This window comes from Hyphomicrobium sp. (assembly GCF_019744875.1).
GTDB lineage: Bacteria > Pseudomonadota > Alphaproteobacteria > Rhizobiales > Hyphomicrobiaceae > Hyphomicrobium_C.
On the sequence record NZ_JAIETU010000017.1, the window covers coordinates 113,067 to 160,366 of the forward strand.

Genomic DNA, 47,300 nt, shown 5'->3' on the forward strand with positions numbered 1-47,300 from the left:
GTCGCTCGGCGCCATGGGCTCGGCGCAGGGCACGATGAACAACCTCACCTTCGGCAACGCGCGCGTGCAGTACTACGAGACGCTGTGCTCCGGCGCGCCGGCGGGCTTCGATGCCGACGGCAAGGGCTTCGACGGTGCCGCCGCCGTGCATGTCCACATGACGAACACGCGCCTGACAGATCCCGAGATCCTGGAAACCCGCTACCCAGTGCTGCTGGAGCGCTTCGCGATCCGCCGCGGCTCGGGCGGCAAGGGCCGATGGACGAGCGGAGACGGCACGCTGCGCGTCATCCGGTTCCTTGAGCCGATGCGCGCCGCGATCCTGTCCGGTTTTCGCCGCGTGCGCCCGTTTGGCCTCGCGGGCGGCGCGCCGGGCGAATCGGGCCGCAACGCGGTTCTGCGCGCCAACGGCACGGTGGAGAAGCTACCTGGCTGTGCGAACGTGGAGCTCGCGGCGGGCGATGCGATTGAGATTTCGACGCCGACGGGAGGCGGCGTCGGAAAGCCGTAGCGACGCGGCCAGGCTCAGCGGCTCAGCCTGCGCAGACGATCACTTGTGGCAGCATTTGTCGATTGCCTGCGCCGGATCGTAGTGATGCAGCAGGCGATAATCGTCCCAGCCCTGGTTGCCTTCGCACATGATGATCGCGGCATTCCGCAGCGCGGCTCCGTGCGTTCCGCACTTGAAGAGCACCATCGACAACACGTCCCAGAATGCGCGCGGCTGCTCCGTCTTGAACATGATGTTGAAGTGGTCGTCGCACCCCTTCTCGATGACGGTAAAACACTTCACCAGGCACTTGTCCTGGGCGAGCACGGCGCACGCCTCCCGCACGGCGCCGAGGTCGAGACCGGGCGCGCGATCGGTATGAATCTGGATGCAGAAGTCGGTCATGAGAGCACCGGAACCGGACGCTTGAGCGCGCGAGGTTGCCCGGCCGGAAACGGCTCGCCATGACGCCACCCGAAGCACAAAGGTCGCGCCGCCGCTCGTTGCTGTCCGTTCAGGTCCAGTCTCCCTTGATGAGGCCGCAGCCGGATGAAGCCCGGCTGATGACCAACATGGGGGCTAGGGTCGCCGTGTCCAACTCCCCCAGCCGTTTTCGGCAACATGTTTGGCGCCATGCACCGCGTCTTGTTGAGTACCGTGTTCGACACCACGCGTGCGATCCACAACTGCGCCGCACACCGCCGGTGCTGCCGAGAGAAAGTCCAAGGTCTTTCAAAGCATGCCGTGGCGGGCACGAAAAGCAGGGGCGGCCGGATTCCAGTCGCGAGCGTTCGCAGGGACACACCTGGCCGGCTGTCGCAAGGCCGCAAAAAGTGGCCGCTTGCCCTGGTCATCCGGAAGCGGGATCATACATTTAGGAAAGCCGCGGCTGGCGGGCCGCGGCGGAGCGAACTCATGGCGGCTGTCTTTCTTCGGCAAGCACGGCGTTGGGTCTTGGCGGTGGCGGTTGCAGCCTCTGCCGCGACGGGCCTTCGTGCGGGCGACGAGAACGTGTCTCCCGATGCCGATTTCACGGTCCGTCAGATCACGCAAGACCTCTTCAAGGCGAAGGCGGGAGAGCGGCTGGACTACGCCGGGCGCGATCTCACCTACCTCGATTTGTCCGGCCTCGACTTCAAGCAGGCGAGCCTCGCGCGCACCGATCTCTACGGCGTGGATTTCACAGGGTCCAACCTCAAGGGCGCCGACATCTCCCACGCGCGCCTCGACCGTGCCGTGCTGATCCGCGCCGATCTTTCGGGCGCAAATCTGAGCGGCGCCTCGATCTATCGCCCCACCGTCTATTCCGACATGCACAACAGCTACGCCGACGCGCCCCGGTTCGCGGGATCGAATCTCACGGGCATCCGCGTCCAGGCGGACCTGTCGGGCGCCGATTTTCGCGGCGCCGATTTGACGTCCGCGAATTTCAGCCCGCTTGAAGGCCGCCCCGGACAGGGAACGCTCGTGACGCTCGCGAGAAACGTTCTGAAGTCCTGCAATTTTTCGGGCGCCACGTTGCGCCGGGCCGATCTCACGCGCGCGGTGCTGACCTTTTCGAGCCTCGTCGGAGCTGATCTGACGGGCGCCAATCTGTCTGAGGCCGATCTTTCGAAGGTCGATTTTTCGGGCGCTAACCTCTCCGGCGCAAACGTGACGGGCGCGGATTTCGACGGCGCCAACCTCGCGGGCGTCAAAGGTCTGGAAAGCGTCAAAGGGATGGATCAGGCGGTCAATCTCGACAAAGCGTTCCGCTAAGCGAGCGCGACCCGGCGGGCGCGCAAGCGTCACGATGCCGAGGCCACGCGCAGCTCAGCGCCCGCGTCGATGGTTTCGATATGCAACGGCAGGTGGACCGTAAAGCGCGCCCCGCCCTCCGGAGAGCACGAGATGAGAATGTCGCCGCCGTGGCTGCGCGCAATCTGGCGCGCTCTCACGCACGCCTCGCGTTCCGGCGCGCGCTGTCCTTGCGGCGCTCGGCGATAGGCACGCGGTTCGAACACCTTGCTGCGCTCGGCACGCGGCACGCCCGGGCCATCGTCGTCGATATGCACGGCCACCAGCGAGCTGCCATGGTCGATCCGCACGATCGCACGCGATCCCGACGCTAGGGCGTTGGTGATCAGGATCTGGAAAAGCTGAAAGATCGCGGCGGGATCTCCGAGCGTGTAGACGTCCGGCTTGAGATCGGCCAGATCCGTTCGCCCATGTCGCTTGCCCGTCTGGGCGAGGAGCGCGCTGAGGTTGACCGGCTCGACGCGGTTCGGTGGCTTCTCGTCGGCTTTCGCCAGCGCTTCATCGAGCATCTGCACGAGCGCGTCGGTCTCGGCCTCGGCCGCGATCTCTTCGGTCACCGCCTCGACCTGCTCGGCCCGGTTCTTGAACTCCCAGCCGATCACGCCGCCGAGAAGCGCCAGCGCGACGCCCCAGAACATCGCCTTCGGCGCGATTTCGGAATGCGCAAGAACATCGCCGGTCCAGGCCAATGCCGTCGCGGCAACAAGACCCGCACCCAAGAGCAAGCCAGCGATCGCGCGTCGCGCGAACATGGAAATTCGTCCCCCACGGCCGGCAGAATTGCCCGCACGTGAGAAGAAGCTAGAGGGTGTGTCATTAGAAAGTGTTACTAAAGTCCGCATACGCCAGATCGGCAGGCCGCGACAAAAGGGCCGGCTGGCAGCCGGCCCCCGTCGTGTCGGCCTGAAAGGCCCGTTTTTAGGCCTGCGGAGCCCCCGTCGCGTCGCCGGGTTCCGCCGGGCGATTTTTTCTGTCGGTCATGAACTGGTCGAACTCCGCCCGGTCCTTCGCAAGGCGCAGCCGCTCCAGGAAGGACCGGAAGTCGCGCTGCTCGTCTTCGAGCCGGCGCAAAGTCTCGTCGCGATACTCGTCGAACGCCCGATTGCCCGACGACCCGCGGGACTCCCAGGCAGCAGCGCGCTGCTTCCACGATCCGCGACCGTGAGAGCCGCAACCCCAACCGCGGTCCCAACCTCCAGGTGTCCATCCTCGTCCCATGCGTCCGCTCCATAGAAGAAATGCCAGGACAGCAAGTCCCAGCGGCCAGAAGACAATGAAGCTCATCACCATCAGCGCGAGCCATGCCGGCCGCCCGATGTCGTCGAGTTTCAGAACCATGTCGTGCATCGCCGTGGTCCCCAAAATGTGAGTCCTCAGATGTGAATGTTTATCACATTAACATAAGTGTATCAGCCCTGGCCCTTCGTCAAGAGGGGCGCACTGCGGGAGCGCAAAAAAGAGAAAGCGAGCGCTCCAGCGTGTGAGGGCGGCGCTTTTCAACGTGGTGGTTATGAGCCCCGCGTTCCAGGGCGGGCAGGACAGGCGATTTGCGATCCTGCCTGTTCCGGCCGGAACTGCCGCGGGAGCTGCGCTGCGGTTCTGTCGCGTCTTCGATCGAAGGTGTGCAACCGCGGGCGTGTCCCGCGAAATGGAGCGAACCCAATGCTGCCATTCCAACGCTCGAGCCGATTTCGCCGTGCGCAGGTTTCACTGTGCTTCGGCTTGCTGGCATGTTCCGCGCTCGCCGGTCCCGCACTCGCCGGCATGACGCAGGATCTCGCGGACTGCACGGCGGCCGACCGCAAGACGAGTGCCGACGCGTGCACGCGCGTCATGAACAGCGGACGCCTGCCGCGCGAGCAGATTTACATCGGCCACTTCAACCGCGCCTGGTCGTACTTCAACGCGGGCAACTACGAGAAGGCGCTGGCCGACTTCGACAAGTCGATCGCCGCGAACCCCGCTTACGCTGACACGTACTTCAGCCGCGCTGTCGTCCAGCATGAGCGCGGTGCGCGCGATCAATCGCTGGCCGATCTCGACCTCTATCTCGAGAAGAAGGGCAGCTCCGCCGAGGCGCATCGCAATCGGGCTCAGGTTTTTCGCGCGCGTGCCGAATACGATCGCGCCTTCTCCGAACTGCAGCGCGCCACCGCGCTCGATCCGGCGGATGCCAAGGCGACGGCGATGCGCGCCATCGTACTTTCCGATCTCGGCGAGCAAGCCCCCGCTCAGATCGAAGCCGACAAGGCCGTCGCAGCGATGCCGGGCGAAGCGTTGGTGTTCTATGCGCGCGCCTATCTCGCCGTGCGCGCCAAGAGCTTCGACGCCGCAACGGCCGATCTCGACAAGGCCATCTCCCTCAAGGAGACGTTTCCGCAAGCCCACGCCTTGAAGGGTGAGGTCCAGGAGGCGCGAGGAGACACGTCGGGCGCCATCGCCAGCTATCGCCGCGCGGTGGAGATCTCATCGAAGTCGATCGATGCGCGGGCCTCCCAGGACAAGGCGCGCGTCCGGCTCTCGGCGCTGGGGGAGGACGTCGCGAAGGCTCCCGCAAAGGTCGCCGCGTCCACGGCTTCGGAACCGGCACCGAAAACGGCGCACGCGCCTGACGCAACGGAATGCCGCCGCTTCATTCCATCGGCGGAAACAACGATCGCGATCGATTGCCCGAAGTAAACGGCGCAAGGTTCGCGGATTGCGCGCGGGTTGCGGCCTAGGCAGCTGCCGTGTCGCGATCCGTGTCCGTCTCCGGCGTTGAGGCGGACGGCGCCGTGCCATGCACAAGCATGTCCACGAGCTTGAGCGCGGAGACCGGAGCCGACAGCAGATAGCCCTGCAACTTGTCGCATCCGATGGAGACCAGCATGTCCCGCTGGTCGGCCGTCTCGACGCCCTCCGCCGTGACCGACACGCCGACGGCATGCGCCATCGTGACGATGGCTTGCACGATCGAGCGGGACTGCGCCGATTGGCCGAGATTGCGGACGAATGAGCGGTCGATCTTGATCCGGTCAACGTCGAGATTCAAAAGCATGCTGAGCGACGAATAGCCGGTGCCGAAATCGTCGAGCGCCACGCGCACGCCGTGCGCGCGCAGAGTTTTGAGGCAACCGCTGGACGCGCCATGCTCTTGCAGCAGCGTGCTTTCGGTGATTTCGATTTCGAGCCGCTGCGGCGGCAGGCCCGTCGCCGCGAGCACATCGAGCACGCGCTGGGCGAACCCCGGGTGGCGGAACTGCATGGCGGAGACGTTCACCGCCACCGTCTCAAGATCCCAGGCCCGCGCGGTGTCGCACGCTCTCGCGAGCACCCATGCGCCGAGCTTATCGATCAGCCCGCACTCTTCCGCGAGAGAGACGAACACGAGCGGAGGCACCGCGCCAAGCGTGGGGTGGTTCCACCGCGCCAGCGCCTCGACGCCGCACAACGTCATGCTGCTGGCGGCAAAGAGCGGTTGATAGACAACTTCGAGATCGCGTCCGCTTTCGAGCGCCTGGCGCAACTCCATCTCGAGCGCGTGACGGCGCCCGACGATTTCGCTCATCTCGCCGGTAAAGAACTGGGCCCGCTGTCCACCGTCGCGCTTGGCCTGGTAGAGCGCGATATCGGCCTTGCGGGAGAGCTCGCTGCGTTCGGTGCCGCATGCGGGCGCCATCGCGACGCCGATGCTCACGCCGACCATGGCCTGGCTGCCCAGCACGTTGAAGGGTTTCGAAACATGCTCGACGATCTTGTGGCAGGCGTCTTCGACGTCTTGCTGGCTGTAGGCGTCGAGCATGACGAGGGCGAATTCGTCCCCGCCCATGCGCGCGACGATGTCGCCCGGTCCGAGCACGGAGCTGAGCTGCGCGGCGACCTCGCGGATGAGCGCGTCGCCGGCGGCGTGCCCGAGCGTATCGTTGACCTGCTTGAAGCGGTCGAGATCGAGGAACATCAGCGCAAGCTGCGTTTTGCCGGAGCGCACGTCTTCCAGCGCCGTTTCGAGGCGGTCGTTGAAAAAGGCCCGGTTGGGAAGCCCGGTCAGGGTGTCGTGGAACGCGAGGTGCATCGCCTGCGCTTCGCTGGTCTCGAGCTCGGAGTAGGTCTGCCCGAGGCGGCGGATAAGGATGCCAATGGCTGCACCGATCGCGAACAAGCCCGCGCCGAGTACCGGGAGCAGATCGGACAGGATCGTCGCCCCCGGAAGCTTGGGTGACCAGATGAAGTAGCCGATGACGGTGCCCGATCGGTTCGTCAGCGGATACGACTGCTCGGTGGCGTCGATATCGTTCGAGGCGGAATAGCGCACGCCGTCGAGCAGGTAAGTCGTGGCGAGGTCGAACAGGAAGTTCCGGTCCAGAAAGCGGACGCTGACGATGAGCGTCTCGGCTCCCTGCTCCTGCGTGACCTGCTTCGTGTGGGGCAGCAGCGGCATGGCGCTGATGATGGCCGGGCGCTGGTCGATGACGCCGAGGTCTTCCATGCGCGGCATGCGCGCCTGTCCCGCATCGAAGGCGTCAATGGCCCCGCGCGCGATGGACTGGCGGAGTTGCGTGATGAGGTTTCGGATCGCCGCGCTGGCCAAATCGCCGTTCGTGTCCAATTGATGCCCGTCGGCCATCGCATAGATCACGCGCTGCTTGGCATCGACGATGTAGACCCGGTCGTGCTTGAAGTAGTCGTACATCCAGACGCCGAGATTGATGTCCACCCAGGTGCGGTTGAACACGCGCGTGTTGGTGACGGCCTCGTCCCAATGCGCAACGCTCTCCTGGTCGTAAGGAATCTGCTGCTCGCTCTTGGACAGCGCAAGGGCAACGGTCTGCTCCAGCCGTTTCTGGAAAAGCTGGTCGCTGCGCGTGGCCGACCACAACGCGAAGCACGCGACCAGAAGCGCAATCAGCAACACCATCAGGCCGCAGCCGATCGTCAGCCCCCGCAACGGCCGGGGCGAGCGCGATGCTTTTGCAGCACCCGGCAATGGTGCGAAACTTCGGAGAGACGCGGTCACAGGGTTCCGTCCGACACAAAGACTGACGGCAAACAATGCCTGTAGAAACTTAAGGGAATCCCGCGTGAACATGGTGAGGAAGCGGTAAATGCCTGCTTCGTTTCACCCCCGCCGTTCCCGAAATCCGGTGGCGCCGCGCGCGGGATGAGCCGGGACGGTATTCTGTAGAAAATCCGCAGGCCATCTGATGGAGCGGCTCGGCGCGCGGCGCGGCCCCGAAGTACGGGCAATGCGGCGGCCAGCCGGTCGCCTGCCCCGGTTCGGCCGGATGTGCGAGCGGACAACGGACGCCCTTGCGCTGTCTCCCGGGACGAGGGAAAAATACCTAGACCAAGGAGACCCAATGCCAATCATCAAGGCTAACGCCCTCTTAACACCGACTGCCTCGTGGGCCACGAGTATCCGGCTGGTCGCTGCGCTGCTCGTTTTGGCGGGCGCCGGGGCTTTCGCGCGCGCGTCCGCCGCGCCGCCGCCGATGGCCGAGCTTTGGAACGGCGCTGAAATTGAATGGCGGAATGTCGGCCCGGGCATTCAGGAGTCGACGCGCACGGGCAAAACCGTGGTCATGGTCTTCCACGCTTCCTGGTGTGCCTCGTGCAAGCGCTATCGCCAGGTCTGGAAAGACCCCGGCGTGGTCGCCGCGGCGCGCGATCTCGTGATGATCCTGGTCGATGTTGATACCGAACCGAACGCAAACGGCGCATTCTCGCCCGACGGCACCTATGTTCCGCGCACCATCTTCTATTCGCCGGAAGGGGATGTCATGAAGGACTTGCGCGGCAAAGACCCCGAGTATCCGCACACCATCGACCTCGACGATCCGGCCGAGCTGCGCACGCTCATGCAGAAGGCGGCCAAATCTGCAGCCGCGCCCGCCATGCCGGACAAGCGCGCCGAGAACTGACGGCATTCGAAAACGGCAGGCGCGGAAGCGCCCGCGCCATATTTCCGCGGCTCCGCAGCACGATTGATTTGGGAAAACCGCGCATGGACTTCGGCCAGAAGTTTTTCATCTACTGCGAGCGCGGAAGCGATCCGTCATTCTGGGCTGAGCCGCTCAATGCCGTGACGAACGCCGCGTTCATCATCGCGGCCGCTGTCGCAACGCGCGATTATTTCGCGATGCCGGCGGAACGCAGGCGGGTGTCCGCGCTGGTCTTGATTGCGATCACCTATGTCATCGGCGTCGGCAGCTTCCTGTTTCACACCTACGCGACGCGCTGGGCGCAGCTCGCCGACGTCATCCCGATCGCGACCTTCATGCTCGTTTACCTGGCCGTGCTCTTGCGGCGCTTCTTCCGCTTGAGCTGGATCGGAATTGCAGTCGGCCTTGCACTCTTTGTCCTGGCGTTCCAGTACGCCGGAACCATTCAGTGCGCGCAGGGCGAGCTGCTGCCGATCACGGCCCGCAAGGGCGCGCGCTGCCTCAACGGCACGGCCCAATACGTGCCCGCCTTCCTCGCTCTTGTGCTGACGACGATCGGCCTCGCGATCGTCAGGCATCCGGCGTGGAAAACCCTCGCCGCGGCAGCCGGAGTCTTCCTTCTGTCGATGACCTTCCGGACGCTGGACCTGGAGCTCTGCGAACTGACGGCCTACGGCGGCCATGTTCGCGGCACGCATTTCCTCTGGCACAGCTTGAACGCGCTGACCCTCTATCTGCTTTTGCGCGCCATGATCCGCTACGGCGCGCCCCGACCGGCGGAGTGAGCCGCCTTGAGTTGCCTAGCGGCTAAGGGCATAAAGGCCGCCCGCCCCCTCGGCGCGGCGCCCCGCACGCGGACGTGGTGGAATCGGTAGACACACAGGACTTAAAATCCTGAGACGGCAACGTCGTGAGGGTTCGAGTCCCTCCGTCCGCACCAACAAAATCAACGAGATATGGATTGGAGAAGATTCCGGTCGGGGTAGCAAATGCCCTCGGGGTAGCACTGGGGTAGCAGATTGCTTGACTGGCTGACAGCGACTTGAAGCGTAAGAGATCGGCTGAGGGTGTCATTGCACCTCCAACTCGCGGAGCCGATCACCTTGGAATTGAAACCTTCTGCAGAAGCTCGAACAGCCAGGCCACCCCGCCGTCCCTCAGCGCTGCATTGGAGGCAACAGAACGGATCTTGTCGCGCCGGGCTGGCAGAGGCGACTTGACGGCGACTATTCCGAACCGGGCGGCGTGTGCCGCAACAAGTTTCTTGGGAAGCGCCGCGATCAGGTCGCACTCTGCGATGATTGCAAGTGCCATTGAGAAGTTCGGGACCGTCAGCTCGATCCGGCGCTTCAGTCCCCGTTCTGCGAGCGAGGCATCAACAAAGCCGTGAGCATCGCCAGTCATCGAAACAAGCAGATGTCCCGTCTCGCAGAATCTCTTCAGGCTTAGCGACCTGGCGTAAGGGTGCTTCGCACGCGCTGCGATAACGAATTCCTCCTCATAGAGAACGTGATCCGTAAATCTGGCCGGGGTTTCGTGAATCGGCACGATCGCGACGTCGATAACGCGAGCTTCAAGCGCATCGAGGGCCGGTTGCCAGGCGCGCTCGTAGGGCACACCGCCCTCAGGAAGCAATTGGCGCAGCGCGATATCGATCAACGGTCCCTCACGTCTGACCGCCTGCAGAAGTGCCGGCAGGATGGCAGCCGACACACCGTCCGGTGCACCTATGGTGAAACGGCGCCCAGACGATCTGGGGTCGAAGGGCTCAGCTGTCGCAAGGACGCTGCGGACCTGCGCGAGGATGTCGGCAATAGGCCTCGCGAGTTCGGTCGCTCGCTCCGTGGGCACCACGCCTTTGGGCGTTCGGAGAAACAACGGGTCATTGAGCACGCGTCGAAGGCGCCCCAGCCCGTGACTGATGGCCGACGGCGACAAGTTCAACCGCTCGGCCGCCCGGCCGACATGGCGCTCGCGGAGCACGGCCTCGAACAGCACGAGCAAATTGAGGTCAGTTCTGGAGAGGTCGATTTCATTCAGCATATCGATGAAATCGTATCATTGGATTCATAATCTAGCCAACCCCATAAGAGCGCAAGACACGCGCTGACTAAACAAACCGGAACATCTCATGCAGCAAACACCCATCGTAACGAGACGCTTGGCGCTCGCAGGAGGAACGACAATGGCATTGTCAGCAGCATTGCCCGCCGGGGCGGGAGGCAGCGGCGCGGCGGCGGGGCTCATCCGTCTTGCGGAACAGAAAAACGCGGCATTCATGCGCGGCGACATGGATGATTGGGCAGAGATGACGCGCACCGCGCCTGATTTCACACTGATGCAACCGTTCGGGGGGCCGGCCACTCACGGCTTTGACAGGAGCGCTCAGAGGCTGGACCAGCTGTCGCGGTACTTCCGCAACGGTAAAACCACACTCGAAGTCGCGCAGTTCTACGAAGTCGACACAATGGTCGTTCTCGTGATGATCGAGCGCCAAACGGCCGAGGTTGGCGGTCTGCCGAACCAGGACTGGTCCTTGCGGGTAACTGAGGTCTATCGCCAGCACGGGGCCGAGTGGCAGTTGATCCATCGCCATGCCGACCCTTTGGTGCGCTCTGTAACTCTGCAGCAGGCAGCGGCCTTGGCTCGCGGAAACGCGTGAACCCATTAAGTGACCAAGCTCCCGGCTGGCGTCAGCAATCTTCGCGCCCGCGAACCCTATGCTGCGGCGGCCAACACCGGTGGTATTCCATGAAAGATGCTTATGACCCTCACGGGGCTGCGCTGCTCGACTGCTTTCGCGGCGACAAAGACGCCGTGCTGATTTGCTACCAGGATAGCACCCGAGACGATGTGCCTGCTGCGTTCTGGCTGCGGGAACATATCGAACCGCTCGAAGCGCTGGCTCTCGATCTGTGCCGCGGCCGGGTACTCGATGTCGGTGCGGGTGCCGGTCTGCATACGCTTGAGCTGCAGCGCCGTGGGCTCGACGTCACGGCAATCGATATTTCCTCTGACTGCGTCGCCGTCATGCGAGAGCGTGGGGTGCGTAAAGCAGTGGTCGCGGATCTCTACGAATTTGAAGGTGGTCCATTCGATACGATTGTGAACCTGTGTAACGGGCTCGACAAGGTCGGGCGCCTCGCGGACCTGCCGCGCTTTCTGGAACGGATGCGCCTGTTGTTGGCGCCGGAGGGCCAGTTGATTGCAGACTCGTTCGATCTGAGAGTGGGCGCCGACTCGTCACGCCGTGCCGAGATCGCCCGCAGGGAGGCGGCCGGCCGGTACTTCGGCGAACTCGACCTGCGCTTCGAGTACAAGGGCCGTAACGGTGATCCGTTCTCAGTCCTGCAAATCGATTACACGACACTTGCCGGTGTTGCCGCAGAACAGGGCTGGGCTTGCGAGCATGTGCAAAGCTCTGGTGGCCATTATCTCGCCCGGGCCTGGCTTGCGTGAGATGTCTCGACACCGCCACTTGCCTCTCATGAGTGTCCTAGGGAGTTCGCCGTGCTCCTCCTTCTTGAAACTGCTCTCGGCCTTTCAGGCCTCGTCGCCGGCATCTATGTATCGGCTCTGATCCACGATCATCGCATAGCGGACCTGAGCGCCAGCCAGTACGTCGCGATGCATCAGATGCGGGACAAGGCCTTCCGGTGCGTGATGCCGGTTGTAGGGCTGGCCAATCTCGGCTTCGTTGTCGCCGCTGCAGCCGTCGCTGTGGGCTCGGGCCTTCCACGCATACTGACCGTGATTGCCGTTGTGTTGCTGCTGGCTGACATGGCACTCACAATGGGACGGCAGCTACCGCTGAACGCACAGATTCAAAGCTGGACCGATTCGACGATCCCGGCGAACTGGTCGCAGCTTCGCGACAGGTGGGCAGCTCAGCATGTCATCCGGGCACTGCTAGGCCTCGGCGCATATGCCTGCCTTATGACCGCCGCCCTCTGGCCTGCTCTCAAATAGAATAACGCTTCGCGGCTGCTATCGCCGAAGCCATGAGCCCCGCAATAGCAGCCGCTTCCGGCGGGCTCGCTTTCAGAAGGCGTTAACGCGCCTTAACCGACAACCCAGTCTTCTCGCGCCATGCTCAAGGCACCGATTCGAACGCGGAGCCGTCATGCGCTGCCATTACCTGAGCGATCTACATCTTGAGACCCAGGATTTCCAAGGCCGCCTTCCGAAAGGCGACGTTCTGATCATTGCCGGCGATCTATGTCACGCGGCCCGCCTCGACCCGGGACGGGCCGACAAGTACAGCGTCGATCAGCGTAGCCGTGTGATGCGCTTCATCGACAGCGCGCATGCGAACTTCGCGCATGTGATCCTCGTGCCGGGCAATCACGACCATTATGACGGCATCTTCGATACGACTGTGGATGTGCTCAGGCGCTTCCTGCCGGGGATCACGGTACTGAATAATGGGCATGTAGAGATCGAAGGCGTCTGCTTCTTCGGCACGACGCTTTGGACCGACTTCGAGGGTCGAAGTCAGGCCTGCGTGGACAGCGTGCGCCGCAAATGCGGTGAGTTCTTCTTCGTCAAGAAGCGCACAAGGGACGATGAGGGCAGGGAGAAACTGGCTAAATTCCAGCCGGAAGACGCTCTCGATGCCTTCGATCAATCCTGGCATACGCTCAAAGAGCATGTGGCACAGGCCAACGGGCGCAGAACGGTCGTCATCTCTCATCACCCGCCGAGTCTGAAAGGGCTAAACCCGCGCCATACCGGGAACGGCGTCGACGGCGCGTATGCGAGCAACCTCGATGCAGATATCGCAACGTGGCAGAACGTGCCCGTCTGGATTCACGGTCATACGCACATCCAGAAGACTTACCGCATTGAAGATACGGTCCTTCATGCCAACTGCCGTGGGTTCGAAGGCAAGGATGCGAGCGCCCGGAATTTTACACCCAGGGCGCACTTTGACCTTTGAGATCGGGCGCGGGTTCCCTGAGAACTACCCGCCGTCATCCAGTTCAGAGGTAGCTATCGAAATTACGAACGGGCGAAGGCGAGTAAAGGCTCAATGTTGTGATCATCGGCCGCTCTCAGGGCTGCAACGTATTGCTCTCGCAATTCGCCGGTATCGTGCAGCGTACCGCCGCCCCAGGAAAAAGGCTCTCCGCCCGAACGTTCGATCAGCAGATCGGCCATGAGCCGTGCGTGCCTTCCGTTTCCGTTGGGAAAGGGGTGTATGTAGACGAGCCGGTGATGAAGGCGGACGGCGAGTTCATCCGGCGGGAACGTATTATTGTCGCGCCAATAGCGCACATCGTCGAACATCATGATGGTGTCGTTTGGGATGCGGCGGGCGTCGACGCCAATGTTCCTCTCAGTGAGGCGGTATGTTCCGGCCCACGACCACACATCGCCGAACATGCGCTTGTGAAGGGTTCTCGCAAATCCATCGTTGAGCGGTTCGCGACGAACCTGCCGCGGCCGGCGCGCCCAGGTCGCGCCGTTGACGATATTGTCCTGCTCGGCAGCGTTGAGTTCGCTGCGAAGCGTGATCCATGTCTGACGAAGCCCTTCGCGCTCGTCGGGCGCCAGCGGCGTGGCGTCGTCCGGTTCGTCGAAGAGATCAGTCACGCTCGGCCCACAGGTCTCGGTCTTTAATGTGCTGCCGGATGTAGTTCTGGATCTGGCGCTCCAGATCGGAGTCACCTACGGCCTGGTCTTCCAGCTTCATGGAGTGAGCCACACGCTTGAGTGCCCGCAGCGCGATCTTGCGCGCACGCGCATCGACGGTATCTTGCAGCGGTGTCTTCGGCACGAGGGCGTAGACGAGCTTGCATCCGAGCGCGTCGGCGGCACGGCTGAGCGTCTTGAGCTGGATGGTCCCGAGGGCTTCTGATTTTTCGAGATCGATGACTGTGGGCGGCTTGATGCCCATGCGGGCGGCGAACTGCTGCCCCGTCATGCCGAGGGCTTCGCGGATGGCTTTGATCCAGCCCTTCGGCGGGGGCGCGAGCCCGTCAGGGCGCAGATGCTCAAGCCGCTCATCAAGGCGGGTCCGGGCACGGGTGCGTAGCGTTGCGTCCATAGGCTGTAGCCTAACTTCCTAGCGTTTATATTAGGTCATGGCCTAATATCGCATATTTGATATTAGGCTACAACCTAATTTTATGCAGATGATATTAGGCTAGGGCCTAATATTTACATCTCTCGTCCAAAATCACGCCCCTCGTTGCGCTTGCGCCATTCAGCCATGGAGGCCTTTAGCTGCTCGGCTGAGGGTGCATTCGCATTAGCGGCCCCAGCTTGCAATTCTGTCATCAGCGACGCCTTAGCGTGCTGCAGGGTGATGCCGCGGGTACGGGTAAAGTGCTCATCGCGGATGGCCTGACGTTCCTGCGCCTGTTCCGTTTTGAGGCGATCGAACTTGGCCTGGTGCTGGGTCCAGATGCGGTCCGTGTAAATCCGGGTTTCGGCCTTCTCGATTTGCGCGAGGCTGCGGCGCTCCCGCTGATGGGCGACGTCCAGCCTGTCCATGAGCTTGCCCGGATGGAGAATGAGAGAAAGCATCTGGCGTGGCGTTAGCGTCTTCCCGCTGCCCAGACGCTCGCGCTGTCCGAACACAAACACCGCACGCTCGAAGATGTTGCCGCGGTCGACATGTTTCAGCTCGTTCTTCTGCGCCCGGTAGAGTTCGCGCCAGTTCGGCTTGAATCGCGCCTGCACATAAGCGCGTGCATTCTCAGCCGCTGCGGTTGAATTTTCATCAAGGACGGCCCGCGCCTTTTCATGCTTATCCCAAAGCACAGCGCGCTCGGCCTTGAGCGTTAGATCCATCTCGGCGCGGAGTCGGGACATGCGCGCCTTGAGGTCTTTCTGCGCAAACCACTGCTTCCGGTTGGGTGCCATGTGCTTGACCCGGACATAGGGCGGCTTGGCCTGATCCCCCTGCAAGCCGCCCAGCATCAACAAGGCTGAACCGTCCCGCGCTTTGGCTGCTTGCTCACGTTCCGCGTTGTTCCTGATCCGCTCCTGACAATGGATGCCGTGTTCACGCTCATAGGCCTCGGCCCAACGGGAGAGGCGTTCCTTGGTGTATTTGAGGGGGGCGGTGAGGCCAGTCTCGGGGTTGATTGTATTGACCACGATATGAACATGCAGATGATCCTTGTCGCTATGCGCGGCCATGAGCGCCTGATGCCCGCTTAAGCCCAGAGCCTTCAGGCTAGAGAGCGCAGTTTCGTGCATGTGTTCCGGTGTTGGGTTCTCTCCGATCGCCCAGGAGAGCGAATAATGCAGGACGGGCTTGGTATTCTTCCGGCCCCGCGCATCCTTGCCGGCCTGCGCCTTCAGCAGTGCCTGGTCCCTCGCCACGGCAAACATCTCGAACCACGCGTCCGTTGGCTGCGAGACGACGTTGCAGGTGTCATTCCAAAGAACGCGGTCACGGGTTTTCTTGCCCGCGTCGTGCAGGATGTAGCTGCACGCTCCTTTGAAAGACGTCCCGCGTTTGTGGAGGCGGGGGATCATTGCTGGTTGGCCTCGTTCTGAGGGCTGCGATTTTCTGGGAAAGGATTTCGTCGGTCAGGAGCGTGCTGAGCAGCTGGTTCATGCTCTTCCAGGAATACATAACGTCGGTCGGCAGGTTGCTATTCGTGGCATGAGCGATCTGGTTGATGTTGTTGCCGATGCGGCGAAGCTCGGCGAACACAACCGGGTCCATTGCCCGGTAAGCAGGGCGGGAGCCCATATCGACCTTGCCCTCCAGCACCAGCCGTTCGCAGAGACCCGATATGGTCAGCCCCAGCTCTCGGGCCTGGCTGACGCGCAGTGCGTAGTCCTCGTCAGTCATGCGGATGCAGACCATACGGTTGCGCGTAGCCTTCGCGTGTGTCCTGCGTCGCGGCACGTCAACGCCTCATTGGGTTAGGGTTCGGGCCGTGCGGAATGCGCGGCCTGACCGGAGGGGTCCAGGGGAGTGCGGAGCACTCTCCCCGGCGAGTGGGATTTGATATCGATATCGGCGTAAGCCGTAATATCGATATCAAATCCACATCTCGCTCCCCCACGCCTTTCAACTTATAAGGGCACCCAATTCGCGTAAATCAAGCTGCACGAAACTACTCCCAGAAACTTTTTATTTTTCCAACTTTCGAATGTGAACATCAGAGAATATTGCGGAACATAATTCTTCATTATCGAATTTGCCCTCACGTTTACATATCCGATTTATTCAAACAAAAATGTCCGGCGAATAAATTCGGAGCCGGACATTCATGAAACAAGCGTCGCGCATAGATGGGTGCTTTCCTCCACGCGGATCAGGTATCGCAGGGCGGCATGAATCGAGCGCATCAGCGCGGTGGGGCCATCCCTGGGAACTGCCACGCAGTTGGGACTGGCAACCTGGCCGCGTTCTACTTGGCCAACATCAAGGCCGCCTGATAGGGCCGGACGACGACCGTCACATCGTAACGGCTGCGGGTACACGCGCAGGCAAGTCGTCGACCGTATTGATCCCAAATCTCATCCGGTATCCGGGTTCGGTGCTGGTGCTCGACCCGAAGGGTGAGCTGGTGCGCGCAACCGCTGCGCACCGCAGGCGCATGGGTCAGCGCGTTTACGTCCTCGACCCCTTCCGCGAGACCGGAGACGCAACGGCCACGCATAATCCGTTCGACGAGCTGGGACAGGGGAGGCCTGAGCATATCGCGGCAGACGCCGCGCAGCTGGCGGATGCCCTTATCATCTCGAACAACAAAGACCCGCACTGGACCGATAGCGCGAAGAATCTCATTCGCGGGCTCGCGCTGCATCTGATGGCATCGCCAGAAGGCAGCGGGACTATCCGGCAGGTGCGGAACCTGCTCAACGCGACCCCCGCAGAGTTCGATGCGCTGTTTACGGCCATGACGCAGTCAATGGCTTTCAACGGCATCGTCTCCAACATTGGCAGGTCGTTTCTCGGCAAGCTGGAAGCGGGCGGGCGGGAACTGCAGGGCATCCTCTCAACGGCGCAGGAGCAGACCGCGCCGCTCGACGATGTGGTCCACATCACCGGGCGGTCCGAGTTCCGGCTGTCTGAACTCAGTGCGGGCAATGTCAGCATCTATCTGGTGCTGCCCGGCATGCGGATGGGCACTCATTACCGATGGCTGCGCCTCGTCATTCAGCAAGCGCTCGCCGCCATGGAACGCTCACCAGTGCCGCGGGGTCAGCTGCCCGTCTGGTTCGTCCTCGAAGAATTCCCGGCGCTTGGCCACATGCGGTCGATTGAGACCGCAGCAGGCCTGATGGCCGGATTCGGGATCAAGCTGTGGAGCGTGTTGCAGGACTTCACGCAGCTTCAGACACACTATCCGAAGAGCTGGGAAACCTTCCTCGGCAATGCTGGCATCATCCAGTCATTCGGCAACGCCGATGTGACCACGACCGAGCATCTGTCGAAGCTGCTCGGTTCGACGCAAGTGATGGAGCGGCAGTCGGTCCGGCTCTCGGGTCAGGCCATGAGCCATGGCGATACGGGGCTGCGCGAGAACATGCGCAGCGTCCGTCTGCTCGATGCCACCGAGATCACCCGCAACTTCAGCAGAGAGACCAACCGGCAGCTCGTACTGATGCCCGGAATGCCGCCTGTTTATATGGAAAGGATGCCACATGAACTTTCTGAACTGGCTTAGGGGCCACCCCATCCGCGTACGCGACGAGCAAGGCACTCTTCACGTCAGCGGGTATCAATGGCGGGAGATCCCGCTCTATGTGTTTTTTCTGATCGGTACGGCCGGAGCAGCATCGTTCGGCCTGTTCGTGCTGCGCTTTACCGTCGATGGATTCTGGATCGCCTCGCCGTACCTGCTGGCCATGTGGCTATCGATTGGGCTGTTCGAAGGGCTATGGGATTATGTGCGGGTCATCGAGTTCTGGCAGCACGGCGCAATCAAATCGTCAAACGGCCTTCCCAACCGCTTTGGCGCCCGGCAATTGCCGTTCGACCAGGACGCAATCGCTTCGATCGAAGTGACGGGTGAATGCGAAGGGGCGGGCGTTGCCATCTACACTGTGGAGGGCGAGACGATCATCGTCGGGCATAGGCTGCGGACCGTCGACGCCCGCCGCGTAGCCGTGCAGTTGACGAAAGCCCTTCGCGATATGCGCGAGAGCATGGCGACGATCAACGGGGCGCAGGCGGCCAGAAATCCGGCAAGGGACCGACGGCAGTTTCTTCGCGAACTGGAGCAGGAAGTTATCCGGCAATCAGGCACGGCTTCTGCCTCCGGCTCTAGCCTCGCGCCATAACCCGAAGCGATGAAGGGTCGGCTAAAATAGCCGGCCCTGTCTGCGCTCGTTCTCGATGGCCTTCCATGTCTTCGACCGCGCCTTCGCATCCAGCCAGAGCGTAACGAAAACGACCGGGCCGCCAGAATTCTCAACTTCGCCTGACGGCAGAAATAAGGATCGATATCCGGTCTCTGAGATGGGCAATGGCTGGCGATGCTCGTCGGTCTGCACTTCGATATGATCGTAGGGCATGTCGCCTCCATACGCACGCGGCCTATAGATGACCTGCATCGTGATTCCGCGCCAGTTGAGCGGATGATGTTCGGTCGGAGGCTTCCCAGAACCCTTTGGTCCGTCCGCGATGGCCCTGGCCGCTTGCGCGGCCAGGGCTCCTGATGTGGTTGAATGGCTCATATTTCGCGGGCCTCCCACACAGCGCAATCGGTCCAGGTTATGAAGAGTGTCGGTAAAGATTCCAACGCCTTCTTTGCCAGTTCGAGCGCTTGCTCTTCCGATTCCGCAGTCAGAACTATTGACTTGGTCGTGCGACAATCGACTTCGAATATTTTCCGGTATGGGATCATTGGCCGACCTCCGGTCCGAAGGTTTCGATCTGGCCGCCGCGGCGCCGGAACTGCGTCTCGCCGTCGAGGTCATAGAGATCTTCGCAGCGGATGATGGTGTTTTCGATCAGCGCTTCGAAGGCGTCGGAAGCGATGGGGCGGAGCCGTGAGGGGGTCATGACTGACCCCCGTTATCGGTAGCGGCTTCGTCGCGTTCGCGAAGTTCGCGGAGCTGAAGCTTGTTGCTCAGGGGCAGGACATCGAGGATCAACGTGGAGCCCTTGCCATCCTTGTGCATCCAGGCTGCGCCGATTTTGAGCCAGCGGGCTTTCTCGCCGTCGCCTGTGACCTGATAGATGCCGTGTGTCGGGCGTTTGGATTGTTTTTCTTCACTCATGTTTGTCTCCATTTCGGTTTTGGCCAAACACTGCGCTTGGCCTTGATGGGGACGTGAAAACCGGGACCGGGGAGCGGGTCAAACGCCGCGCCAAAGCGCGCCGGAGGGGCGGAGCTGCACGGAGCGTAAGCGCAGGAAGCGAGCCGCGTTGACCCATAGCGACCGGGCCCGGTTAGACCCCATCCTCGAAAGGCCATTCAGCGTTTGGTTGATCACTGAGATGCGGAGACCCGTGAAGAAAACGGTCCATCTGACGGCGACGGATCGGCCACAAGTTTGCTGTGCGTGGCGTCAAAGCGCGGCTTTCCGGGGCGGTCCGCCTGAGTTGACCAAACGAACCAATACACCGTATACTGAGCAATGAGCGGGCTTCTGCCTTCTCGGGGGCTTCGAAACCCCTAATCACTGCGGCGGACAGCCGGAAATGTGTCGCTTCTCGGTCTATGGCCGGGGGGCGGCGTTATATGTCCAAGCCTCGCGGCCAAAAGTCGCCGCCGTTTCTCAGTGATTAGCGGTTTCGAACTCCCGGCCACCAGCCTCGTGCAATGTGCCGACTGGTGGCTATGGCTGTAACGGGGGACGATTGACGATCAGATTGAGTTTCACTGCCTGCGCTTTTCTGATCGGACTCAGTGCAGTCGCGCTATCTGCACATGCCGCGCCCAATTCCCCGGCTGATAAATGCGGTGCGGATATTGGCACTGCGATTGCCACGGCTGAACGAGCGTTGGATGCCGACAGCCCCACAGCTGACCGCCAGGCTCTTGAGTGCCTGTTGGTAGCCATGGCAGCACTTGATAGCCGGGTGAGCGCCCTTTCCAACGGCTCGCTGCCGTTTGATGGCCAGATCTACGCTCCCAAAGGATTTATTATGTCGAAACCCTCCGTCCAGGAGGGTCGTTGAATTGCAGAAAAGTGCACAGCGTCTGGGCGCTCGGTTGGTGCCCCCGTAAGGTCCTCTCGGGCGCCCAGACCCTGTGCATGGCAATCGTGCTTCTCGCGTTCGCATCGAACGATGCTCAGGCAGATTGCCCTACTGCTCCCACAGCCAATGCGGACGACATGGTCGTCAGTTTCTTGGCGTCCAATGGCGTTCAAGCTGCATCCGGATCGCTTCTGACTTCGACGGTCAAGGAAGGGATGCTGGTCTACGACGACACCGCAGATAAGCTCAAGGTATGCGACGGCACCAACTGGGTCGATGTGGGATCGGGCAGTGGCAACGACACGCTCGCATCGCTCTCATGCGCCTCGGGCGAGATTGCGAAATACGATGGCACGGCCTGGGCCTGCGCGCCGGATGGCAGCGCTGCCTCGCCTGCGCCGTCCGATGGCTATGTCCAATTCAACAACGCAGGCGCATTTGGTGGCGACGCAAATCTGTTCTGGGACAACACCAACAAGCGCATCGGTATCGGGACGGTCACGCCTGAAGCGCGCATCTCGTTGGTCGACGAGGCGAACGCCGGATGGGTGTACAAACAGTACAGTGACGCGGATGGAACGAATTTCCGCAATTACCGGGCGCGAGGCTCGATCGCCGCGTCTTCAGCAGTCCAGGCCGGAGATCGCCTGGCCTCGTTCCTTGCCGGCGGCTACGGCGACACTCAATTCAGCTCGCCGAACGGCGGCTTGAACATATACGCCGCAGAGAATTTCACGGACACGGCGGCAGGGACTTACGTCACGCTGAGCACCGCTGCGACAGGCACCAACCCCGCCGGTGGTGGCACCGAGCGGTTGCGTGTCACAGCCGATGGTAATGTAGGCATCGGAACGGCGACTGCACCAATAGTCGGCGCGGTAGCCGGGCGGACTTCACTTAGCATCAAGGGCGCCAGCGATGGTGGTGTGCTGGAACTTGTCAGCGGATCGGCTGATACGGACCCAGCAACTGTCGGGCTTATCCAATTCTCGAACCCGAACTTCACGCCCACAAGCGATGTAAAAACACGGGTCGCGGCTATTGCCGTGCGCTCTACGGGCGCGACCGTCGGCGACCGCGGCGGCGTGATCGAGTTTCACACCAAGAAGGACGGCGACATACTTGGTCTGCGTATGCTCATCGATGGCAACGGCAGCGTCGGCATAGGGACGACGACGCCCCAATCCGTGCTGCAAGTCGCGGGAGGCATCCAACTCGGCGATGACACCGCAACCTGTCCCGGCGTGTCGGATGTAAAGCTCGGCACGCTGCGCTTTAATGGCGGCGATCTTCAGGTCTGCAAGTCCGGCGGCTGGTCTGCAATCGGCTCCGGCGGCGGCGCGACACCCGCCGGTAACGATGGTTCGATCCAGTTCAAGTCCGGTAGCAACCTCGCCGCCGACGCCGCCAACCTTCACTGGGACGACGCGAACAACCGTCTCGGCATCGGGACGGCGACGCCGGATTCGCTCCTTCATCTTAACGGGGTTAGTACGATCCTGATGGTCGATGGAACGGGCGGAGCGGCATTCGTTGGCCGCCAATCCAACGGCACACCAACGTCGCCGACGGCCACGCTTAGCGGCAATCAGCTTGTCATGCTGGGCGGTCGCGGTTACGGGGCGACCGGCTATTCCAGCACAAGCCGCGCCTATCTGCGGATGATTGCTGCAGAGAATTTCACGGACACGGCGCAGGGGACTTACATGGTTCTGGCAACCACGCCGACCGGATCGACCACAACTACCGAAAGAATGCGAATCGACTCTGCAGGCAACGTCGGCATCGGCACAGCAAGCCCGGCCAACAAACTCGATGTGCAGGGTGCGGGTACGATCAGCGGCCGGGTCTACAGCTCCGATTCCGATGCAAGGCAGATCCTGGAAGCGGCTGGAACAGGCGGCCGCGGATGGTTCCTGCAAACCGGGAACAATGCCTCTGGTTTGAATGGCCGCTTCAGGATCTGGGACAATACGGCAAGCGCGGAACGCTTTGCTATCGCCAGCAACGGCAATGTCGGAATTGGGACGACGGGGCCGGCCGAGAAGCTCGATGTGAATGGCGGCATCCGAACAAACGGCTTTGTCACTCTTGCGGGCGCAGCGGGAGCGACATCGATCCCCTATATTCAATGGTACCGCGGCGCTTCGCGGATCGGGTTCATGGGATACGGTGCCAATGCAGGTCCAACGTGGGGGAACAGGCTGGACCTCTACTTGGAGAATGGGGCTTACCTCGGCATAAACGGAAGCGTGGCGATCGGCCTAGGCAGCACGGCGCCAAGCTACGCTTTGCACGTTGGCGGACAGGTTGCTGGTGCGGGCGCTTACGTAAACACGTCGGATGCGCGCCTGAAGACCGATGTACGTGCTCTTCCCTATGGTCTGGACGCTGTCATGCGGCTACGGCCGGTGACCTTTTCGTGGAAGGAACAGAGCGAGGAATGGCAGAAGGGTCGCAAGCTCGGACTTATCGCGCAAGAAGCGGAAGAAATCGTTCCTGAGATCGTGTCAACGGCCAAGGACGAAATGCACACCAAGAGCATCGCGTATGGCGACCTCACGCCAATCCTCATCAAATCAATTCAAGAGCTCAAAGCCGACAACGACAACCTGCGCGCAGAGCTAAAATCCGCCAATGATAACGATGCCGGTCAAGACGCAGCACTCGAAGATCTGCGCCGCGAGATCAATTCCTTGAAGGCCGCTCGCTGAGTTAAAGCTGCAAGTCTGGCTTGCCTATAACTAGCCCTCAAGACGCACGCGCAGCTGCGCTTCGCTGCCTGTAATTTCCCATAATCTTCTGCCTCATCAGAATTTGCGTTGCCCCTCTGTTGTATGGCATTGAAAACGCGAACCCCAACGAAGGAGCGTGCGTGAGTTCTGGTATCGATTTCCTGCTATGTGAGTATTTCAACAAGAATGGCCGCTGCATTGAGCAGATATGCATCGCAGACGGTGGGGCGGCAGATGCTTCCCGCAAGCTGCGCGAGAGGCTGGCAAAGCGGAGCGGGAAAGCGCTTCTTCAGATGATGCGGACAGAAGCGGAAAGCTCCGGCGCCTCGACTGATTTGAGCGACGCCGCAATGGCGCTGCACGCACTCATCCATGATGTGGCTGATGAGCGCATTCCAATTGAGGATGCAGGCAAGATCACTACCCTAAGCGTCAACTACCGCAAGGCTGTAGCAATCGCAGATATCGTGCCCACGCTTGAGGCCAGGTTTGGCGGCCACGCGGCCTGCTGGGTGAGAGGGATTTTCCCTCACCTGAATCTCGGCCCTGCGATCGTGAACTAGGTCGTGATTTACGACCGCCCGCTAACCGGGTGGCTGCATCTTTTTCAGGTATGCAACAGCCTCTGAGGCTTTGGCAGCCGCAGCAAAGATGGCGCGGCTGTCGTCCTGCATGAGCTGAAGCCAATTGGCAACGTACTGCGCGTGGTCGATACGCGTATCCTGCGTGATACCAAGCTCGCTGCACAGGAATGCTGAGGCGATCTCGGCGACGAGTTCTTCCGCGGCATAGCCATTCTCGCCAAAGCGGTGGCTCATATCGCGGGAAAGCCGCTGCTTCGCTCCGGTCCAGTGAGTCAGCTCGTGCGCCAGGACAGCGTAATAGGCCTCGTTGCGATCCATCGTATCGGTGCCATAGAAGAGGCCTTCATCCGGCATATGGATGGTGTCGGTCGTTTGGCGATAGAAGGCGCGGTCGCCGCCGTGCTCAACGCGGGCGCGTGTCGCGGTTACGAACCGATCAACACCCTCAAGACGCTCGATAGGTCCAAGCAGCCTTGGCGCGACCGGCAGCGTGAAACCATCCACCTGGTCGGCATTGAAGACATAGGACGCACGCGCAACGCGGCGCTTGCCGTCATCGTCGGCGTTGCTGGGATCAGGCTCGGATTCGTACTCCTTGTAGAAGACGACGAGTGTGGAGCGCTCGCCTTGGCGGACCTGAGCGCCCAGCTCCGACCACTGGCGATAGGTGGCCCAGATTGGTGTGGCATAGCCCCTGACTTCGGCGGACACCCACAGGCTCACAACATTGATGCCGCGATAGGCATTCCTGGTGAGGGCATTGCTCGGCATATAGAGCGGTCCGGCAGTTCGCCGCCACGGCATCCGGGGCGAACCGGGATCTGCCAGAACTGCATCAATCAGTGCGTTGGTGATTTCGGCATGGATGTCCCGTCGCGGTGCATCGGAACGTTGGGAGGGCATGATGGTCGTCCTTCGCTCGTGAGCCCGCCCCAATGGCGGTCTCGATGCCGGGCGAGGGCGACGGAGCAAGCGGGCGCGGAACCGAGCCGACGGACTGATCAAGGAGGGAGGCGAGGCGGCCGGCGAAGCCGAAAGCCGAGGGCGCAAGCCCTTGAAGTGGGCGCGGGCCGGCGCAGCCTCGGCATCATGAAGAGACCGCTTTGGCGGTGCTCAGCGACAGGACGGAAGATGACAACCGACGACAGCGGCTGCGGGCATGCTGATCAGAAACGACGCTATGATTGGTTCACTGGGGATGACCACATGCGTTGCGCGATCTCGCGCTCTTCGCTGCCGATGGCCTGAAGGTAGATGGCGGTCGTCGTCATGTTGGCATGACCGAGCCAGCGCTGCACCAGATTGAGCGGCACACCACTGCGAATGGCATGAAGCCCAAACCCGTGGCGCAAGCCCTTGGGCGTGGCATGGATTCCGGCGCCGATGCCGGCCTGTGTCATGACGAGCTTTATGAGCTGCCAGGCGCGGCAACGCGACCAAGTCCAGAGACGTTGACCTCGCCCCAAAGCACCAGCGGCATGAGTATTGATGATGAGAGTGGCGACATCTTTGGGCACGGGAACTTCCCGGACCACAATCCGCCCGCGCTTCTTCTTGCACCGGATTGCGATGACGCCTTCGATCGGGTCAATCGACGACTTTGTGAGCGCAAGCGCTTCGGATATCCGGCAGCCAGTGTAGGCGATGGTGATGCAAAGGCTCGCCAGTTCGGCTCTGGAGCAGTGCATTGCCTGCTCGATGAACCGGGTTCTCTCGGAAGATGTGAGATATTTTCGGGCGCCTGCAACGGAGTACAGACTGCCGCCGCTCGTTGAAGCCGATACACGCATAACCGCACTCCTTCCCTCGGCCGTGCCGACGAAAGTGCGACAGTCTTGCCTATTCTGTTGAACGGTCCGGAACGCCAAGTTCCCAAGCCTTCTGGCGTGACCAACCGACCGGATCTCTAACATGCACCCTGCGCAGGATCAACGATCACTTGGCGCACGCTTGCAATTCAACAGAATAGGCAATTCCGTTGAATGCTCTGCGGATGCATGAAGGCCCCGAGGACATGCCGGGAGCCGATGCGGTTCCCTTGTCGGCGACGTGGCGCAACCGGATCGCTCTTGTCAGGGAGTTGCCGTAATGACTGCCACGCTATCCTCGTCCGAAATCGCGCAGTGGAATCATCTGCCCGATATCCATGATGTGCCGCCGCTGAATGACCGTGACCGTGCCTGCCTCGATGCCGTTCGGGACGTTCTCGCAAGCTTCGACTGCCTTGATCGGTTTGGTGTGAACCTGCTGCATCGGCATTTCGATATGGCTGAAGACGAACTGCTGATCGAACAGGTGGATGAAGCGGGCCGTAGGCTCGTCACGAAGCCTGTGACGGTCGATGTCGTCAGGGAGCAGATGCCAAACGCCTATGAGACCCAATGGCATTGGCAGAGAGACGCCAGTGGCGCGCTCGCACAAATCTGCGTCTCGCGCTGCTTCCCCGGCAATTACGAATCTCCGGGTCACGCCAACAAGCATGTCGGCTGGTAGCACGCGGCTCATCCCATAAGGAATCCAACCAATGTCCAGGGCTTCTCTGGCCGTCGCGCTATTGCTGGCCGCGACCGGCGTGTCCTACGCACAGCAGAAAATCACATGGAAGCAGACGATCGATCTGCCAAAGGGGCAGAATATTTCGCGAGAACGCGCCGACATGCTGGGCATCGAGTTCGGCGATAGTTACGCGGAAGCCAAAGCCAAGCTGGAGAAGCTGGCGGCTGAGGGCATTCAGCAGACACCTGCGAAGCCAGCGGTGCGGGAGATGGAGCGCATTTTCCAGATGCAGGTTCCGGGCGCATCCCAAGTCATGACCGCCGGTTTTGTCGCCAGCCTGCGGCTGGAGCGGCGCATGCCCGGTGCAGGCAAGCGCACAATCGAGGAATCCATAACAGTTTACCTGAGCGCTCCTTCGTCCGGAAACCAGGTCGTCGCCATGGAGCGCTTCCTACACTACAGCGAGGCCGATCAGCCGCGTATTTCGGAGGTGCTTGCGCAGCTGAAGGCGAAGTTCAAGGCAGACCCGCAGGTCGCGAGCAATATTGGCTCGACGACCTACGTCTATCAGTTCAACGATGGACAGTCCTTCATTCCCAGTAAGCCGCCGCGGCTGGAGTGCACGCCTGCCCTGAACGCGATGGAGAACATCGACGGCATCCGGTACCTCAACCAGGAAGGGGAATGCGACGTCGTCTTCAGGCTGGCAGCCAATCACGGCATCTCGCGTGATCACGCATCCTCGTTGAATTTCAGTTTCGGCGACAATGCGCGCATCAAGGCCTATGGCGCGGCGGACTTTGCATATGTGGAAGGCTACATCCGGTCATTGCAGGAACGCACGCGTGGTGCACCTCCCAAGCTTTGACGCCCCGGCGCGGGGGCAAACCCATCAAATGCGCAAATGTGGGTTTGCCCTGCCGGATGCCTCAATTTATGCGGTTCGGCGATCCACTCTCGCAGTCAAAGATCGGCAACGGGAGTGGGCCATGGGCGGGAGCATAGGCATAAGCCGCAGGATGTTGATGCGCCTGGCCGGGAGCGTCGCTGTGGCTGCGATCATCCCTGCGCCGGCAGCACTTGCAGCGCGGCGCCCGGCGGCTTCAGACGCAATCGACACCACGCTCGCAATTGTCAGCGATCATTTCGACGTCTCGATTGCTGACATTATGTCATTGCGACGAACGCGCAGTGTCTTGCCTGCGCGCCACGTCGCACTGCACCTCGCGCTGAAGATATCAGGTGAGACACCTCAGGAAGTTGGCCGCAGGATCGGCGGCAAAGACTATACGTCCGTACTGCTCGCCGACAGGACCATGCGGCGCCTTGCGGATAGTGATCCCGCCCACGCACGGCTCTTACGAGAATTGGAGCGGCGTTGCATGATGGACAACCACCCGGAAAGCCTTGCCTGAACGCCGCGGTGACCGCAGGCTGGTATCCAGCTTTTGCGAATCGGGAGGCGGGGGTGGCAGACGAACGGGTGATGGAGCTTCTGCGGGAGGCCAAGCGGCTTGCGCAGGAATACCGGGCACTGACAGGAAAGCCGCTCGGCATCACAGGCGAGGTCGCCGAATACGAGGCGGCAAGGCTGCTCGATATTGAACTGACCCCGGCACGACACGCAGGCTATGACGCCGTGAGGACGGCTGATAACCGATCCTATCAAATCAAGGGCCGCTGCATTCTCCCGGGCAGCAAGCCTGGCCAGCGCCTCGGGGCGATCGACATCACCAAGGAATTCGATGCTGTCTTGCTCGTCCTGCTCGACGAGAATTTCAATGCACGGGCGATCTATGAAGCGGACAGAGCGGACGTGATTGCAGCGCTGACGAAGCCCGGCTCGCGCTCGCGCAACGAGCGCAATGCGATGGGCGTGTCCCTGTTCAAGCGCATCGGGCGCAAGGTTTGGGACCGGGAAGGGGGGCCACATGGGAGCAATCAAACTGATGCGATACACAAATCGCGCATCAACGATTCACATCCTGCGGAATAAGCGTCTCACGCTCATCGGCCCCGACGTTGAGATCCCGTTCTGGCCTGAGACGATGCCAACAGCTGCTTGATCACGACGCTAGAATGAACGAACCCATTGATCACCACTATCTACCAGTATTCTATCTGTCTCGTTGGGCCGGGGCTGACGGACGCGTTTGTCGCTTCAGCCGGCCGAACGGCGCAGAAGTAAAGCCAAAACGCGTTGTGCCCAAAGGCACTGGATTCGAACCACGACTCTACGAAACGCAGGGATTGCCGCCAGATCGTGCGCAAGCCATGGAGACGGACTTCATGGCCAAGCAGGATGATAAGGCAGCAAAGGCCTTGCAACTGCTGGAGTCTGCCTTACCGGACGCAGAGTGGAGTTTTGAAGCCCGGAATGATTGGTCGCGTTTCTTGCTAACGCAGATGCTGCGAAGTCCCGAAGACATCGCCCAGCTGAAATCAAGCGTGGGAGAGGCTTGGCGCAGCGAGATGGATGACCTGCAGAAATCTTACGCCACCAGGCGCTCGGAAAGCGATCCTGAGACGTTCAGTGACTTTTTGGAGCGGCAACACCCCGCGCACAAGGACGAGTTCGCCTTCGATGTAGCGCGCAAGCTCATGAGTCATTCGAAGCTCTGTGACGAGTTCAGCAAAATGCACTGGCTTGTCTTAGATTCGCCGGCTGAAGCTTATCCGTTATTGACGTCGGATCGGCCGATCTGGATGACACCGACCATCAGCGAGGAGGACGCTTTTCTTGTTATGCCGATCTCGCCCAGGAAGCTCTTTACTGCCGTCGTGAACAAGCCAACACAATCGAAGCTTATAACCCATCGCCGAAGCAATCTGGTCAAGGCTGTTAACAAGCTCGTTGTGCAGCACGCGGTGAAATTTGTGTACGGGCAGTCGGACGAGATGCTGCCATTTGTTCAGAGGCATATGGCTACGAGGCGTCACTCGTCATTGATTGAGAGGCTTGCAGCGTCACGCGGGCATGAAATAGTCGCACAGAATTCGCCGCAGACTAATAACAAGACGGCCTGACCTCGACTTTCCATAAGAGTGATAATGTATCTTATGGGAATTAAATCCTGCTTCGTCGTTATTTGACAAACTTTGTCAATTGCCTAGATAATGAATTACAGACTTATTGTTTTATTTAATTATTGAATAATTGGTTTTGCGAGGTCGCAATGGCAACAATGAATGTTTCTCTTCCTGAAGAAATGAAATCCTGGGCGGAAGCTCAAACTGAGCATGGCCGCTACGGCAATGTTAGCGACTATGTACGCGATCTAATCCGCCGGGACCGTGAACGCGCCGCTTCGATTGCAGAATTTCAATCTCTGATCAACGAAGGTCTTGAGAGCGGCATCAGTCCGCTCACCATGGACGATGTCTGGCAGCAAGCTATGGCTCTCGCAGAGTCCACAAAACCGGCCTGATGGCTGTGTTTCGCATTAGCAAGCGGGCAGCCGCAGACCTTACCGTGATATATGCTGAGGGAATAACTCGTTTTGGTGCGTTGCAAGCCAGCGAGTATCGCGAACGCCTCGAAGGGACATTCGCCACCCTTACGACGTCACCCCGGATCGGCCGTGAATACGTCGGAACACCAGAGCCGGTGCGCGTACATTTCCACCAGTCCCATGTGATCACCTATAAGGTGGTCGATACCGACATCATTATCGTACGGGTCCTCCCTGCCCGTGCGGATTGGAGAGAGCACCTTTGAAAGACGCTGTTGTCAAACTACGCCTGTCGGTGCCGTCGCAGTTGCTCGACGACGCACACGCGTTTGGAGTGAATCTCTCGCACGCAGCCGAAGCCGGGCTCATGGATGCCATCAGAAAAGCAAAGGCTCAGGATGAGCAGCAGCGCTAAAGCCATTCAGGCTGCCTGTTGAGATGTCATTCAGCGCTTCGGCCCTACGGATGCACTTCTCTCCGCGGATCATCTTCAAGACCAATCGTCGTTGACCGACCCATCCAGGGTTCCGGCCTAATGGCGCGAACCCAGTCTGCGAATGATGGAATCCGGCCCAAATCCTCGCGCACATGCTGCTCGCCGACCCAACGCGTCGGGATGATGCGGCCCGTTGAGAGAGTCACGGTAACGCCGAAGATCTTCTCAGCCATGAAGATACCCTCCGCATGATGCCGCAAGGCTCTGTGCCGGTAGTCGGCAATGATCTGCTTCGACTCGTCGAACCAAGCGTGGATTGCAATGTAGTCCTCGGGGGTGCCACCCCATTTGCGGACCGAACTTAAGGCGTGATGGTACGGATGCGCCATGATCAGATCTCCGTCTCTGTGACGTTGACCTCGATGCATCGGTCGTTATGGGTCAAAGTAATCGTGCCCTCAGCGACGTTGATGGTCAGAGTGCCATAGCCACCGTCATTGTTCACAAAGCCGTCGTGGTAGGTCCCAAGAACATCCCAGGCAAAATTATCGATGAAATCTTCAAGGCTGTCGTAGCTCACTGCAGCGTCCCCTTCGCCGAATGAGAATGGATGGGAGTTAAGTGAGATTTCTTGACCGTCTTCGTTGTAGGCACGAATGCTGTCGATCTGGCCGTCGTCACCTGATCCGTCATATTCGACCTCGGTAATGCTGACCCCGATTGACTTGAGTGCAGCGAGCAGTGGCAGCTTCACCGACTGGAACCGCAGCTGCCTTGCGGCAATCATCTCGGCGTATGTCTCCAAAATACTTTTCATGTTGATCTCCTTCGTAGTGGCCGGAACAATTCCAGCCGATGCAGGCGAAGGAGCGCGGCGGATGAGGCCCGAGCGTCAACGACCGAAATGCTTGGGAGACCGCCGCTTTAGCGGCTTGGACGAGCTTGCGTTTCGCAGCGATTGACGCAGGCGCAGCCGTGCGGGCCGCGCCGCGCTAGACCTGCATCAAGAGGCTGGATGCTAGGTTCAGGTCGATACGAACACGATCAAGGCTTGAAGCCGGCAGCGAGACGTCATGAGAGATGGGCGCCAGAAGGCTAGTTGGGTTTCCATCCGGCATCAGCCGCCCTCTGCGCAAGCTGCAAAAGGCGCATTGACTGACGATCGGTCGGGATCATCTCCGGCATCCTGCAAGCAGGTACCAGTGACTTTTCGTCTTCAGGGGAAAGAAGGCCTTTCGAGCGGGCGAACCGTCTTAGTGCTTCCCAGTACTCTGCATCCTTGCTCATCACTGACTTTACGGCATCGAGGCCGCGTTCGATCGAACCAGCGGTCTTCTGCTCGCGTCTTGCTGCGTGCTTGACGTCAGGCGACACAGTGTACGCGTCAAAACCCTTGGCTATCGGAACGGGCGTATCGAGCGCTATTTTGCGGCAGGCCTGCTGCTTTGCCCATTCGGAAATGTCCCGGCCTGCGAGGGGCGGATTCCGAAGAACTCTCGCCATGACCTCGGCTATCGCTGCGATCTGTCGTTCAAGAAGCTCACCCGCGCTTTGCTGGGACCAAACCCGGAGATAGTCGAGGAGCCCTCCGTTCGATTCATCGATTCCTAGTTTGGCGACTCGGGCAGCAGTATAAGCCGCGATTTTTGCTCGATAGCCTCCCTCGTACCAACTCGCTTCCGATATGATGCGCTCTATCGCCTTGAACAAGATGACCTTCGCTACAGCCGTTCGGAACCAGTCATCGCCGTAAAGATCGCGGGTTCCTTCGTCCTCCCATTCCCTGCTGATGCGCTCAGCAAAGGATACGAATGCCTTCTCTGGGCCTTTGCTTGCGATGTCGGGCTCGAGATTGAAACAGCACTCGATCTTGGCGAAGTCCGTCTTCTTGATGACCTGGGATCGTGGGTTGACGAGCAGGAACTGGTTTTTCTTTGCTGCCGTCAACCCTGCCTGGTCGTTGAGGTGCTGGCCTCGGGCGCGCTCGTAGTACCAGTGCGTCTGTATTTGTGAGCCAGCCACGGCATGAGTGAGCACGCGCCGCGAGATCTCCTCCATGCGGCGATGGAAAGCATGATTGGCAAAAAAATCACTCGGCTTGACGCCGTTCTGGCTGTTGGCGAAACGCGAAATCAAAGGAATAAGGTCTTCAGTCAAGGATTGCGGAACGACAGAGAGTTTCATCGGCACGAACACGGTGCCAGGCTTCAGGCTGCCGTCACGCAGCGCGGCGGCGAGCGATGCCGTCGTCTGCGCGCCATTCACGATCTGCAGATCGCTTGCTGACGTGATGATGATGGAGCCGCTCGGCCCCTGAGCGATTGTGACCTCGCCGGCAGTCGTGGCAATGCCATTGTTATAGGCAAAAAACTTGGCGGGGTCTTTCGCGACTGTAGCAGCGATCCCCTTGTTGACTTTGCCTGTCCGCCCGAGAAACGTACGCACATTGCCTTCGAGAAGCCGACTGCCGTGCTTCGTGTACATCTCTGCAAGAACCTCTCCGGGCACGACCGTGAGATAGCCTGTATAGTCGCCGGAGCCGACCGAGGCCGGCAGCACAGATAGGCCACCATCCGGGAGTGATGAGAAGTCGACAATCAGATCGTCCCTGGCACTGCGCGCATCGTGAATGCGGCGAAGTCTGCTCAGGTCCCAGATCTGGAAGGTTACCGCAATATCCTCGGATGTTCGCCCCGCGGGAATCTCGCGAAGCCTTTCGCTCACGGGCCTGTCCGTGAGCACATGCAGCCGAAGAGCGGCCGGCAATGATGCAGTCTGGATTCGTTTTGCCAGCGCCCAAAGCGGCCTGCTCTCCTCGATATTCGCAGTCAGCCATCCATCCCGTGATTGCTCGAATATGCCGAGCAGACGATTGAACCCCTGTTCCCTTGCCTCCGTCAGGCTGAGAGTGCCCGATATTGTAGGGGACCCGTCGTAGAGCACCATGTAGAGGTGCAGGGAATCATCGGCTTCATCCATCGACCATGCGTCGACTTCAAGTTTGCGATTCCTATGCCCAGTCAGGGTTTCAGAACAGAGTTCGGTGTCGGGAATTTCGTCAGCCTCAGCGAGACGCTCCAGTACTTCGGACGTGAAGCCTTCCCGCGCACTACATGAGATAACCTCCGCACGCGATGCGCAGGCGGCCAGCAGGTCCGACCGGAATTCATCATCGGTCAAGGCATCGACCCTCTCGTTGCTGGAAGGGCCAGAACATAGGACGCATCAAGAACGCCTTGGGGAACATTGTCGGGTACCAGTCGCGGAAACGCGTCATCCACCTCGTACCGGTCGATACTGTCGAGGCGGACAACAACTTCGCTGACATCCTGAGTGTCATCCCAGCCCAGGAACAAAAGAAGTTGTTCCAGCGTTGCGAGCGCAACAGGCGCGTCGTTCAAGATCTGCCGTAACCGGTTGACCAGTGTGCCCGCTGTTAAGGCGCCTTGCGCATTGATCCCGGTGTCTTCGAGCCTGACGACTGCCAGCCGGAGGCGGTCACCTCCGGCATCGAGTTGCTGAAGTCCATTGATGCGCACCTGACTCGCGTTGCGACCGATGGCCTTGACCTCGATCCGGTCGCCATTGGGCAGTTGGAAGTCCTGGCTTGTGCCAAGTGGTCCCGTCCATGCAGCAACAGCCGCGTCCTTTCCAAGCGCAGGAATGAGATCAATTTCGAGAATGAGCAGCTCGCCAATGAGACCGCGCAGACGTTCGGGTCCAAGACCGCCCCTTTGCGACTGCAGTAGACTTTGCCACCGGTCCAGCCGGGCCAATACCGCACCGCCAGCATTTCTTGGGTCGACGCCGCTTCTCGTGAAGTCGATGATGTCCCGACACAGTTCGGCGAATACGGTCAGCAGCCTTGGCTCAGTGAGCTGGAGGCGGAGCGACCATCTGCCGTCGGCGCGCCGGCCAGCCTCGGTCGCGATTGCACGCAGCTGCGGAGCTTGAGGCGGCTGCGTGTCTGTGAAGACGACGATACCCAGCAGATCAGGAGGCTGGAAGTCCGCATAAAGGTCGATGGGATGAGTCGCGTCGATCCGGCGCTGTGCGCCTATTCCCTGTCCCCTGAGCGCATTCCATAGGTCCTCAATCGGCATCGTCTTCCTCTTCGAGATCGTCGCCGTCGAGTTCAAGTTCCTCCTGGGCTACCTTGTTGAGGCGGTAGACGACTTGCTCGGTCTGACCGTCGTCGGTCCCTGGAAAGTGAAGCCCCAGTGCGGGCAGGACAAGGTTGTTCCGGAAGGGGGTTTCCTTGCTGCCCTTTTTTCCCTCGCGCTCGTAACCGCGCAGCAAATACAGAATGAGCAGCGGAGATGTCATGGCTCTCCGGAAAGCGTCCTCCGGAATTTGCTTGAGATCAGGGTCAGCAGCCCTGGCATCAATGCCCACCTGCTCAACGAACTCCGCCGGCATGCCAAAACGCACATCGCCGCTACTGCCGACGCGTGCTGCTTTTCCCGATACGAGGAGATATTGCGGGTTCCTCTTCCGGTGGACGACGCGGCGTTTCTTGGCGTCCAGCTTCAGTGTAGGCGATCCGGGAAGGATGACCTCATCCCCTCTGCCTCCAGTCGGAACAGCGACTGTCCAATGAGAGAGTTGTTGATCGTCCCTCGCGACAGCTGCGTTGAGAAAGTCGGCGATCGCATCGGCCTGAAAGTCGTGGTTGAAGGGGTGAACAAAGAAGCTGTCGAGCAGTGTGGCGATCCGAGTCGCAGATACCCCGGTCCAGACGATTGCCTGACCGGTCGGCGAAGGAACCGGTGGTCCCTGTTCGGCCGAGAGTTCCGAAATAAACTGATCCAGGAGATCGAGATTGCCTTCATTGCGCTTGCTGTCGGCCGGAAGTGTTGGCGTTTCGATGCCCAGTCCCGCGAGCGATATTTTGCGGACTGCGCCGACAATATTGACGCCAGACGCCATCTTGTTGCGCGCCGTGATCAGCAAGGTGCCAGGGTGGGTCCGCACGCGAAGCCCGAATTCCGAAGGCGTTGCCTTCCGTCTCTTCATGCGTTTGAAGTCATGCTTCAGTTCAGTGGTGGCTTCTGCGATGTGCCGATACCAGCGCTCCGCATCGACCGACATCCAGACTCTGCAGAGGTCCTGGTATCCGGGCCTGTAGCCGAACCAGCGGCCCATCTGGAGCAGTGTGTCATACGCCTTTGAATTCCGGAGGAAATAGCTGACGCTGAGATCCTCAAGGGTCAAGCCGCGGGAGAGGCTGTTGCCGCCGACAGCAATAACCCTGAGCCCGGGGGGCTCCTTGACTGCCCTGTAGTCGAGGCTCTTGGCCCCGGTGCGCTGATTCACCGGCTGCACCCGGATCGGCGAAATGGCGTCGTGCAGAATGGAGAGCACGTCGCTCCAGTCGCAGCCGCAATCGGCCAGCTCTTCGGTGAACAAATCGCGAAGCGCAGAAATTTCCGGTGACTGCTTGGCGGCTTCCTCTGGAAGCAGTTTGCCATAGAGCCGAACCTGCGCCCGGATTTGTTCGATTTCCAGTTCGATCTGCGCTGCGACGGTATTCTGGATGTCAGTGAACCTTGAGACATTCACGAGCATCGAACGGTGAATGTGTTTTTCAGGTCTGCCGCCAGCAACCACGCGCAAGTCGCGCACGGCGCATGTCAGGAGGAAATAGCGGAGAGCCTCGCGCAGAGTATCGGGGCATTCCCCCACGGGATCTTCGCGTTTGTGATCGACGGGAAGCCAGTCGTCCGAATCGTCGATTGTCCGGATGCCAGCCTCACGCGATATCCTGTCAGCGGCTTCCGGATCTTCCGGATCCAAGGGAGAAAAAAGGACATTCATTCCGACGTAGTTGTCGGGTGGTTCAAGCAGATGAATGAAGTCGCGGGGAAACAGATCATCGCCAAGCATCTGGTCGGTTGAATCGGGGTCTACGAAAATGTTGGCGAAGGGGGTCGCCGTGAAGCCGACGTAGCTTGATCGCGTGAACAGGCCAAGAAGGTCACGAATGGCACCGTTTATGGCGGTAGTCTGGTTGGGCCGGTTGCGCGTGTTGATCGAGGCGTTGTCCGCTTCGTCGTCGATCAACAGCAACGGGAGATCGATACTCCCGTGCCGGTCGGCATTCCTCGCCCGGAGCCACGCAGCAAGGTTCGTCAAGACGCCCTTGTTCTTCTTGGCGACGACGAGCACAGGCTCACGGACGCTATTGAGCGAGATGTTGAGCGCAGAGACGATATCTGCCTTGAAGTCTTTCTGTGACGAGGTGAATACGATCCCGTCACGCTCACCGTTGATTTGACCTACGCCGACATAGGTTTTGTGCTTGAGCTGGCCCTTTGTGAGGAACGCACTGCTATCCAGCCCGACAAAGGAGGCGTCGAGCCGTTCCTGCGTTTGTCTGCGTACATTCTCAAGCGTGCCAGAAAGCAGGATAACCATGCGGTACCCGGCATCGGCTGCCTTGCAGATGAGCGCCGCGTAGGACGCGGTCTTGCCCGACTGCACGTCGCCTACGACCAGACCTCTGCGCTTCCACGCTCCGGAAATATTCGGGTCGCCCAGAAGATCAAGAAGCTCGTTCGTAGAGCGGCCAAGCGTAGCGGCCACCAGAGGCGGCCAATCATCATGCAGGAGAAATTGGTAGTACCGGTCCCAGTAGAAGGGGGTTATCGAGGCGCGGCGGGCGTCGAGCCAGGGAAGATGTTCCTGATCCCCCGTCAGGGTCTCGCCCATCTGCATGCGGATTGCGAAGCGCGAGTGCAGAATCCTCTGCGCCTGCTCCACCGCTTCCTGCGAGGCACTGAACGCGGCGGCCAGCCGATCAAGGACCTCCTTTATCTCGGCCTCGGTCGGTGGTGGCTCCAGCCGCAGTCCGCCGGTCGCCATGCGCACGAGGTTTTCCGCTGACGCATCCATAGTCATGTTTACAGTCTCCCAAGAATGCGTCGTGCAGCATCTGGATCGCGGCTGAATGGTTCGGTGATCGGAAGGTTTTCAAGCATACGCGCCGCCAGCTCGGGCTTGTCGGCAAAAGCAGCTTTCAGCTTCCTTGCCAAGGTCTCAAGTTCCGCTTCGTCGAAAGGCGGCGGCTCAGCCACAGGCTGATCGTTCGATGTATGGATGTGAATGTCGTGAATTGGGAGGCTCTCTTCTATCAGCTTGAGGATGGAAGAGAATTGTTGGGTTTCTTCCGCGCCCGCGAGCAGCATCCGGACCGCCGGATGATCCTTGTTGATCCGCCATGCCGCTCCGCCGTCGCGCATGTCGACACGCTGCCAGAGCGGGATACGGCTGGTGTCATCGGCAGGAATGCCCTTGTGGGTATAGACCCGCCGACTTCGATCGATGACGCCACCAACGATGCGACGCAGGTGGGGTCTCAGGAGCGGCGGTGGCTCTGCGATCGTCTTGCGGATATCGACTTTCCACAGGCGGTCAAGTTCGACCGGTACGTCGATGCGAATGCGCGCCAGCCTTATCAAATCATCGGTGGGGACAATGCGGAACCATCCGCCGGGGACGACGAGCCGGCCTCCCCTGTAGATATAGAATCCATGTCTGGTCTTGAGAGACTCGCGCCCGCCTGCCCGCTCAAGATCGCCGGGCTTCAGGCGGGAGGGGAACGGCAATACGAAGGGAGAAACCTTGACCGCGTGGCCGTCAATCCAGATGGGTTCAGCATGAAGCGCCTGCCCCCGCGAATGCCCTTCAAGAAAAGGGTCTATGAGCACCAGTGATCGTTCGTTGAGCAGGACAGAAAGAGGGTTTCCGAATTCTCCGCCAAGATAGCGATGGAATACCAATGCGAGGTGATCTGCCGCATCGAGGAACGCCTGCTCTCCGGCAACATCGGTGCGGTCAAGCTTCTCCCATATGACTGCCGTCCCCTTTCCCTGCTGTTGCAGTATGTAGAGCGGTTCTGCCGGAAGCTCGTCAGCCACCGGCCGCTCCAGCCACCACGACTCGCGCCGGTCGCACTCATCGAGATCCCACCTGGCGATGTTGAGTCTGCCATCCCTTAGGGACGCGACGGTGAGGCGCTTGCACTGCGAGAGGGATGCGGTCTTCAGGCCAAGGCCAAACCGTCCGAGGTCGCTTCCGGAGCGGACATCGCGGGGATCGCGGCTGCCGTAGCGCATCGCAGCGATGAGACCCGGTTCGTCCATGCCGTTGCCATCGTCAACGAGGGCCGCATACGGGACTGGCACCATTGACAGGGCGATCCGGACAGTCCGGGCTTCAGCTGCGATACTGTTGTCGACGAGGTCGGCCAGGGCTGCGGCAGTGTTGTAGCCGACAGAGCGCAACGATTGCATGAGCATGGAGGCGAGCGGAGGAAGCTCCATGCCACGATCGATGGTCGGCTCAGGGCGGCGGGCGTCCATGATTTGGGCCATAGCGGAGATTAAAAGACAACCGGCGCATATGATCCTGGGAGCACCGGTGTGTAAAGGCAGGGGAAATTGAAGGCAGATTGAAAATGCGTGACAGAATCAAACTCTATCCGTGTGCAGAGCCCGGCGTTGACCGGAATGCGCGTCAGGTCTCGTTTTCCACAACGGACAGGTTTCTCCATGACTCCTAGAAACGTGCTTCAAGCTGGCGAGCCTGTCCTCCCGCAACGGCTCCATCGCGGCGATATCATGAGTCCGGCGACGAGAAGCGCGTTGATGTCCAGGATACGGGGCAAAGACACGGCCCCCGAACTTCTCCTTGCGCGGCTCCTGAGACGCTCACGGAAGCGTTTCCAGGTTCATCAGAGGGATCTACCGGGCCGTCCCGACATTGTATTCCGCCGCGCAAAAGTGGCCGTCTTTGTAGACGGCGATTTCTGGCACGGTTGGCGCTTTCCGGTTTGGCGACTCAAGCTTTCGGAAAAGTGGGAGGCAAAGATCGAGGCGAACCGTCGGCGCGACATGAGAAACCATGCCCGCCTGCGTCGCGCTGGATGGACGGTCGTGAGGATCTGGGAGCACCAGCTGAAGGCCGATCCCGGGGCTTGCCTCCTTCGCGTCCTAATGGCCGTTGAAGAAGGCCCTCGCGATGGACCAGATGGCCTGGTAACGTCGCAACGTCAGTGATTCGTGCTTTGGAATCGGCCGATAATGACCGTCAGGGGAATAGATCTGTTCTGCGGGGGCGGCGGCAGCAGCTGGGGCGCTGCGGCTGCTGGTGTGCGGATGGTCGGCGCTGTTGATCAGTGGGACACGGCGGCCGCCACCTACCTCGACAATTTCCCGACTGCCAAGAACAATGTCATTACCACGATCTTGTCAGACCGCATTGGTCCCGAAATTTTCCGGTCTGTCGGACGCGTGGATCTGCTGATCGCCTCACCGGAGTGCACCCACCACAGTCTGGCGAGAGGTTCGCGCCCCCGCTGCGGGGAGAGCCAGAGATCTGGCTGGTATGTCAGTCGCTTTATCGAGGAACTTCAGCCAGAGCATCTGGTTCTGGAGAATGTCGCGATGATGCGGCACTGGGAGGGTTACAGCGAATTATTCAATACACTTGAGCGGCGGTACGGCTACAAGTTGACGTCGCAGGTGTTGGACGCTGCGGATTTTGGAGTGCCGCAGAACCGCAAACGACTTTTCATCTTCGGATCACGCAAGAAGAGGCCCGAGCCATTGACACCCAGGCCGCGCCGACATGCCCCGGCAAGCACGGTGATCGACCGTCGGGGATGCTGGAAGGCGGGCCTGCTTGAGAATGGCCGCCGCGCACGAGCGACACTTGAGAGGGTGCGGTTCGGGATCGAGCAGCTTGGAAAAGGGCAGGATTTCCTGACCGTATACTACGGTTCAGACAAGGCCGGCGGATATCAGAGTCTGGATCGTCCTCTGCGGACCCTGACGACCCTGGATCGTTTTGGACTTGTGCAATGGGAAGGCAAGCAACCTACCCTGCGGATGCTACAGGTGCCGGAACTCAAAAGGGCGATGGGTCTTTCGAATGAGTTTCAGCTCCGGCACGGCAGCCGGCGCGATCAGATCCGTCTACTGGGCAACGGCGTGTGCCCTCCAGTAATGAAGGCGGTCGTAGAAAGACTCATCGGCGCATAGTCGCCGTCCAAGTTCACCGCCATCACCACTGAATGAGACAAGTCTAGCGATTAGGCAGGCTTGGCCGTCGGCTTCTTGTTGTTGCTATTGGCGGGTACCGCCTCCATCGCCTTGGCGCGGCGGTCCATGATCTGAACCGGGGTCGCGGAGGACAGCACGGTCCCTGCCCGCGTATCGACCTTCGAGCGGAAGGTCTGTTTGAGGGTGTATTCCTCGTCCTTCAGGCGCTCTGCATCTTCCTTCGTGAAGGCCTCAGCGCCTGTAATGTTGGTGGCCGGGACATAGCGGTCAGAGCCGAGGTTCACGAGGGCGACACCCTGCTCGCGGAGCGCATCAAGCGACTCTTGCGCCAGCTTCGAGGACTTATCGCCAAACTCGATGCGGATATTGACGCGGGCGGCGTCAATATCGATGCCCTTCTTGTCCTTGAGCGCTTCCTTGGCGCGTTCTTTGTCTTCGGCCGTCAGCGGTTTGACGGTGCGTACGGTATCAATCGGCACGACTTTCGTGACGCCTTCATGGGTCGTGAATTTCAGAGCGTTGGCAGACATAATCATCCTTCTTCTGTGTGGGGTTAAACCGAGAAGGATGATGGCAATTCGTCGGAGCAAGTCACGATGCGGTGCAGCAAATTCTTACGGAAATAGGCGCTATTATTTTGCTCGCAGTTTGGTCCAGCTTGGCCGGGGTGGATTCCTCAAAGGCATCCCCAACCCTGTGACGGTCACGGGAATCCTTCTGCTGCCGATCAATGAGCCGTTCAACTTGACGCGGACGTCCATAACGTGCGCCCCGCGATACGCCGAGTCGCGCTTAACCGAGGTTCCTTCGCCGGCCAGATGTCCAAGATCATTTTCGTTCTCAGCTTCCGCGCCAGCGTTGCGGACCGTCCAAGTGACCGTCGCGCCATCCGGCAGCAGATGAGCGTTCCCAAGCCCGAACGTGATTTCGCATCCTTTCGGAATGGGACCGATCTTGTTGACGTCGCTGAACGTGCGAGTCTTGGAGCTTGCCTGAACATTGACGATCGGATCGAAGGTTATGCGTGCGATAGCGCGCCCTCCATCATTCGCTTTGATCAAGGCTTCCTCGCGTATCTCTTCATCGGATGGTACTGGGAAGAAATGCTCAAAGGCTTCAGACCAGATATCAGAGGCCAGTAGCTTCGTCTGAGCGAGCAATCCTCGCTCGGCGATGGAATGTAAGTCTGCCAGTCGGTCGACAAAGGTTCGACAATGGACCTCGGATAGGCGGTTCAGGTTTTCCTGACCATTGGCCGGATTTTTTACAACAAATGTCTTGTTGAGCTGATCGATCATGCTGGCGACAACCGCTGCGAACACCTCATCATCCCCGGTAAGCTTTCTGCGATCCAGCCGCAGATATGCCCTAGCTGCCAATACTGTCAGAAGGATCGATGATGGACGCTCCTCGTCTTTGAATTTCAGAGCGCCCCACATCTTTAGGTATCGGACTATCCTGCGGCAGCGGGCGCGTTCCAGATCCGTGAAAGAATCCTTCCACCAACGGTAAATCGCCTTTGGATCGCTGATCTCCCAGGCGTCGTCTGCGGTGGCGAGAGCGCGCACGTCGCGCTTCGCATCAAGATGGTAAGCAGGAACGTCTATGTGGAACTCTTCCGTGAAGTGAACACGGCTACATCGGGCTCTTGGCTCGTCCACTGCTTCTGCATCATTGTCCTCCAGCTCGCAGTAGCTGGCTAGGCTGGTCTGTACGAACGCTTTGAGTTCGACAGGCGCGTGCGGTCCATCGTCAGGGTTTCCTGACCACTGGAAATAGACGCCCAAGTCGATGTCGAATTCCTGCCCTTTCTGGGCCGGCCTGATCTGCGTGCCGAACTTGTAGGAACCTTGAAGCCAAGATGCCATCGGGCAATCTGCACTTTGAGCAAGGTCCGCCAATAAAAAGTCTCTGAGATCGTTCCATCGCTCCTTCTGAGCTTCGTATTGCTCGTCCGACGGCCGTATCCGCCAGTCTAGGCAGTTTTCTAGGTCGGAGGTCGAGAAGAAGAGATTTGCTGCGATACCCATGGTTATGCCGTCCGATTGTAGAATTTTGGCGCCGCCGCCGTGTGACCGAGGAGGTCCGGAAGAATCGGCCTGCCAAGGTGAATCCGAATGGACGCCTCAGCCAGAGCGCGTAGGTCGGCAATTGCCCCCTCGCTTGCGACGTCGAGAGCCAGCGATCGCTCTTGTTCCGGTGACTGCTCATGATCGATCCGCAAATATCTCTGGCCGAGCCGATGTGCGAGGATGTAATCGGCGTTTAGCTGTTGGGCGGAGATCATCACGCGGGGCAGACGTTGGTTGTCCATCCATCCTATCCACCCCAAATCCCGTGTTCCCGCATTCGAGAAGGAAAACTTGGAGGTGGTTGTGCCTATGCTCAAGAAGCGGATCTGCTCGATAGGCTGCTCTAAAAAATGTAGAGCCTCATGCAGCGCCAGCTCGTCCGGCGAGTTGGCATACAGGCCACCGTCCGCAAAAAGTTCGCTTCCGATCTTGTGAAGGGGGAAAAACGTCGGCGCCGCAGACGTCGCTAGGGCTACGTCTGCAACCAACAGCTTCCAATCCCGGACGAATGTTGGATGATGGTCAGTTTTGAAAACCTGCGGCCCACCCTTCGTTAGGTTTATCGTCGGTACAATCACCCTGTGCTGCAAGTCGCCGATCTTTGTCTCCTTCCCCACCAGCTCTTCGACAGTGGCCCTAAGATTGGTCGAAGAGTATTTTGCCCCGGTGGCATTTGCGGCCAGCGCCAACTTCTTCCCGACCCAACCTTGAGCCGGTGGCAAAGACGAGAAGATGGTGGGTCCAGCCTTTATAAAAGCGTCGCGAATTTTGGCCGCCGGAACACGCGCAGCCAGGCCCAGGGCGATGATGCCGCCCACGGACGTACCTGCGATCAAGTCGAACCGATCGGCGATGGGCTCACCGTACGTTTCTTCAATCGCGGCCAGAACGCTGACTGTATAGAGGCCCAGAAAGCCTCCACCGGAGAGAGAAAGGACTTGAAAGGTCACAGCAGGTCTTTCCCGAAATCAAAAAGCAGCATCGCGCAAGGGATCGAAGCCGCATGGCGGAAACCCGCTCTCGCGGGGTTCCGTTGACGAGAGCCCGGTCCGCCCGCGGGCGGATGCGGCCTATTTTCGTCTGTTATACGGTGACTGGTTTGTCGGCTTCAGCGGGATGCCCTCCACCGAAGCCTTTGCATAAATCGACTCCGGGGTACGACCAGCCTTCAAACCGATGACACGCGTAGGCGTATTTTCCTTGGCGAGTTCTCGCAGCTGTCTCACGTCGTCTCTCGTCCAAGGCTTGCCGTGATTTTTTGGTGTCTTTGCCATGATTTAATCTCCAATTCCTTTCGATTAAATACCTGTCATTTGTTCTTGGAAATTGTCTGACGCAACGTCTGCAACAGAGCTTCGGCGGCTTCAATCTTCCTAAGGATCTCAGGATCGCTCTTCATGTCCTCAAGCGCCATCCATGGAAGCTGCTTCATGGACTCGACCGTTGCATCGAGGTTGGAAACAAAATCCGGATCTCGCCTTTTCTCGCCTGGCCCAAGACGAAGGGACGCCGTCTCGAGATCTCCATCGCGGGTTAGAAAATTGTCCTTGGCCACTGGATCAGCCAGGATGCTCCGAAGTTTTCGCAGGTCCTTCGAATTGGTGACACGTTGCCTGTTGACCTTGTCGACAACGGCGTCAATGACGCTTGGGGTGAGCAACTTCTTACTGACGCCTAGTAGTTCTCGGGCCCAGCTGATGCCGGCACCGTTATCGCGTAGATTGACAAAACGTTCGGAGAGCTCAAACACTTCGACCAGTTTTTCGAGTTCGCGGATAGAAATGCCAAGGATGCTCGCGGCGCTGGCCCTGCCCATGAACTCGACCAGCCTGTAAGCAACCATTTCCTTTTCCCTGGCGTCCCATTCCTTGCGCTGCCGATGGATGTAAATCCAAACGCGAAGGCGTTCCTCGTCGGTTAGTGTCCGGTCGGTGACTTCCACGGGAATCTTGCGGTACTGGTCCCTACCCTGCTCCACCAGCAGTCTTGAGTTGGTCCAACGGCGCTCACCATCAATGATGCGGAATTTGCCCGGCAGATCCGGATGGGGCTCTACCAACAACGGTTCGAAGATTCCGTCGTTCGCCTCGATCTGGCGCTGAAGCTCCTCGTCCTCCTTTGATCCCGCCCGGGGCTGACGATCGTTCGGAACTAGCTCGTCAATATCGAACTTCGCCCGATAGGTTCTAAGAACCGTCGGGCCAAGTCGGCGTTCTTGTATCCCTACGACCTTGGCGCTTTTTGACTCTGGTTGGGTCATGTGGTTGCCGGGGCCGTACCGATGATACGTCCGATCTCTTCATCGAACTGCGCGCAGGTGCGGATAATTGTCCTGAACAATTCGCCCTGTTTCTTCCAGTTCGAATCGTGAGCCTTCTTTTCCTGGACTTGGAGTACTTCCAGTTGCTCCGCGCTCCGCGTGATAGCGGACATAAACTGCGAGAAGCGGTCCGAGGTCATCATGGCGTAGAGTTCGTCGATTTTCGACGTCCGCTCGTCGTTGCTAACCTTCAAACAATGCAGTTGGACAACCTGCTGCCGGAGCAGCATTGCGATCACTACAGCACGCGCCGGATTGGCGAGGATAACTCCGTTGTCGATATGAAGCTGCTTCTTGTCCTTGGGAAACGCAGCAGTCGACAGCACGGCATGATCCGCCTTTGCCGCGATCTGGTCCTGGCGCAGTTTTGTGACATGATCAGAGCGGAACTGCTGGTGGTTTTTTGAATCGTAGACTATGCATCCGCACGTCGCCCCGTTGTGCCGCACCTTGTGGACGATGTCAGCGCCAGCGTTGCCTCTGCCGACTCGCGTGATCTCGTCGTGTGGGAATTCCGCCTTCAGCAGCTCGAACAGCTGAACTTCCGCGCCTTCACCAAGTTCTTCAGCGGTTTTGTTCTGCAACTTGCGCTGAAGGTCGGCTACCAATCCTTCGAGCTTGAGCTTCTCCTCAAAATTCTTGGAGCGCTCAGAATTGACGGCCTCCGTCTTTGCATTTTCCATTGCTTCGCGAACTTCCACAACGCGAGCGTTGATCGCCTCTTCCTGAGACGCCTGAAGTTCGACGACCTTTTTCTCGGCTGCTGCTTTGCCGATCTCTGCCGCAGCAGCCTTCTTCTCCGCTTCGACCTTTCCCGTATGGGCTTCGGCCACCTTTACACTCAGCTCTTGCGCAACGGCTGAACGCGCTTCGAGCTTCGCGGCCTCTTCCCTACTGGCAAACTCCGCGGTCATTTTCTCAACCGTGGCCGCAAGGGTCGTCTTCGAACGGGCAATCTCCGCTTCCAGGTTCGCGGCGCGTTCGGTTACCGCCCTCGTCGCTTCGGCCGCTTCTGTCAGTCTGGCCTGAAGCGCCGCCTCGGCGAGCTTTTTGCCCTGCGCAAGCGCCGTCGCTTCGCGTGTTGCCGCGTCGCTCCTCAATTGCTCGATGGCCGTCTGGCTTTGGGCGCGAAAAGCCTCAAGCTCTGCCGAAGCCTTCGCATCGGCTTCAGACTGCCGCAGACGGTCTTTCGCCTGAATGCGCGCGCTAATTTCTTCCAACCGATCGTTCGGGATCGGCTGTTCGCAATAGGGGCATTCATCGCCCATGGTGTGAAAATGAGGCTTAGTCGAATGAAGAGCGGTCTGAACGGCACCCATGCTGAATCTCCTTAGGAAACTTTAGGATCTAAGTTGACCCAATATCGCCTAGTTGTCAAGCGAGCGCCCCTTTGGCCTGTAGTAACTTGTTTTCAAATAGATATTTCTGACCTACTTGGCGGACTTAAGCCTAACCGCCCCGGATTCTTCGACCATCCTCGACCATGTCAGCGTCTTTAATGGCAACACCGATGGCCCGCATGGCCTCCATGACGATATGCCTGACGCTGACCTGCTCGCGTGCTGCCCGGATTTTGAGTTCAGTCCAGGCGTAGTCGGGCACTTCCAGATTGACGGTCTTCATCTGGCTGCGCGGCGTGGCTTCTGGATTCGGCGCTTCCGATTTTTTGACCCTCGGCGGTTCGTAAACCGACCTCGCCTCCCCTGCCCCATCGGCGACAGGCTTCACTAGCGAACCGACGCCCTTCTCTGCGGCGAGACGTTCAAGCTTCTGGTCGTCAATGTCTGCCGATACCGGCTGAAATGGTGCGCGTTGCTGCTTCATGATCAACCTGCCTTGCGGATGTTGGGGGTATTGGCCTCGTCGACAATGGCGCGGATCTCGGCGAGTAGGTTCACGACTTCGACCCCTGCCCCCTTCCCTGCTTCGCTGACCGTCGGCGGCTGGCCGTTGAGGAACATTTCCCGATATGCCGAGCGCTCAACGAGCGCCGTGCGGAAGAGCGGCAGGCCAAGCCTGGCCAGTTCGGCATAGGCAAAGTCCGTCACCCGGGTGCGCAGCGGATAGACCTTGGTCAGCAGCAGGCGGTACGGGATTGCCCGGCCTGTGGTCTCGCCAACGTCGCGGATATCGCCGACCACGACGAGCGCTTCGCGCAAGTCGGGCTCGGAAGCCTGCGCCGGAATGACAACGAGGTCAGACCGCGCCAGAGCCTTGAACAGGGTCACTTCCCGGCTGCCCGGCAGATCGAGGCAAATATGATCGTAGTCACCTGAGGCTTCAGCATCGCGGAAAAACCCGCCGAATTTCTGCGGCTCGATGGCGGCGACGGTGAGCCCCGTGATCGGCGCTTTGCGCGCCCACCGGTCAAGCGTGCGGTTCTGGTCAAGGTCGATAAGAAGGACGCGGTCGCCTTCGAGCGCGAGCGCGGACGCGAGGGCCGCGCAGGTCGTGGACTTGCCGACGCCTCCCTTGGAGGACGCAAACGTAATGATCATAAAACCTCGAAGAGCCCAACCGGGCAAATATGGATTTGGTGAAATGCGTATTCGAACAAATAAAGGGTACCGTATTCGTTCAATCCGCCAAGTGATGATTTAGAACATTGCGCAATGGCGCACTTGCCCAAGCGGTGGACTGCACAGTTGGTGCTTTGTGCCTCCGCATACTTAGGCAAGCATCCAAAACTACATTTGGGCATTTGCTGATTTGTGGAACAGCGGCGCAGGCTTCGCCATGGTTTTCGGAGCTACCGTAATTGAGCGAGCAAGCGGGACGGTGATGTGGCTTCCTCGTAGTCTGGCGAAAAAAC

Annotated in this window: 52 protein-coding genes and 1 tRNA gene (1 of these 53 only partly in view); 25 read left to right on the plus strand and 28 right to left on the minus strand. The window is 60.0% G+C overall.

All coding sequences use genetic code 11. The features are described 5' to 3' along the window. Positions 1-511: the final stretch of a hydantoinase B/oxoprolinase family protein gene (locus K2Y42_RS20190; RefSeq protein WP_291156262.1), read on the plus strand. It extends 3,140 nt beyond the left edge of the window; the window shows 511 of its 3,651 coding nt (coding positions 3,141-3,651); its start codon lies off the left edge, out of view; it ends in the stop codon at positions 509-511. A gap of 39 nt (positions 512-550) precedes the next feature. Here the strand turns inward: K2Y42_RS20190 and K2Y42_RS20195 are convergent, their stop codons facing one another. Then, entirely contained in the window at positions 551-895 is a 345-nt protein-coding gene (locus K2Y42_RS20195; RefSeq protein ID WP_291156266.1) for a hypothetical protein, read from the minus strand. Positions 896-1,405: 510 nt separating this feature from the next. On the opposite strand from K2Y42_RS20195, the gene K2Y42_RS20200 reads away from it, so the two are divergent. Next, positions 1,406-2,248: a pentapeptide repeat-containing protein gene (locus tag K2Y42_RS20200; protein WP_291156269.1), complete on the plus strand. Its 843-nt coding sequence runs from the start codon at positions 1,406-1,408 to the stop codon at positions 2,246-2,248. A 29-nt stretch (positions 2,249-2,277) separates the two neighbouring features. On the opposite strand, the gene K2Y42_RS20205 is transcribed toward K2Y42_RS20200, so the two are convergent. Continuing rightward, positions 2,278-3,039, minus strand: a complete 762-nt coding sequence (locus K2Y42_RS20205; RefSeq protein ID WP_291156272.1) for an ATP-binding protein — start codon at positions 3,037-3,039, stop codon at positions 2,278-2,280. 166 nt (positions 3,040-3,205) lie between these two features. Beyond that, positions 3,206-3,634, minus strand: a complete 429-nt coding sequence (locus tag K2Y42_RS20210) for a DUF2852 domain-containing protein (RefSeq protein ID WP_291156275.1) — start codon at positions 3,632-3,634, stop codon at positions 3,206-3,208. Positions 3,635-3,949: 315 nt separating this feature from the next. On the opposite strand from K2Y42_RS20210, the gene K2Y42_RS20215 reads away from it, so the two are divergent. Beyond that, positions 3,950-4,966, plus strand: a complete 1,017-nt coding sequence (locus K2Y42_RS20215; protein ID WP_291156278.1) for a tetratricopeptide repeat protein — start codon at positions 3,950-3,952, stop codon at positions 4,964-4,966. Positions 4,967-5,003: 37 nt separating this feature from the next. Here the strand turns inward: K2Y42_RS20215 and K2Y42_RS20220 are convergent, their stop codons facing one another. Next, positions 5,004-7,280 carry a bifunctional diguanylate cyclase/phosphodiesterase gene (locus tag K2Y42_RS20220; RefSeq protein ID WP_291156281.1) on the minus strand — a complete coding sequence of 759 codons (2,277 nt, stop codon included), beginning with the start codon at positions 7,278-7,280 and terminating at the stop codon, positions 5,004-5,006. 343 nt (positions 7,281-7,623) lie between these two features. Between K2Y42_RS20220 and K2Y42_RS20225 the strand changes: the two genes are divergently transcribed. The 3 genes from K2Y42_RS20225 (at position 7,624) to K2Y42_RS20235 (ending at position 9,145) form a co-directional block, all read left to right on the plus strand. Continuing rightward, positions 7,624-8,184 (plus strand): thioredoxin family protein, encoded by a 561-nt coding sequence (locus tag K2Y42_RS20225; protein ID WP_291156284.1) that lies wholly within the window; start codon positions 7,624-7,626, stop codon positions 8,182-8,184. Positions 8,185-8,267: 83 nt separating this feature from the next. Then, positions 8,268-8,990, plus strand: coding sequence for a ceramidase domain-containing protein (locus K2Y42_RS20230; protein WP_291156287.1), 723 nt, complete (start codon positions 8,268-8,270; stop codon positions 8,988-8,990). A 68-nt stretch (positions 8,991-9,058) separates the two neighbouring features. Continuing rightward, positions 9,059-9,145, plus strand: a tRNA-Leu gene (locus K2Y42_RS20235). Between the two features lie 158 nt (positions 9,146-9,303). Here the strand turns inward: K2Y42_RS20235 and K2Y42_RS20240 are convergent. Continuing rightward, a complete protein-coding gene (locus K2Y42_RS20240) occupies positions 9,304-10,248 on the minus strand; it encodes a LysR family transcriptional regulator (protein ID WP_291156290.1) in 945 nt (314 codons plus the stop codon). Positions 10,249-10,390: 142 nt separating this feature from the next. On the opposite strand from K2Y42_RS20240, the gene K2Y42_RS20245 reads away from it, so the two are divergent. From K2Y42_RS20245 to K2Y42_RS20260, 4 genes are all read left to right on the plus strand, one after another. Continuing rightward, positions 10,391-10,867 (plus strand): nuclear transport factor 2 family protein, encoded by a 477-nt coding sequence (locus tag K2Y42_RS20245; RefSeq protein ID WP_291156293.1) that lies wholly within the window; start codon positions 10,391-10,393, stop codon positions 10,865-10,867. 89 nt (positions 10,868-10,956) lie between these two features. Beyond that, complete coding sequence (locus K2Y42_RS20250) at positions 10,957-11,664, plus strand: class I SAM-dependent methyltransferase (RefSeq protein ID WP_291156296.1); 708 nt, start codon at positions 10,957-10,959, stop codon at positions 11,662-11,664. 51 nt (positions 11,665-11,715) lie between these two features. After that, positions 11,716-12,174: a DUF1772 domain-containing protein gene (locus K2Y42_RS20255; protein WP_291156298.1), complete on the plus strand. Its 459-nt coding sequence runs from the start codon at positions 11,716-11,718 to the stop codon at positions 12,172-12,174. A 154-nt stretch (positions 12,175-12,328) separates the two neighbouring features. After that, the gene (locus K2Y42_RS20260) at positions 12,329-13,144 is read left to right on the plus strand and encodes a metallophosphoesterase (protein ID WP_291156301.1); all 816 of its coding nucleotides are present in this window, start codon (positions 12,329-12,331) and stop codon (positions 13,142-13,144) included. Positions 13,145-13,206: 62 nt separating this feature from the next. Here the strand turns inward: K2Y42_RS20260 and K2Y42_RS20265 are convergent, their stop codons facing one another. From K2Y42_RS20265 to K2Y42_RS20280, 4 genes are all read right to left on the minus strand, one after another. Continuing rightward, a complete protein-coding gene (locus K2Y42_RS20265) occupies positions 13,207-13,800 on the minus strand; it encodes a mobile mystery protein B (RefSeq protein ID WP_291156303.1) in 594 nt (197 codons plus the stop codon). Next, positions 13,793-14,254, minus strand: a complete 462-nt coding sequence (locus tag K2Y42_RS20270; protein ID WP_291156306.1) for a mobile mystery protein A — start codon at positions 14,252-14,254, stop codon at positions 13,793-13,795. The genes K2Y42_RS20265 and K2Y42_RS20270 overlap by 8 nt, the downstream gene beginning before the upstream one ends. Before the next feature lie 113 nt (positions 14,255-14,367). Further along, positions 14,368-15,696, minus strand: a complete 1,329-nt coding sequence (locus K2Y42_RS20275; protein ID WP_291156309.1) for a relaxase/mobilization nuclease domain-containing protein — start codon at positions 15,694-15,696, stop codon at positions 14,368-14,370. After that, a complete protein-coding gene (locus K2Y42_RS20280) occupies positions 15,611-16,018 on the minus strand; it encodes a MobC family plasmid mobilization relaxosome protein (protein ID WP_291156312.1) in 408 nt (135 codons plus the stop codon). The genes K2Y42_RS20275 and K2Y42_RS20280 overlap by 86 nt, the downstream gene beginning before the upstream one ends. A gap of 424 nt (positions 16,019-16,442) precedes the next feature. Between K2Y42_RS20280 and K2Y42_RS20285 the strand changes: the two genes are divergently transcribed. Both K2Y42_RS20285 and K2Y42_RS20290 read left to right on the plus strand, forming a co-directional pair. Continuing rightward, positions 16,443-17,846 carry a type IV secretory system conjugative DNA transfer family protein gene (locus K2Y42_RS20285; RefSeq protein ID WP_291156315.1) on the plus strand — a complete coding sequence of 468 codons (1,404 nt, stop codon included), beginning with the start codon at positions 16,443-16,445 and terminating at the stop codon, positions 17,844-17,846. Further along, complete coding sequence (locus K2Y42_RS20290) at positions 17,824-18,462, plus strand: hypothetical protein (RefSeq protein WP_291156318.1); 639 nt, start codon at positions 17,824-17,826, stop codon at positions 18,460-18,462. The genes K2Y42_RS20285 and K2Y42_RS20290 overlap by 23 nt, the downstream gene beginning before the upstream one ends. Before the next feature lie 21 nt (positions 18,463-18,483). On the opposite strand, the gene K2Y42_RS20295 is transcribed toward K2Y42_RS20290, so the two are convergent. From K2Y42_RS20295 to K2Y42_RS20305, 3 genes are all read right to left on the minus strand, one after another. Continuing rightward, a complete protein-coding gene (locus tag K2Y42_RS20295; RefSeq protein WP_291156319.1) occupies positions 18,484-18,696 on the minus strand; it encodes a hypothetical protein in 213 nt (70 codons plus the stop codon). A 328-nt stretch (positions 18,697-19,024) separates the two neighbouring features. Then, the gene (locus K2Y42_RS20300) at positions 19,025-19,186 is read right to left on the minus strand and encodes a hypothetical protein (protein ID WP_291156323.1); all 162 of its coding nucleotides are present in this window, start codon (positions 19,184-19,186) and stop codon (positions 19,025-19,027) included. Further along, positions 19,183-19,404 (minus strand): hypothetical protein, encoded by a 222-nt coding sequence (locus K2Y42_RS20305; RefSeq protein WP_291156326.1) that lies wholly within the window; start codon positions 19,402-19,404, stop codon positions 19,183-19,185. The genes K2Y42_RS20300 and K2Y42_RS20305 overlap by 4 nt, the downstream gene beginning before the upstream one ends. A gap of 583 nt (positions 19,405-19,987) precedes the next feature. Between K2Y42_RS20305 and K2Y42_RS20310 the strand changes: the two genes are divergently transcribed. The 3 genes from K2Y42_RS20310 to K2Y42_RS20320 all read left to right on the plus strand — a co-directional run bounded on the left by K2Y42_RS20310 (position 19,988) and on the right by K2Y42_RS20320 (position 23,627). After that, positions 19,988-20,308: a hypothetical protein gene (locus tag K2Y42_RS20310; protein WP_291156329.1), complete on the plus strand. Its 321-nt coding sequence runs from the start codon at positions 19,988-19,990 to the stop codon at positions 20,306-20,308. Between the two features lie 77 nt (positions 20,309-20,385). Then, positions 20,386-23,043: a tail fiber domain-containing protein gene (locus tag K2Y42_RS20315; protein WP_291156331.1), complete on the plus strand. Its 2,658-nt coding sequence runs from the start codon at positions 20,386-20,388 to the stop codon at positions 23,041-23,043. Between the two features lie 161 nt (positions 23,044-23,204). Continuing rightward, the gene (locus tag K2Y42_RS20320) at positions 23,205-23,627 is read left to right on the plus strand and encodes a hypothetical protein (RefSeq protein WP_291156333.1); all 423 of its coding nucleotides are present in this window, start codon (positions 23,205-23,207) and stop codon (positions 23,625-23,627) included. A gap of 21 nt (positions 23,628-23,648) precedes the next feature. On the opposite strand, the gene K2Y42_RS20325 is transcribed toward K2Y42_RS20320, so the two are convergent. Both K2Y42_RS20325 and K2Y42_RS20330 read right to left on the minus strand, forming a co-directional pair. After that, positions 23,649-24,551: a zincin-like metallopeptidase domain-containing protein gene (locus K2Y42_RS20325; RefSeq protein WP_291156335.1), complete on the minus strand. Its 903-nt coding sequence runs from the start codon at positions 24,549-24,551 to the stop codon at positions 23,649-23,651. Positions 24,552-24,826: 275 nt separating this feature from the next. Then, positions 24,827-25,438, minus strand: coding sequence for a site-specific integrase (locus K2Y42_RS20330; protein WP_291156399.1), 612 nt, complete (start codon positions 25,436-25,438; stop codon positions 24,827-24,829). Positions 25,439-25,736: 298 nt separating this feature from the next. On the opposite strand from K2Y42_RS20330, the gene K2Y42_RS20335 reads away from it, so the two are divergent. The 8 genes from K2Y42_RS20335 to K2Y42_RS20365 all read left to right on the plus strand — a co-directional run bounded on the left by K2Y42_RS20335 (position 25,737) and on the right by K2Y42_RS20365 (position 30,011). Then, entirely contained in the window at positions 25,737-26,141 is a 405-nt protein-coding gene (locus tag K2Y42_RS20335; protein WP_291156338.1) for a hypothetical protein, read from the plus strand. 31 nt (positions 26,142-26,172) lie between these two features. Continuing rightward, positions 26,173-27,012, plus strand: a complete 840-nt coding sequence (locus K2Y42_RS20340) for a hypothetical protein (RefSeq protein ID WP_291156341.1) — start codon at positions 26,173-26,175, stop codon at positions 27,010-27,012. Positions 27,013-27,193: 181 nt separating this feature from the next. Further along, entirely contained in the window at positions 27,194-27,559 is a 366-nt protein-coding gene (locus K2Y42_RS20345) for a helix-turn-helix domain-containing protein (RefSeq protein ID WP_291156343.1), read from the plus strand. A 53-nt stretch (positions 27,560-27,612) separates the two neighbouring features. Beyond that, positions 27,613-28,140: a hypothetical protein gene (locus K2Y42_RS20350; RefSeq protein ID WP_291156345.1), complete on the plus strand. Its 528-nt coding sequence runs from the start codon at positions 27,613-27,615 to the stop codon at positions 28,138-28,140. An 83-nt stretch (positions 28,141-28,223) separates the two neighbouring features. After that, positions 28,224-29,171, plus strand: a complete 948-nt coding sequence (locus tag K2Y42_RS20355; protein WP_291156347.1) for a DUF4238 domain-containing protein — start codon at positions 28,224-28,226, stop codon at positions 29,169-29,171. Positions 29,172-29,320: 149 nt separating this feature from the next. After that, positions 29,321-29,572 carry a type II toxin-antitoxin system ParD family antitoxin gene (locus tag K2Y42_RS20360; RefSeq protein ID WP_291156350.1) on the plus strand — a complete coding sequence of 84 codons (252 nt, stop codon included), beginning with the start codon at positions 29,321-29,323 and terminating at the stop codon, positions 29,570-29,572. After that, positions 29,572-29,862, plus strand: coding sequence for a type II toxin-antitoxin system RelE/ParE family toxin (locus K2Y42_RS21335; RefSeq protein ID WP_366512449.1), 291 nt, complete (start codon positions 29,572-29,574; stop codon positions 29,860-29,862). The genes K2Y42_RS20360 and K2Y42_RS21335 overlap by 1 nt, the downstream gene beginning before the upstream one ends. After that, positions 29,859-30,011, plus strand: a complete 153-nt coding sequence (locus K2Y42_RS20365; protein WP_291156352.1) for a type II toxin-antitoxin system CcdA family antitoxin — start codon at positions 29,859-29,861, stop codon at positions 30,009-30,011. The genes K2Y42_RS21335 and K2Y42_RS20365 overlap by 4 nt, the downstream gene beginning before the upstream one ends. Before the next feature lie 44 nt (positions 30,012-30,055). Here the strand turns inward: K2Y42_RS20365 and K2Y42_RS20370 are convergent, their stop codons facing one another. From K2Y42_RS20370 to K2Y42_RS20395, 6 genes are all read right to left on the minus strand, one after another. Beyond that, positions 30,056-30,421, minus strand: a complete 366-nt coding sequence (locus K2Y42_RS20370; protein ID WP_291156354.1) for a hypothetical protein — start codon at positions 30,419-30,421, stop codon at positions 30,056-30,058. Between the two features lie 2 nt (positions 30,422-30,423). Further along, the gene (locus K2Y42_RS20375; protein ID WP_291156355.1) at positions 30,424-30,849 is read right to left on the minus strand and encodes a DUF6878 family protein; all 426 of its coding nucleotides are present in this window, start codon (positions 30,847-30,849) and stop codon (positions 30,424-30,426) included. A 278-nt stretch (positions 30,850-31,127) separates the two neighbouring features. Continuing rightward, positions 31,128-33,212, minus strand: a complete 2,085-nt coding sequence (locus tag K2Y42_RS20380; RefSeq protein ID WP_291156357.1) for an AIPR family protein — start codon at positions 33,210-33,212, stop codon at positions 31,128-31,130. After that, on the minus strand, positions 33,209-34,135 hold the full coding sequence (locus K2Y42_RS20385) for a PD-(D/E)XK motif protein (RefSeq protein ID WP_291156359.1): 927 nt from the start codon (positions 34,133-34,135) through the stop codon (positions 33,209-33,211). Before K2Y42_RS20385 ends, K2Y42_RS20380 begins: the two co-directional genes overlap by 4 nt. Then, complete coding sequence (locus tag K2Y42_RS20390; RefSeq protein ID WP_291156362.1) at positions 34,125-36,932, minus strand: Z1 domain-containing protein; 2,808 nt, start codon at positions 36,930-36,932, stop codon at positions 34,125-34,127. The genes K2Y42_RS20385 and K2Y42_RS20390 overlap by 11 nt, the downstream gene beginning before the upstream one ends. Before the next feature lie 2 nt (positions 36,933-36,934). Further along, a complete protein-coding gene (locus K2Y42_RS20395; protein WP_291156365.1) occupies positions 36,935-38,407 on the minus strand; it encodes an ATP-binding protein in 1,473 nt (490 codons plus the stop codon). Between the two features lie 246 nt (positions 38,408-38,653). Between K2Y42_RS20395 and K2Y42_RS20400 the strand changes: the two genes are divergently transcribed. Beyond that, a complete protein-coding gene (locus K2Y42_RS20400; RefSeq protein WP_291156367.1) occupies positions 38,654-39,091 on the plus strand; it encodes a very short patch repair endonuclease in 438 nt (145 codons plus the stop codon). Positions 39,092-39,115: 24 nt separating this feature from the next. Beyond that, positions 39,116-40,075 (plus strand): DNA cytosine methyltransferase, encoded by a 960-nt coding sequence (locus tag K2Y42_RS20405; RefSeq protein ID WP_291156370.1) that lies wholly within the window; start codon positions 39,116-39,118, stop codon positions 40,073-40,075. Positions 40,076-40,125: 50 nt separating this feature from the next. Here K2Y42_RS20405 and K2Y42_RS20410 read toward each other — a convergent pair whose 3' ends face one another. From K2Y42_RS20410 to K2Y42_RS20445, 8 genes are all read right to left on the minus strand, one after another. Then, complete coding sequence (locus K2Y42_RS20410) at positions 40,126-40,626, minus strand: hypothetical protein (RefSeq protein WP_291156373.1); 501 nt, start codon at positions 40,624-40,626, stop codon at positions 40,126-40,128. Between the two features lie 102 nt (positions 40,627-40,728). Then, entirely contained in the window at positions 40,729-42,126 is a 1,398-nt protein-coding gene (locus K2Y42_RS20415; protein ID WP_291156376.1) for a CBASS cGAMP synthase, read from the minus strand. A 2-nt stretch (positions 42,127-42,128) separates the two neighbouring features. Continuing rightward, positions 42,129-43,118, minus strand: a complete 990-nt coding sequence (locus K2Y42_RS20420) for a CBASS cGAMP-activated phospholipase (RefSeq protein WP_291156379.1) — start codon at positions 43,116-43,118, stop codon at positions 42,129-42,131. Between the two features lie 120 nt (positions 43,119-43,238). Beyond that, positions 43,239-43,442, minus strand: coding sequence for a hypothetical protein (locus K2Y42_RS20425; protein ID WP_291156382.1), 204 nt, complete (start codon positions 43,440-43,442; stop codon positions 43,239-43,241). A gap of 35 nt (positions 43,443-43,477) precedes the next feature. Next, entirely contained in the window at positions 43,478-44,428 is a 951-nt protein-coding gene (locus K2Y42_RS20430) for a ParB N-terminal domain-containing protein (RefSeq protein ID WP_291156385.1), read from the minus strand. Next, positions 44,425-45,807: a DUF2130 domain-containing protein gene (locus K2Y42_RS20435; RefSeq protein WP_291156388.1), complete on the minus strand. Its 1,383-nt coding sequence runs from the start codon at positions 45,805-45,807 to the stop codon at positions 44,425-44,427. Before K2Y42_RS20435 ends, K2Y42_RS20430 begins: the two co-directional genes overlap by 4 nt. A gap of 130 nt (positions 45,808-45,937) precedes the next feature. Next, positions 45,938-46,312 carry a hypothetical protein gene (locus tag K2Y42_RS20440; protein ID WP_291156390.1) on the minus strand — a complete coding sequence of 125 codons (375 nt, stop codon included), beginning with the start codon at positions 46,310-46,312 and terminating at the stop codon, positions 45,938-45,940. A gap of 2 nt (positions 46,313-46,314) precedes the next feature. After that, complete coding sequence (locus tag K2Y42_RS20445) at positions 46,315-46,986, minus strand: ParA family protein (RefSeq protein WP_291156393.1); 672 nt, start codon at positions 46,984-46,986, stop codon at positions 46,315-46,317. Positions 46,987-47,300: the final 314 nt, after the last annotated feature.

What these genes read in the sequence shown, in the direction of transcription:
- K2Y42_RS20195 (WP_291156266.1), bottom strand. Translation starts at nt 895, where the DNA reads ATGACCGACTTCTGCATCCAGATTCATACCGATCGCGCGCCCGGTCTC.
- K2Y42_RS20200 (WP_291156269.1), top strand. Translation starts at nt 1,406, where the DNA reads ATGGCGGCTGTCTTTCTTCGGCAAGCACGGCGTTGGGTCTTGGCGGTG.
- K2Y42_RS20205 (WP_291156272.1), bottom strand. Translation starts at nt 3,039, where the DNA reads ATGTTCGCGCGACGCGCGATCGCTGGCTTGCTCTTGGGTGCGGGTCTT.
- K2Y42_RS20210 (WP_291156275.1), bottom strand. Translation starts at nt 3,634, where the DNA reads ATGCACGACATGGTTCTGAAACTCGACGACATCGGGCGGCCGGCATGG.
- K2Y42_RS20215 (WP_291156278.1), top strand. Translation starts at nt 3,950, where the DNA reads ATGCTGCCATTCCAACGCTCGAGCCGATTTCGCCGTGCGCAGGTTTCA.
- K2Y42_RS20225 (WP_291156284.1), top strand. Translation starts at nt 7,624, where the DNA reads ATGCCAATCATCAAGGCTAACGCCCTCTTAACACCGACTGCCTCGTGG.
- K2Y42_RS20230 (WP_291156287.1), top strand. Translation starts at nt 8,268, where the DNA reads ATGGACTTCGGCCAGAAGTTTTTCATCTACTGCGAGCGCGGAAGCGAT.
- K2Y42_RS20240 (WP_291156290.1), bottom strand. Translation starts at nt 10,248, where the DNA reads ATGCTGAATGAAATCGACCTCTCCAGAACTGACCTCAATTTGCTCGTG.
- K2Y42_RS20245 (WP_291156293.1), top strand. Translation starts at nt 10,391, where the DNA reads ATGGCATTGTCAGCAGCATTGCCCGCCGGGGCGGGAGGCAGCGGCGCG.
- K2Y42_RS20250 (WP_291156296.1), top strand. Translation starts at nt 10,957, where the DNA reads ATGAAAGATGCTTATGACCCTCACGGGGCTGCGCTGCTCGACTGCTTT.
- K2Y42_RS20260 (WP_291156301.1), top strand. Translation starts at nt 12,329, where the DNA reads ATGCGCTGCCATTACCTGAGCGATCTACATCTTGAGACCCAGGATTTC.
- K2Y42_RS20270 (WP_291156306.1), bottom strand. Translation starts at nt 14,254, where the DNA reads ATGGACGCAACGCTACGCACCCGTGCCCGGACCCGCCTTGATGAGCGG.
- K2Y42_RS20275 (WP_291156309.1), bottom strand. Translation starts at nt 15,696, where the DNA reads ATGATCCCCCGCCTCCACAAACGCGGGACGTCTTTCAAAGGAGCGTGC.
- K2Y42_RS20280 (WP_291156312.1), bottom strand. Translation starts at nt 16,018, where the DNA reads ATGACTGACGAGGACTACGCACTGCGCGTCAGCCAGGCCCGAGAGCTG.
- K2Y42_RS20285 (WP_291156315.1), top strand. Translation starts at nt 16,443, where the DNA reads ATGAAACAAGCGTCGCGCATAGATGGGTGCTTTCCTCCACGCGGATCA.
- K2Y42_RS20290 (WP_291156318.1), top strand. Translation starts at nt 17,824, where the DNA reads ATGAACTTTCTGAACTGGCTTAGGGGCCACCCCATCCGCGTACGCGAC.
- K2Y42_RS20295 (WP_291156319.1), bottom strand. Translation starts at nt 18,696, where the DNA reads ATGCCCTACGATCATATCGAAGTGCAGACCGACGAGCATCGCCAGCCA.
- K2Y42_RS20300 (WP_291156323.1), bottom strand. Translation starts at nt 19,186, where the DNA reads ATGACCCCCTCACGGCTCCGCCCCATCGCTTCCGACGCCTTCGAAGCG.
- K2Y42_RS20305 (WP_291156326.1), bottom strand. Translation starts at nt 19,404, where the DNA reads ATGAGTGAAGAAAAACAATCCAAACGCCCGACACACGGCATCTATCAG.
- K2Y42_RS20315 (WP_291156331.1), top strand. Translation starts at nt 20,386, where the DNA reads ATGGCAATCGTGCTTCTCGCGTTCGCATCGAACGATGCTCAGGCAGAT.
- K2Y42_RS20325 (WP_291156335.1), bottom strand. Translation starts at nt 24,551, where the DNA reads ATGCCCTCCCAACGTTCCGATGCACCGCGACGGGACATCCATGCCGAA.
- K2Y42_RS20330 (WP_291156399.1), bottom strand. Translation starts at nt 25,438, where the DNA reads ATGCGTGTATCGGCTTCAACGAGCGGCGGCAGTCTGTACTCCGTTGCA.
- K2Y42_RS20335 (WP_291156338.1), top strand. Translation starts at nt 25,737, where the DNA reads ATGACTGCCACGCTATCCTCGTCCGAAATCGCGCAGTGGAATCATCTG.
- K2Y42_RS20340 (WP_291156341.1), top strand. Translation starts at nt 26,173, where the DNA reads ATGTCCAGGGCTTCTCTGGCCGTCGCGCTATTGCTGGCCGCGACCGGC.
- K2Y42_RS20355 (WP_291156347.1), top strand. Translation starts at nt 28,224, where the DNA reads ATGAACGAACCCATTGATCACCACTATCTACCAGTATTCTATCTGTCT.
- K2Y42_RS20360 (WP_291156350.1), top strand. Translation starts at nt 29,321, where the DNA reads ATGGCAACAATGAATGTTTCTCTTCCTGAAGAAATGAAATCCTGGGCG.
- K2Y42_RS21335 (WP_366512449.1), top strand. Translation starts at nt 29,572, where the DNA reads ATGGCTGTGTTTCGCATTAGCAAGCGGGCAGCCGCAGACCTTACCGTG.
- K2Y42_RS20370 (WP_291156354.1), bottom strand. Translation starts at nt 30,421, where the DNA reads ATGGCGCATCCGTACCATCACGCCTTAAGTTCGGTCCGCAAATGGGGT.
- K2Y42_RS20375 (WP_291156355.1), bottom strand. Translation starts at nt 30,849, where the DNA reads ATGAAAAGTATTTTGGAGACATACGCCGAGATGATTGCCGCAAGGCAG.
- K2Y42_RS20385 (WP_291156359.1), bottom strand. Translation starts at nt 34,135, where the DNA reads ATGCCGATTGAGGACCTATGGAATGCGCTCAGGGGACAGGGAATAGGC.
- K2Y42_RS20390 (WP_291156362.1), bottom strand. Translation starts at nt 36,932, where the DNA reads ATGACTATGGATGCGTCAGCGGAAAACCTCGTGCGCATGGCGACCGGC.
- K2Y42_RS20395 (WP_291156365.1), bottom strand. Translation starts at nt 38,407, where the DNA reads ATGGCCCAAATCATGGACGCCCGCCGCCCTGAGCCGACCATCGATCGT.
- K2Y42_RS20400 (WP_291156367.1), top strand. Translation starts at nt 38,654, where the DNA reads ATGAGTCCGGCGACGAGAAGCGCGTTGATGTCCAGGATACGGGGCAAA.
- K2Y42_RS20405 (WP_291156370.1), top strand. Translation starts at nt 39,116, where the DNA reads ATGACCGTCAGGGGAATAGATCTGTTCTGCGGGGGCGGCGGCAGCAGC.
- K2Y42_RS20410 (WP_291156373.1), bottom strand. Translation starts at nt 40,626, where the DNA reads ATGTCTGCCAACGCTCTGAAATTCACGACCCATGAAGGCGTCACGAAA.
- K2Y42_RS20415 (WP_291156376.1), bottom strand. Translation starts at nt 42,126, where the DNA reads ATGGGTATCGCAGCAAATCTCTTCTTCTCGACCTCCGACCTAGAAAAC.
- K2Y42_RS20425 (WP_291156382.1), bottom strand. Translation starts at nt 43,442, where the DNA reads ATGGCAAAGACACCAAAAAATCACGGCAAGCCTTGGACGAGAGACGAC.
- K2Y42_RS20430 (WP_291156385.1), bottom strand. Translation starts at nt 44,428, where the DNA reads ATGACCCAACCAGAGTCAAAAAGCGCCAAGGTCGTAGGGATACAAGAA.
- K2Y42_RS20435 (WP_291156388.1), bottom strand. Translation starts at nt 45,807, where the DNA reads ATGGGTGCCGTTCAGACCGCTCTTCATTCGACTAAGCCTCATTTTCAC.
- K2Y42_RS20440 (WP_291156390.1), bottom strand. Translation starts at nt 46,312, where the DNA reads ATGAAGCAGCAACGCGCACCATTTCAGCCGGTATCGGCAGACATTGAC.
- K2Y42_RS20445 (WP_291156393.1), bottom strand. Translation starts at nt 46,986, where the DNA reads ATGATCATTACGTTTGCGTCCTCCAAGGGAGGCGTCGGCAAGTCCACG.